Annotated in this window: 65 protein-coding genes (1 of these 65 running past the window's edge); 44 read left to right on the top strand and 21 right to left on the bottom strand. The window is 27.0% G+C overall.

The features are described from left to right. The 4 genes in view from CLV39_RS00695 to CLV39_RS00680 are tightly spaced (at most 49 nt apart) and all read left to right on the top strand, a layout consistent with a single transcriptional unit that may run on beyond the window. Window positions 1–281, top strand: the 3' portion of a protein-coding gene (locus CLV39_RS00695) for a hypothetical protein (RefSeq protein WP_121922313.1). Its footprint begins 220 nt before the window's first position; only the last 281 of its 501 coding nucleotides appear in the window; its start codon lies beyond the left edge, outside the window; the stop codon is at window positions 279–281. Beyond that, entirely contained in the window at window positions 260–1837 is a 1578-nt protein-coding gene (gene mshL / locus CLV39_RS00690; RefSeq protein WP_121922312.1) for a pilus (MSHA type) biogenesis protein MshL, read from the top strand. The genes CLV39_RS00695 and mshL overlap by 22 nt, the downstream gene beginning before the upstream one ends. Then, the gene (locus CLV39_RS00685; RefSeq protein WP_121922311.1) at window positions 1834–2961 is read left to right on the top strand and encodes a tetratricopeptide repeat protein; all 1128 of its coding nucleotides are present in this window, start codon (window positions 1834–1836) and stop codon (window positions 2959–2961) included. Before mshL ends, CLV39_RS00685 begins: the two co-directional genes overlap by 4 nt. 49 nt (window positions 2962–3010) lie before the next feature. Further along, complete coding sequence (locus tag CLV39_RS00680) at window positions 3011–4930, top strand: putative Ig domain-containing protein (RefSeq protein WP_121922310.1); 1920 nt, start codon at window positions 3011–3013, stop codon at window positions 4928–4930. Between the two features lie 636 nt (window positions 4931–5566). Here CLV39_RS00680 and CLV39_RS00675 read toward each other — a convergent pair. The 17 genes from CLV39_RS00675 to CLV39_RS00595 form a co-directional block, all read right to left on the bottom strand. Beyond that, window positions 5567–6865, bottom strand: coding sequence for an ExeA family protein (locus tag CLV39_RS00675; protein WP_121922309.1), 1299 nt, complete (start codon window positions 6863–6865; stop codon window positions 5567–5569). A 12-nt stretch (window positions 6866–6877) separates the two neighbouring features. Then, window positions 6878–7924 (bottom strand): hypothetical protein, encoded by a 1047-nt coding sequence (locus CLV39_RS00670; protein WP_121922308.1) that lies wholly within the window; start codon window positions 7922–7924, stop codon window positions 6878–6880. Next, window positions 7917–8309: a hotdog domain-containing protein gene (locus CLV39_RS00665; RefSeq protein ID WP_121922307.1), complete on the bottom strand. Its 393-nt coding sequence runs from the start codon at window positions 8307–8309 to the stop codon at window positions 7917–7919. Before CLV39_RS00665 ends, CLV39_RS00670 begins: the two co-directional genes overlap by 8 nt. A 10-nt stretch (window positions 8310–8319) precedes the next feature. Then, window positions 8320–8844: a CDP-diacylglycerol--glycerol-3-phosphate 3-phosphatidyltransferase gene (gene pgsA / locus CLV39_RS00660; protein WP_281271959.1), complete on the bottom strand. Its 525-nt coding sequence runs from the start codon at window positions 8842–8844 to the stop codon at window positions 8320–8322. A gap of 8 nt (window positions 8845–8852) precedes the next feature. Further along, window positions 8853–9305 (bottom strand): D-glycero-beta-D-manno-heptose 1-phosphate adenylyltransferase, encoded by a 453-nt coding sequence (gene rfaE2 / locus CLV39_RS00655; RefSeq protein ID WP_121922305.1) that lies wholly within the window; start codon window positions 9303–9305, stop codon window positions 8853–8855. Beyond that, window positions 9283–9654, bottom strand: a complete 372-nt coding sequence (locus tag CLV39_RS00650) for a hypothetical protein (RefSeq protein ID WP_121922304.1) — start codon at window positions 9652–9654, stop codon at window positions 9283–9285. The genes rfaE2 and CLV39_RS00650 overlap by 23 nt, the downstream gene beginning before the upstream one ends. After that, complete coding sequence (locus CLV39_RS00645) at window positions 9647–9979, bottom strand: winged helix-turn-helix domain-containing protein (RefSeq protein ID WP_121922303.1); 333 nt, start codon at window positions 9977–9979, stop codon at window positions 9647–9649. The genes CLV39_RS00650 and CLV39_RS00645 overlap by 8 nt, the downstream gene beginning before the upstream one ends. Continuing rightward, window positions 9960–10241: a preprotein translocase subunit YajC gene (gene yajC / locus CLV39_RS00640; RefSeq protein ID WP_121922302.1), complete on the bottom strand. Its 282-nt coding sequence runs from the start codon at window positions 10239–10241 to the stop codon at window positions 9960–9962. Before yajC ends, CLV39_RS00645 begins: the two co-directional genes overlap by 20 nt. A 66-nt stretch (window positions 10242–10307) precedes the next feature. Further along, window positions 10308–11090, bottom strand: a complete 783-nt coding sequence (proC, locus tag CLV39_RS00635; protein WP_245960263.1) for a pyrroline-5-carboxylate reductase — start codon at window positions 11088–11090, stop codon at window positions 10308–10310. Between the two features lie 2 nt (window positions 11091–11092). Next, complete coding sequence (mobB, locus tag CLV39_RS00630; protein ID WP_121922301.1) at window positions 11093–11590, bottom strand: molybdopterin-guanine dinucleotide biosynthesis protein B; 498 nt, start codon at window positions 11588–11590, stop codon at window positions 11093–11095. A gap of 3 nt (window positions 11591–11593) precedes the next feature. Continuing rightward, window positions 11594–12430: an acetyl-CoA carboxylase, carboxyltransferase subunit beta gene (gene accD / locus CLV39_RS00625; protein WP_121922300.1), complete on the bottom strand. Its 837-nt coding sequence runs from the start codon at window positions 12428–12430 to the stop codon at window positions 11594–11596. 8 nt (window positions 12431–12438) lie between these two features. Continuing rightward, window positions 12439–12738: a hypothetical protein gene (locus CLV39_RS00620; protein ID WP_121922299.1), complete on the bottom strand. Its 300-nt coding sequence runs from the start codon at window positions 12736–12738 to the stop codon at window positions 12439–12441. A gap of 64 nt (window positions 12739–12802) precedes the next feature. Further along, window positions 12803–13687 (bottom strand): bifunctional methylenetetrahydrofolate dehydrogenase/methenyltetrahydrofolate cyclohydrolase FolD, encoded by an 885-nt coding sequence (gene folD, locus CLV39_RS00615; RefSeq protein ID WP_121922298.1) that lies wholly within the window; start codon window positions 13685–13687, stop codon window positions 12803–12805. Between the two features lie 2 nt (window positions 13688–13689). Beyond that, window positions 13690–13935, bottom strand: coding sequence for a hypothetical protein (locus CLV39_RS00610; protein ID WP_121922297.1), 246 nt, complete (start codon window positions 13933–13935; stop codon window positions 13690–13692). A gap of 33 nt (window positions 13936–13968) precedes the next feature. After that, on the bottom strand, window positions 13969–15222 hold the full coding sequence (locus CLV39_RS00605; protein ID WP_121922296.1) for a molybdopterin molybdotransferase MoeA: 1254 nt from the start codon (window positions 15220–15222) through the stop codon (window positions 13969–13971). Continuing rightward, complete coding sequence (carB, locus tag CLV39_RS00600) at window positions 15219–16811, bottom strand: carbamoyl-phosphate synthase large subunit (RefSeq protein WP_121922295.1); 1593 nt, start codon at window positions 16809–16811, stop codon at window positions 15219–15221. Before carB ends, CLV39_RS00605 begins: the two co-directional genes overlap by 4 nt. Window positions 16812–16860: 49 nt before the next feature. Beyond that, window positions 16861–17055 carry a CDGSH iron-sulfur domain-containing protein gene (locus CLV39_RS00595; protein ID WP_121922294.1) on the bottom strand — a complete coding sequence of 65 codons (195 nt, stop codon included), beginning with the start codon at window positions 17053–17055 and terminating at the stop codon, window positions 16861–16863. 77 nt (window positions 17056–17132) lie between these two features. On the opposite strand from CLV39_RS00595, the gene CLV39_RS00590 reads away from it, so the two are divergent. Then, window positions 17133–18110 carry an MBL fold metallo-hydrolase gene (locus tag CLV39_RS00590; protein WP_121922293.1) on the top strand — a complete coding sequence of 326 codons (978 nt, stop codon included), beginning with the start codon at window positions 17133–17135 and terminating at the stop codon, window positions 18108–18110. Here CLV39_RS00590 and CLV39_RS00585 read toward each other — a convergent pair. Then, a complete protein-coding gene (locus tag CLV39_RS00585) occupies window positions 18103–18357 on the bottom strand; it encodes a hypothetical protein (protein ID WP_245960262.1) in 255 nt (84 codons plus the stop codon). The genes CLV39_RS00590 and CLV39_RS00585 overlap by 8 nt on opposite strands. Window positions 18358–18441: 84 nt before the next feature. Here CLV39_RS00585 and CLV39_RS00580 point away from each other — a divergent pair, with 84 nt between their 5' ends. Beyond that, window positions 18442–19056 (top strand): O-methyltransferase, encoded by a 615-nt coding sequence (locus CLV39_RS00580; protein WP_121922292.1) that lies wholly within the window; start codon window positions 18442–18444, stop codon window positions 19054–19056. Between the two features lie 212 nt (window positions 19057–19268). Here the strand turns inward: CLV39_RS00580 and flgL are convergent, their stop codons facing one another. The 3 genes from flgL to CLV39_RS00565 form a co-directional block, all read right to left on the bottom strand. Then, the gene (flgL, locus tag CLV39_RS00575) at window positions 19269–20486 is read right to left on the bottom strand and encodes a flagellar hook-associated protein FlgL (RefSeq protein WP_121922291.1); all 1218 of its coding nucleotides are present in this window, start codon (window positions 20484–20486) and stop codon (window positions 19269–19271) included. Window positions 20487–20549: 63 nt separating this feature from the next. Beyond that, window positions 20550–22310: a flagellar hook-associated protein FlgK gene (flgK, locus tag CLV39_RS00570; RefSeq protein ID WP_121922290.1), complete on the bottom strand. Its 1761-nt coding sequence runs from the start codon at window positions 22308–22310 to the stop codon at window positions 20550–20552. Window positions 22311–22357: 47 nt separating this feature from the next. Further along, on the bottom strand, window positions 22358–22702 hold the full coding sequence (locus CLV39_RS00565; protein ID WP_121922289.1) for a hypothetical protein: 345 nt from the start codon (window positions 22700–22702) through the stop codon (window positions 22358–22360). Window positions 22703–22814: 112 nt separating this feature from the next. On the opposite strand from CLV39_RS00565, the gene CLV39_RS00560 reads away from it, so the two are divergent. The 38 genes from CLV39_RS00560 (at window position 22815) to thyX (ending at window position 57551) form a co-directional block, all read left to right on the top strand. Next, window positions 22815–23348, top strand: coding sequence for a protein phosphatase CheZ (locus CLV39_RS00560; protein WP_121922288.1), 534 nt, complete (start codon window positions 22815–22817; stop codon window positions 23346–23348). A gap of 34 nt (window positions 23349–23382) precedes the next feature. Further along, the gene (locus tag CLV39_RS00555) at window positions 23383–25386 is read left to right on the top strand and encodes a chemotaxis protein CheA (protein WP_121922287.1); all 2004 of its coding nucleotides are present in this window, start codon (window positions 23383–23385) and stop codon (window positions 25384–25386) included. Window position 25387: 1 nt separating this feature from the next. Then, window positions 25388–25888, top strand: coding sequence for a chemotaxis protein CheW (locus CLV39_RS00550; protein WP_245960261.1), 501 nt, complete (start codon window positions 25388–25390; stop codon window positions 25886–25888). Window positions 25889–25897: 9 nt separating this feature from the next. Beyond that, the gene (locus CLV39_RS00545; RefSeq protein WP_121922286.1) at window positions 25898–26878 is read left to right on the top strand and encodes a chemotaxis protein; all 981 of its coding nucleotides are present in this window, start codon (window positions 25898–25900) and stop codon (window positions 26876–26878) included. Further along, window positions 26878–27276, top strand: coding sequence for a chemotaxis response regulator CheY (locus CLV39_RS00540; protein WP_121922285.1), 399 nt, complete (start codon window positions 26878–26880; stop codon window positions 27274–27276). Before CLV39_RS00545 ends, CLV39_RS00540 begins: the two co-directional genes overlap by 1 nt. An 18-nt stretch (window positions 27277–27294) precedes the next feature. Beyond that, window positions 27295–28320, top strand: coding sequence for a flagellar motor switch protein FliG (fliG, locus tag CLV39_RS00535; protein ID WP_121922284.1), 1026 nt, complete (start codon window positions 27295–27297; stop codon window positions 28318–28320). Between the two features lie 10 nt (window positions 28321–28330). Then, entirely contained in the window at window positions 28331–29299 is a 969-nt protein-coding gene (fliM, locus tag CLV39_RS00530) for a flagellar motor switch protein FliM (protein WP_121922283.1), read from the top strand. Continuing rightward, on the top strand, window positions 29292–29888 hold the full coding sequence (gene fliN, locus CLV39_RS00525; protein ID WP_121922282.1) for a flagellar motor switch protein FliN: 597 nt from the start codon (window positions 29292–29294) through the stop codon (window positions 29886–29888). The genes fliM and fliN overlap by 8 nt, the downstream gene beginning before the upstream one ends. 3 nt (window positions 29889–29891) lie before the next feature. After that, window positions 29892–30608, top strand: a complete 717-nt coding sequence (locus CLV39_RS00520; RefSeq protein ID WP_121922281.1) for a flagellar hook-basal body protein — start codon at window positions 29892–29894, stop codon at window positions 30606–30608. Window positions 30609–30621: 13 nt separating this feature from the next. Then, a complete protein-coding gene (gene flgG / locus CLV39_RS00515; RefSeq protein ID WP_121922280.1) occupies window positions 30622–31422 on the top strand; it encodes a flagellar basal-body rod protein FlgG in 801 nt (266 codons plus the stop codon). Next, window positions 31385–32329, top strand: a complete 945-nt coding sequence (flgA, locus tag CLV39_RS00510) for a flagellar basal body P-ring formation chaperone FlgA (protein ID WP_121922279.1) — start codon at window positions 31385–31387, stop codon at window positions 32327–32329. Before flgG ends, flgA begins: the two co-directional genes overlap by 38 nt. After that, window positions 32278–32982, top strand: coding sequence for a flagellar basal body L-ring protein FlgH (locus CLV39_RS00505; protein ID WP_121922278.1), 705 nt, complete (start codon window positions 32278–32280; stop codon window positions 32980–32982). Before flgA ends, CLV39_RS00505 begins: the two co-directional genes overlap by 52 nt. A gap of 9 nt (window positions 32983–32991) precedes the next feature. Then, the gene (locus tag CLV39_RS00500) at window positions 32992–34086 is read left to right on the top strand and encodes a flagellar basal body P-ring protein FlgI (protein WP_121922277.1); all 1095 of its coding nucleotides are present in this window, start codon (window positions 32992–32994) and stop codon (window positions 34084–34086) included. Beyond that, window positions 34087–34383: a rod-binding protein gene (locus CLV39_RS00495; protein ID WP_121922276.1), complete on the top strand. Its 297-nt coding sequence runs from the start codon at window positions 34087–34089 to the stop codon at window positions 34381–34383. Further along, a complete protein-coding gene (gene flhA, locus CLV39_RS00490) occupies window positions 34383–36455 on the top strand; it encodes a flagellar biosynthesis protein FlhA (protein WP_121922275.1) in 2073 nt (690 codons plus the stop codon). The genes CLV39_RS00495 and flhA overlap by 1 nt, the downstream gene beginning before the upstream one ends. 1 nt (window position 36456) lies before the next feature. Next, window positions 36457–37584 (top strand): flagellar biosynthesis protein FlhF, encoded by a 1128-nt coding sequence (locus tag CLV39_RS00485; protein WP_121922274.1) that lies wholly within the window; start codon window positions 36457–36459, stop codon window positions 37582–37584. Continuing rightward, window positions 37577–38428, top strand: a complete 852-nt coding sequence (locus CLV39_RS00480; RefSeq protein WP_121922273.1) for a MinD/ParA family protein — start codon at window positions 37577–37579, stop codon at window positions 38426–38428. Before CLV39_RS00485 ends, CLV39_RS00480 begins: the two co-directional genes overlap by 8 nt. Before the next feature lie 6 nt (window positions 38429–38434). Next, window positions 38435–39061: a sigma-70 family RNA polymerase sigma factor gene (locus tag CLV39_RS00475; protein WP_170145574.1), complete on the top strand. Its 627-nt coding sequence runs from the start codon at window positions 38435–38437 to the stop codon at window positions 39059–39061. 48 nt (window positions 39062–39109) lie between these two features. Continuing rightward, window positions 39110–40975, top strand: coding sequence for a hypothetical protein (locus CLV39_RS00470; RefSeq protein WP_121922271.1), 1866 nt, complete (start codon window positions 39110–39112; stop codon window positions 40973–40975). After that, complete coding sequence (locus CLV39_RS00465) at window positions 40962–42890, top strand: tetratricopeptide repeat protein (RefSeq protein ID WP_121922270.1); 1929 nt, start codon at window positions 40962–40964, stop codon at window positions 42888–42890. Before CLV39_RS00470 ends, CLV39_RS00465 begins: the two co-directional genes overlap by 14 nt. Continuing rightward, window positions 42887–43264 carry a flagellar basal body rod protein FlgB gene (gene flgB / locus CLV39_RS00460; RefSeq protein WP_121922269.1) on the top strand — a complete coding sequence of 126 codons (378 nt, stop codon included), beginning with the start codon at window positions 42887–42889 and terminating at the stop codon, window positions 43262–43264. The genes CLV39_RS00465 and flgB overlap by 4 nt, the downstream gene beginning before the upstream one ends. Window positions 43265–43271: 7 nt before the next feature. Continuing rightward, a complete protein-coding gene (gene flgC, locus CLV39_RS00455; RefSeq protein ID WP_121922268.1) occupies window positions 43272–43682 on the top strand; it encodes a flagellar basal body rod protein FlgC in 411 nt (136 codons plus the stop codon). Between the two features lie 17 nt (window positions 43683–43699). Then, the gene (gene fliE / locus CLV39_RS00450; RefSeq protein ID WP_121922267.1) at window positions 43700–43981 is read left to right on the top strand and encodes a flagellar hook-basal body complex protein FliE; all 282 of its coding nucleotides are present in this window, start codon (window positions 43700–43702) and stop codon (window positions 43979–43981) included. A gap of 2 nt (window positions 43982–43983) precedes the next feature. Beyond that, entirely contained in the window at window positions 43984–45585 is a 1602-nt protein-coding gene (gene fliF / locus CLV39_RS00445) for a flagellar basal-body MS-ring/collar protein FliF (RefSeq protein ID WP_245960260.1), read from the top strand. Next, window positions 45582–46220 (top strand): FliH/SctL family protein, encoded by a 639-nt coding sequence (locus tag CLV39_RS00440; RefSeq protein ID WP_121922266.1) that lies wholly within the window; start codon window positions 45582–45584, stop codon window positions 46218–46220. Before fliF ends, CLV39_RS00440 begins: the two co-directional genes overlap by 4 nt. Next, complete coding sequence (locus tag CLV39_RS00435; RefSeq protein ID WP_121922265.1) at window positions 46186–47508, top strand: FliI/YscN family ATPase; 1323 nt, start codon at window positions 46186–46188, stop codon at window positions 47506–47508. Before CLV39_RS00440 ends, CLV39_RS00435 begins: the two co-directional genes overlap by 35 nt. After that, window positions 47489–48145 carry a flagellar hook assembly protein FlgD gene (locus CLV39_RS00430; RefSeq protein WP_121922264.1) on the top strand — a complete coding sequence of 219 codons (657 nt, stop codon included), beginning with the start codon at window positions 47489–47491 and terminating at the stop codon, window positions 48143–48145. Before CLV39_RS00435 ends, CLV39_RS00430 begins: the two co-directional genes overlap by 20 nt. Before the next feature lie 5 nt (window positions 48146–48150). Beyond that, a complete protein-coding gene (locus tag CLV39_RS08560) occupies window positions 48151–49989 on the top strand; it encodes a flagellar hook protein FlgE (protein ID WP_170145573.1) in 1839 nt (612 codons plus the stop codon). A gap of 20 nt (window positions 49990–50009) precedes the next feature. After that, entirely contained in the window at window positions 50010–50525 is a 516-nt protein-coding gene (locus tag CLV39_RS00420) for a flagellar basal body-associated FliL family protein (RefSeq protein WP_121922263.1), read from the top strand. A 2-nt stretch (window positions 50526–50527) separates the two neighbouring features. Continuing rightward, entirely contained in the window at window positions 50528–50851 is a 324-nt protein-coding gene (locus CLV39_RS00415; RefSeq protein ID WP_245960259.1) for a FliM/FliN family flagellar motor switch protein, read from the top strand. A 76-nt stretch (window positions 50852–50927) separates the two neighbouring features. Then, complete coding sequence (locus tag CLV39_RS00410; RefSeq protein ID WP_170145572.1) at window positions 50928–51125, top strand: hypothetical protein; 198 nt, start codon at window positions 50928–50930, stop codon at window positions 51123–51125. Then, entirely contained in the window at window positions 51112–51834 is a 723-nt protein-coding gene (gene fliP, locus CLV39_RS00405; RefSeq protein ID WP_121922261.1) for a flagellar type III secretion system pore protein FliP, read from the top strand. Before CLV39_RS00410 ends, fliP begins: the two co-directional genes overlap by 14 nt. Beyond that, window positions 51831–52100 carry a flagellar biosynthesis protein FliQ gene (gene fliQ, locus CLV39_RS00400; protein ID WP_121922260.1) on the top strand — a complete coding sequence of 90 codons (270 nt, stop codon included), beginning with the start codon at window positions 51831–51833 and terminating at the stop codon, window positions 52098–52100. The genes fliP and fliQ overlap by 4 nt, the downstream gene beginning before the upstream one ends. Beyond that, window positions 52097–52870: a flagellar biosynthetic protein FliR gene (locus CLV39_RS00395; RefSeq protein ID WP_121922259.1), complete on the top strand. Its 774-nt coding sequence runs from the start codon at window positions 52097–52099 to the stop codon at window positions 52868–52870. Before fliQ ends, CLV39_RS00395 begins: the two co-directional genes overlap by 4 nt. A 10-nt stretch (window positions 52871–52880) precedes the next feature. Further along, a complete protein-coding gene (gene flhB, locus CLV39_RS00390; protein ID WP_121922258.1) occupies window positions 52881–53927 on the top strand; it encodes a flagellar biosynthesis protein FlhB in 1047 nt (348 codons plus the stop codon). A 36-nt stretch (window positions 53928–53963) separates the two neighbouring features. After that, window positions 53964–55136, top strand: coding sequence for a nucleotide sugar dehydrogenase (locus CLV39_RS00385; protein WP_121922257.1), 1173 nt, complete (start codon window positions 53964–53966; stop codon window positions 55134–55136). Continuing rightward, the gene (locus CLV39_RS00380) at window positions 55136–56458 is read left to right on the top strand and encodes a M16 family metallopeptidase (protein WP_121922256.1); all 1323 of its coding nucleotides are present in this window, start codon (window positions 55136–55138) and stop codon (window positions 56456–56458) included. Before CLV39_RS00385 ends, CLV39_RS00380 begins: the two co-directional genes overlap by 1 nt. Before the next feature lies 1 nt (window position 56459). Then, window positions 56460–57551 carry an FAD-dependent thymidylate synthase gene (gene thyX, locus CLV39_RS08635; protein WP_211325009.1) on the top strand — a complete coding sequence of 364 codons (1092 nt, stop codon included), beginning with the start codon at window positions 56460–56462 and terminating at the stop codon, window positions 57549–57551. Window positions 57552–57671: the final 120 nt, after the last annotated feature.

Genomic DNA, 57671 nt, shown 5'->3' with positions numbered 1-57671 from the left:
TAAAAATTATTGATGCCATATATCCTGCAAAAACTGATAATAATCCTCAATATAATCAAATAAAGCAACCTAAAAATTTAGTAAAAAAACAGCAGAATCTTCCAAATTACAAAATTTCATTTATTTATATAGGAGTTAATAAAAAATATGTTTTAATAAATGGAAAACTATTTACAGAGGGTGATTTTATTTCTAATCAAGAAAAAATAATTAAAATTGAAAAAGATCGTATTTTATTAGAAGGAGAATGGGGTAAAAGATGGATTTATATTATAAAGTAAAGGTTTTAGGTATATTTAGCTTAATATTAACTTTTATGTTTGCAGGATGTAGTACTAAAAATACTGCTAAAACTGTAGAAATTAATCAGCAAAAGCAGTTTAAAACCAATTCACAACAAAGTTCTTATATATATGAAAATAATCAACCTAAGCATATACCACCGCCTCCTTCACCAACAGATTTAATTACTGGATATGAAAAAATAGATCCTCTAAAAGAAAAAAGAATTACTATAAATGCTATAAATGCTCCTTTAAAGCAAGTTTTATACTCAATTGCAAATGATTTAGGTATGAATCTTGTAGTTTCCCCTGATGTAGATATAAACCAGCAGATAACTTTAAATCTAAATAATGTTATTGCAAAAGATGCACTTGATATAATTAGAGATTTAGCAGATATAAGTTATAAAGAAAAAAATAATATCCTATATATAAAATCTACAGAAACAAAAATATTTTATATCCCTTATATTCAGGCTTTATCAAGCTATAATGTTGATTTAGGAGGAGATGTTCTTGGGAGTATAGGTACAAGTGGAGGTGGTGGTTTTGGTAGACAAGTTGGAGGTGTAGGAGGATATGGTGGTGGAGGATATAGTAGTGGTGGGACATTAACAGGAAATTTTTCTTTGAAATATGAAAAAGATACTGATTTAGGTGATTTTTATAGTCAGTTTGAAGAAAATATAAAAAATCTTCTCTCAAACAATGGTAAATACACTTTTAATAGAATGACTGGTACATTAATTGTTACGGACAAAGTTAAGAATATAAAAAGAATTGAAAAATTTTTACAAAAATTAAAAAAAGAACTGCAAAAACAGGTATTAATTGAAGCAAAAATAGTAGAGGTTTATCTAAATGATAGTTGGAGTTATGGAATAGATTGGTCAGCTTTATTTGCTAAAACTTTTGGAGATAACAGAACTATAACATTAAGCCAAACATTAGCTTTACCTAATTCAGCAGGACAATTAGTAGTTACTGGACTTCATTTTAATGCAATATTAAATGCTCTTGCACAAACAGGAAAAGTTGAGACATTATCAAGTCCAAGGATTAGAGTTTTAAATGGCCAAAATGCTCTTATATCTACAGGAACAGTAACACCTTACTGGGAAAAACAGATAAATACATTAGCTACAACAGGAACTTCTCAACAGCAAGTAACTTATGTAAGATCTTCAGTTTTAGATGGTATCCTTTTAGGAGTTTCACCATTTATAAATGATGATGGAACTATTACATTGAATATAATTCCTGTTTCAACAAAAATAAGAGGAGAAAAACAGCTTTTAGATAATAATCAGGTAGTAGCTCAGGCACCAATAATAGAGCTTAAAGAAGCTGGAACTGTAGTAAGAGTAGAAGATGGAAACACTGTAATAATAGGTGGACTTATAAGTACTGATAAACAAACTGATGAGAAAAAAGTACCTTTACTTGGAGATATTCCTTATGTTGGCAATTTATTTAAACAAAAATCTGTATCAAAACAGAAAAAAGAGTTAATAATATTTCTAATACCTCGCATTATTAAGGGTGTAGAATGAGCTTAATAATAGAAGCTTTAAAAAAATTAAAAAGAAAAGATAAAGCAAATAATGAAAATACTGTATTACCTCCTAATTTAAAAAAAGAAGATAATCGTATTTTTCTACAAAAATATAAAAATTTACTTATTTTAACAGGTTTAGTTGTAATTACAGGTATTTTTGCTTTATTAGGATTAGAATTTTTAAAATCAGAAACAAAGCAAACTTATTTAAGCAATGCTAATAATACTTACCAAAAATATAAAACATTAGGAATTAATGATAATAGTAAAAATAATACTAACATTCAAAATAATATAAAAACAAAGGAAGTTAATAATACTCTTGAGATGGAAAAGAAAGAGGATTTACAACAAAATAAAAGCTTAAAAACAACTGAAAAAGAAGATAATGTAAAAATTGAAAATAAACAATCATCAATATCAAACAATAAAAAACTATCTGTAAAACCCCCTATATCACCTAATAATAAAAATATAAATAAAATCTCAAATCAGGATTTAATTAAGAGTTTCCAATCAGTCCCTCCACCAATAGTAAAAAAAGAAAGAACAGAATCGGAGCTTTGGGAACATATATATTTGGCTGATAGCTATATAAGAAATAATCAAATAGAAAAAGCAATAAAAGAATATGAATTTGTTTTAAATAACAGGTTTTACGATAAAGTAGCCTCTAATTTAGTATATTTATTAATAGTTAATGGAGATATAGAAAAATTACAGCAAGCAATTAGTAAATATAAAATTTATGAAAAGCCAAAAATATTTACAAAAACAGTAGCTCTTTTACTCAAATTTCAAAAATTTTCTACAGCAGAAGAAATATTAAATAAATATTGTCAGAAAAATCAAAAATATTTATGTTTATATTTAAAAGGTTTATTTTATGAGAAAACTGGACATTTAAAAGATGCTTTAACTTATTATGAAAAGGCATATAAAATGAGGCCAAATGATAGTTTAATAGCTTACTCTTATGCAAGAATATTAGATATAAAAGGAAATTATGAAAAAGCCGTTAATATATATAAAGAGATATTAAGTTTAGATATAAGTGATAATTTAAGAAAGATAGTAAAAAATAGGATTAATGTTTTAAAGATATACGGAATTAGATAAGCTTATTTTAAGATGTTATAAATTTTAAATTATTTAGAGGTTTATAGCCATGAATAAAATAAAAGGCTTTTCATTAATAGAACTTGCAATGATTTTAGTTATAATAGGTATTTTACTATCTATTGGTGTAACTACCTTTAGTGTATTAACAAAAAAAGCTAAATATGAAGAAAGTAAGGAAATTGTAAATGCAGCAGTAGAAGGAATAATAAGTTATGCAAACACTCATAAACGCCTTCCTTCAAACTCAGATGAATTATTACAGGCAGTAAAAAGAAATAAAGATGCTTATACAAAAGAACTTTTATATATTTATGATGAAACTGCTTCTAATTCTTGTGGGGTAAATAGCACAAATATCATTATTCATATTTGTAAAGATGCAACATGTTCTTCATTTCAAGAAATACAAAATGTGGCATTTTTGGTTGTTAGTGGTGGTGCTAATTATAATATTCAAACTGGTAATTCTTCTCTTTCTATAGTAGAACAACCACCTTCTAAACCTTTTTGGGTAGTAAAAGTTTCTTCTGCTACAACAATAAATGTTTATGATTATGGAACAAAGAATATAGATAATTTCCCATCTGATATGAATAGACCTGAAGATTATGATGATATAGTAAAATGGGTAAATGTTTATGAATTACAAACTAAGGCATCTTTAGGTTGTCAACCTTTACATATAATTACAGAAAATCCTCTGCCAGAGGCAACAGAAGGACAATCCTATAATTATCAACTTCAGGCTGAAGGTGGAAAGCCTCCTTATACTTGGACTGGCAGTATTGGACATGGATTAACTTTAAATTCTGATGGCTCTATATCTGGCACCCTTGATAAATGTATAAATGGAGATATTACATTTACGGTAGCAGTAACAGATGATGCTGGATATAGTGTATCAAAAGATTTTACTATACCTGTGAAACATATACCTGTTGAAATTACTACTACTTCTTTACCTTCTACTTTACAAGGGTCTTCTTATAATGCTCAAGTTTATGCTACAGGTGGAGATGGGACTTATACCTTTTCAGGGACTATAGGAAATTGTAGCACTAACGCTAACTTATTAAATGGATTAACTATTGGATCTGATGGAAAGATAACAGGAACTATTGGCACAGATTCAAATAATACTTGTGATGCTGATACCTGCTCTATAACTATAACTGCATCTTCTTGTGGTGGAAGTAGGACAGATACAAAAATACTTCCTTTAATTGTAAATGATCCTGACTGCTCTACTGCAGGAGGCGGCTCTGGTAGTGGGTCTGGTGGTAGTAGTGGCGGTGGTAGTAGTGGTGGTAGCAGTGGTAGTAGCTGTATACCTGGATGTTTTAATAATGTGGATTTTTTCTGTGATGGTAGCGAAATAGCATTATTTAAACTTGATGGAAATGCCAATGACGCAAGTGGAACTTATAATGGGACTATATCTGGTCGTGTAAGCTGGGTGACAGGTAAATTTGGACAAGCGGCCAAATCAAGAGGTGGAAAAATAAATATTCCTTTAAATTATTCAGGAAATATAATTACAATATCATTTTGGGCAAAATGGAGCGGAAGAAATAGTGTAATGCCTATTGGATTTTACTTATATGATTTGTGGTTGCCATCTCGCTCAGGACCTTTTGGTTTTAATACTTCAAATAGTGATGTATATGGAATAAGCTGGAATCCATTTAGCACTACACGATGGGTTCATGTCGTTGCAGAGTTCCACGAAGGAGATGTTACCGCAGATAAACTATGGATAAATGGTAATCCACAAGCTCTATCTAAACAACAAGGAAGACCTCTTAACTCTTATGCTACATTAGGAGATAAGTTCCATATTTTCGGATGGGGAGCTGATAATAGGTATAACAAATTTGGTTCAATAGACCAAGTTCGTATATTTAACCGTGCTTTAACAGATTCAGAAGTTCAACAACTTTACAATCCGAATATGTCCTGTCCATAGTGATTCAAGAAGAGACGGGAAGGTTCTGGTGGAAGTGGCAGTAGTAGTTGTATTTCTTAATATGTTGTTCTTATTAAATCTGGATATTCTACTAGTAATGATGTAGATAGCGTTTCCTTTAATGGTTCATGTCAGAGAACATCTTCAAGCTCACGAGGTGAAATTCCTCCTATTAGTGCTCCTCCAGAAAATATCACTCTATATGATAATAATAGTTGTAGTGGTACTCAAATAGCAAGTTATGATTTAGCTTCAATAGATACAGACGGAGATTGTAATGTTTATATCTCTTGTGCAGAAGGTCAGTGTAGAACTTATAATACTGAAACAGTCTTCTGTCCAAGGGCTGGATTTTATCGCCGTTCTCCTATAAAGCGAGTTGGATTTAGTGGTGGAGGTTGTGGAACGAGTATTTTAGTAGATTCATCAGGAACAGTTTATGGATATGGGGATACTAGGTGTAGGCGTCAACTTTGTGAAGTACATTTTGATCAATCATTTAACCCAAGTATTGACACTGATTACGATTGTAAAGTTAACGTTGGATATGATGGTAGCTCTACCTGTAGACTAAGTGATCGTTAATATAACATGAGGGATTTTCCCTCTTTCTTTTATTTAGGAATATATCATTCATTAGTACTCTAATATTACAGGACTATATTTTTTCTTTGTTAAGAATATATCTTTTTTATTTAGTTTAGATTTTATGTATTCTTTCTCTTTTTTTGCTTTTTCAAAATCTTCAAATAATAAAGCTAATGCATAATATTTTCCATCTTTTACTTGAAGTAAATAAATTTTTCTATTTAGCATTTTTTCAAATTTTGTCTTTTTTGCTTTTGCTTCTTCTATATTTGGTGTAGCTAATAAATATAGAATGTAGTATTTTTTTTCTATCTGCTTTTCCTCATTTTCTTGGGGTATATTTTGTAAATTTTTTGTTTGCTTTGAATTTTCAGATATTTCTATCTTTGATTTATTTTTATCAATAAATATCTCTTTATTACCATATGCAACTATTAAAAAAATAATTATAAAAAAAGAAAATACAGGAATAGTTATTTTAAGTATTTTAGAATCTTTTTCCTTTAAAGTTAGATTTAAGCTTTTTATAGCAGCCTTAATTTCCTCTATTGATACTTTCCTCTTTTCCTCCATATATGCTGCTATTAAAGCTCTATCCATTATTTGATTTATAATTCTTGGAATTCCTTTTGAATATTTTTCTATTAACTTAACTGCTTTTTTATCAATATCTATAGGTTTATCTGTAGCTTTTGATATTCTAAATTTTATATAATCTTCAATCTCCTTTTCATTTAAAGGTTCTAACTTTATAAATAAGGTTATTCTTTGTTTTAACTGTCTTAATCTTGGATCATTTAGTTTTTTCTCAAGTTCCGGTTGTCCTAAAAGCAATATCTGAAGAAGTTTTTCATTTTCTGTCTCTAAATTAGATAAAATTCTTAATTCTTCTAAGGTTTCAATAGGAAGATTTTGAGCTTCATCTATTATTATAAATACTTTTTTTCCTTCATTTTTTTTCTGGATTAAATAATCTCTAAAAATTGAAAAAAGTTTATTTTTTGAAATATTTTGATTATTATCTGGAATATTTAATTTTAAATCTTCTAAAATTGCTAAAAATAGTTCTTCAGGTGATAAATTAGGAAATAAAATATATGCAACTTCTGTTTCTTGTGGATATTTTGATTTACGTGATAGTTCATCTATAAATTTTCTAACTGTTAATGTTTTTCCTGTCCCTGGCTCCCCAATTATTACTGCAAATCCTTCTTCTGATTGATATAAATATTGCAAAGCATAAATAGCTTCTTCATGTTTTTTAGACAAAAAATAATATCTAGGATCAGGCGTTAACTTAAAAGGATTTTCTCTTAAGCCAAAAAATTTAAAAAAATCATCTCTCATTTTACTAATACCTTAATAATCTAAAATTATAGAATTACATTTTTTCTTTGTTAAGAATATATCTTTTATGTTTAGTTTAGATTTTATGTATTCTTTCTCTTTTTTTGCTTTTTTATAACCTTCATATAATAAAGCTACTGAATAATACTTTCCTTGTTTAACCTTTAATAAAGCAACTTTTTTATTTAAAATCTTTTCATACATTTCTTTCAATTCTTTAGCCTTTTTTAAGGAATGGGAAGTAAATAAGTACAAAATATAATAATTTTTCTCTGGATATATTTGTTTAACCTTTATAGGTTTTATCCGCTTATTATCTTTATGTTCTATGTTAAAATCTTTTATGAAAGTAGGAATTTCTTCAATATTTATATAATTGCATATTTTATAAAGTATATCTTTATCATTTAAAGTTTTATAATTATTATCATTATCTTTTTTTTCTAATTTTGCAATGTCTATATTATTTTCAACTTTGCTTTCTAGAGGTAGTGATTTTAGCTTGTTTTTTTCAATCTTTTTTTGATTATTTTCATTATTCCAAAGATAAATTATAATTACAAATATCAAACTAAAAACCAAAAAGAAAAAAGTTTTTTTATTCATATTAGGTAATTTTAGTTTTTGCTCTCTTTTTTGGTTTTTATTATTAGGTTTATTTGTATCTGCAGAATATTCTAAAAAATAATTTATACTTTGGAATATATTTTTATTTTTTAAATTTTTTAATTTATCTTCTAATTTATAATTTCCAACAAGAATAATATTTAAATTTTGAGTTTGTTTATAGAGTTTATAAAGTTTTTCTAAATCCTTAGGAATAATATTTTCTGCATGATCTAATATTAATACTGTGTAATCTTTAATAACTAAATTTTTTATTTCCTCTTCTAAATTTATTATATCTACAGGAATATAAATATACTCAATATATTCTTTTTCTAACAAATCTCTTAAAAAATCAACAATATCTCTAGTATTATTTCCATAAATAACACCCCAAAACTTAATATCAAAAAAGCTTTTAACAATTTGCTTTATAATTTCTTTTTTAGCCATTTTTTAAAACATGATTTTTTGTTATTACACAGTAAAATCTTCCTGTAAATATTTTGTCATCATTTTTATATCCGTTAACTTCTATTTCAAACTTATTATTTTCTTGTTTTAAAACATTACTTTTAAATAAAACTTTTTCTCCTACTTTTACAGGTTTTAAAAATTTAACTTCAGATTTAGCTAATACTACATTCGGATGATTTATAGTCAGCATAGCACAATAATCAGCGGCAGAAAATATGAAACCTCCATGTATTAAGCCAAAATCATCAGCAATCATACTTTCAGTAGTTTCAAGTAAAACTTCTGCTGTTTTTTTGCCTTCTATTTTTATAGGTTTTCCCGATAGTGTTTGATTTATTCTATTATGGGTTTTAATATTCATATTTACTCCTTTAAAGCTGATTTAAACCATATCTTGTATATAAAATTGCTGACAATAAAGTAAATCCTGCAGTAATATAAAATATTATATCTAATATATATGTAGAATAAATAAAAATATTAGCTAAAAGAACAGCTATTACAGATAATATCTGAAAAAAAGTTGTAGCTTTACCAAAAAAAGAAGGTTTAACTTTTACGCTTCCTTTGAAAAAATAGATAAAAGCGGTACCAGCAAGTAAATAAATATCTCTACTAATTATAATTACAACTAACCAATATGGAAATTTAATCTCCAAATGAGAGTTATAAATAAATATATATGCAGATACAAGCAAGGTTTTATCAGCTATTGGATCTAAAATCTTACCTAGGTTTGTTATCATATTAAATTTTCTTGCAATATATCCGTCTAAAGCATCTGTAAGTCCTGCAATAATAAAAACTATAAGAGCATATAAAGGTCTATTATAGCCTATAAAAATTATAAAAATAGGTACAAGAAATATCCTAAAAATAGTAAGCCAGTTAGGAATTCCTATATTTATTGTTTGCTCCTTGCTTTTTCAAGAATTTTTGTTGTTGAAATATCATACACAAAATCTATAGTTTTTACTTTTCCTCCATAAGACATAACAAAATCAGCTCCAACTATTGTATTAATTGTATAATCTCCACCTTTTACTAAAATATCTGGCTTTACTTCTTTTATCAATCTTTCTGGTGTATCTTCATCAAATATTATTACTAAATCTACAGGTTTTAAAGCTTGTAATACTTTTTTTCTATATTCTTGTGGATTTATAGGTCTATCTTTGCCTTTAATTCTTTTAATAGAACTGTCTGAGTTTAATCCTACTACTAAAATATCTCCTAATGCTTTTGCTTTTTCTAAATAATCAACATGTCCAGCATGGATTATATCAAAACATCCATTTGTAAAAACTATTTTTTTACCTTCTTTTTTCCAGTTTTCAATTTTTCTTAAATAATCCATTTTTACCTCTTGGAATAAGTATCATATAACCAATTAAAAATATAAAAAATCCATTTAGAATATAAATATAATTTTTGCCAATAATAGTTAATAAAAAGCCAAGTAATAAAGGTATATGATTTAAGATCAAAAATAATTTATAACTTTTTAAATCTAAAAGTTTCCCTTTTATAGTAAAAAAAGCAGTTATTAATATAACGATACTAGTTGCTGTTAAGATATAAATATAAAAGTCTTTAATAGGATATGGCTTTATTTTTCCTACTAAAATTATAATTAAAGCAAAATAAATAAAAGAAGAAAATAAAGATGCAAAGTATAACTGTCTTTTTTTTAAAAGATTATCCATTTTTTTCTAATGTTTTTACTAGCTTATCAAATTTAGATTTTATATCTTCAAACTCCTGTGAAAGTTTTTTTGCATAAGGAGTTAATCTTGCACCTCCTCCTTCTTTTCCTCCTCTAAATGTTTCAACAAGTTTTTTCCCTGTTCTTTTTTCCATTGCTTTTATATATTCAAGAGCTTTCTTATAAGATATACCAACATTTTCTGCTGCTTTTCTTATTGAACCAGTTTCCTCTATCTGTTTTAAAAGCTCATCTCTACCAATACCTATAATTATCTCACCATCTTCTTCAAGCCAAACTCTATATTTAATTTTTCTTTTCTTCATAATATGCTGTGATAGAAGGTTTTAATACTTTTACAACACATCCTTCACAGGTTTTTAAAGAAACTATATTTTCATCTATAGCTTTAATTTCCCCTATAAGTCCACCTGTTGTAATTACTTTATCTCCTTTTTTTAATCCTTTTAAGAACTCTTCATGCTTCTTTCTTTGTTGTTGTTGTGGTCTGTAAAGTAAAAAATAGAAAATTGCTATAAGAAGTACCATCCAAATAACAGCACTTATAATTTGTTCACCGCCTTGCATTCTTTCCTCCAATTTTTAGTTTAATATAATGGTATCATAAATTAATTTTAGCTTAATTAAGAATTCTTATGATAATTCTTTGCTTCTTTTTGTTGCTTCTTCCACGCAGTTTATCAAAGTATCTCTTATCTTGCCTTTTTCTAAAGCATGAAGACCATAAATAGTTGTTCCTGCTGGAGATGTTATTTTATCTCTTAAACTTGCTGGATGTTCTTTTGTTTCTTCTAAAAGAATTGCAGTTCCTTTTAATGTTTGAATAACAATATTTAAAGCTTGATTGTAGCTAAATCCTTGTTTTACACCTGCTTGAGCTAAAGCATCTACTATAGTTAAAATGTATGCTGGACCGCTTCCTGAAAGACCTGTAAAAGCATCCATTAAATCTTCTGATATAACAAAGCCTTTTCCAAAGCTGTTTATAAGATTTATTACAATCTCTTTTTTTTCTTCAGGAAAGTTATTTTCAAAAGATATGCCAGTTGCACTTTCTTTAACTGATGCAGGTGTATTTGGCATTATTCTAACAATATAACTTTTATTTAGAATATTTTTAATTTTCTCTATTTTTAGGCCAGCTATTGATGAAATTATTATTTTATTATCTGATATAACTTTGATTTGATTTGCAGTATTTTCAAAATCTTTTGGTTTTACTACCAAAAATATAATATCTGAATTTTTAACTAATTCTTCATTTTTTAAGCTTTTAACTTTATATTTTTTTTCTATATAATTTAGTCTTTCTTGATTTATATCTGAAACATATATATTTTCCGGATTTACAACAGATATTAAGCCTTTTAGTATAGCCTCTCCCATATTACCAACGCCAATAATTCCTATCTGCAATTTTAATCTCCTTTTAAATAATTGTTTTCCAAATATTTTATAAAATCATTTACATTATTTATATCAAATGAAGGATTAAAAGGATAATAATCTGTAATTACACCTTTTAGCTCTTCATTATCCTTTAAAAGAAGTTCTCTACTTTCTTCTTTTCTTATTACTTCAAATTTATCAAATCCTTTATACCATTTAAATCCTTCAAGTATTACTAAATCTGCCGATTTATTTACAAACTTTTCTATTATCTCATTTGGATGTAATTCTTTTTCTATTTTGTTAAAAGTTGTTATTTTGGTAGGAGAAACTAATATTACTTGATCTGCTCCTGCTTCTTGGAATTTATAACTATCTTTTCCTTCTGTATCTACTTTTGCTTTTCCTTTTGGATCATGTTTAATAGCTACTACTTTATATCCTTTTTCTTTTAGTTTTGTAATAAGCTTTGAGATAAAAGTAGTTTTGCCACTATTATGGGCACCTACAATACCTATGATTTTCAATTTTTAACCTTGAGTTTGTTTTATTAGAGTATATACTGTTTTTTTTAGATTTTGCCTTGGAACTACCATATCAATCTGGCCTTTTTCAAGTAAAAATTCTGCAGTTTGGAATCCTTCTGGTAGTTGTTGTTTAATTGTTTCTTGTATTACCCTTGGTCCTGCAAACCCTATTAAACTTTCAGGCTCTGCAATTATAATATCTCCTAAAAAAGCAAAGCTTGCAGAAACTCCTCCCATTGTAGGATCAGTAAGAATTGATATATATAAAATTCCTTCTTTATTTAATCTATTTACTGCCATTGAAGTTTTAGCCATCTGCATTAAAGATATAATCCCTTCTTGCATCCTTGCTCCACCTGATGCAGTTATAGCGATAAATGGTATCTTTTTTTCTATTGCAAACTCTGCACCTCTTACAAATTTAGCACCAACAACACTTCCCATACTTCCGCCCATAAACCTAAAATCCATAGCAGCAACAACTATTTCTCTATCATAAATATTTCCATTTGCAATTATTATTGCATCATTTAAACCGGTTTTTTTCTGATATTCTTTTAATCTATCTTTGTATTTTTTTGTATCTTTAAAACCTAAAATATCCTTTGGTTTTATGTCAGGAAATAAATCATAAGTTTTAACTTCATCTAAAAGCAGATCTACCCTTTCTTTTGCAGACATTCTAAATGTGTATCCACAATGGGGACATATCTTTAGATTTTTAATTAAATCCTGGCTGTAAAGCAGATTTTTACATTTAGGGCAGTTAATCCATTCTCCTTTTTCTATATTTAGTTTCTTTCTTCCTGTTAGCTTATCTAAGAAATCTTTTAATCCCAAGATTTACCTCATTTAGTTTCAAGTCTTGCTTTTATTTCATCTACAAGATTATTATAAATTTCCTTTATTTTCAGTGCCTTTTCAATAAATTTTTCTTCCTCTAAACTTTCAGCCATTTTTATTAAAGGTATTATTTCCATTGATATCTGATCAAGATATTCTTCTAAATCTGCTTTAAGCTCTTCTTCTGTTAAATCATCTATATTAGCCATATATGCATGGTATGTATAATTTGCAGATATTAAATGATGTTTTAACTGCTTTTCAAAATCTCCTCTATCACTTCCTGCTTTTGTAAAATCTGCCATTTTAATCCTCTATTGTTTTTAATATTAATCCTAATAAAATCTAATTTTCAGTTTATTTTCTATGTTAAATATCAGTTAAAGGATGTTTAGAAAATCCAAATTTCTGTCTATATACACTTATGGTATTTATTAATAAAGATGCTACTGTCATAGGCCCAACTCCACCAGGAACAGGGGTTATTGCAAAAGCTTTATGTTTTATATTTTCAAAATCTGTATCTCCTACTAATCTTCCGTCTTCAAGTTTATTTATTCCAACATCAACAACTACTACATTTTCTTTAACCATATCAGAAGTTATTAAATTTGGTTTTCCTACTGCTACTACTAAAATTTCTGCATTTTTTGTATGTTTTTCTAAATTTTTTGTATTTCTATGACAGACTGTAACAGTTGCTTCTTCATTTTTTAAGAATAAAAGGGACATAGGCTTTCCTACTATATTACTTGCTCCAACTATAACAACATCTTTTTTGTATGTTTCTATATTGTATTCTTTTAATAAAAGCCATATACCAAGAGGGGTACAAGGTATTATTGCATCTTTTAAGCCTGTAGCAAGTTTCCCTACATTATCAGGATGAAACCCATCTACATCTTTTTCTGGATTTATTGCCATAATTATATTTGATGTATTAATATGTCTTGGAAGTGGAAGTTGTACAAGTATTCCATCAACTTCTTCATCTTTGTTTAGTTTGTCTATTATCCTTAAAAGTTCTTCTTCAGGTGTTTCTTCTTCAAGATGTATATACATTGATTTAATTCCAACTTCTTCACATGATTTTCTTTTATTTCTTACATAAACTTGACTTGCAGGGTCATTTCCAACTAATACTACAGCTAAGGTTGGATTTCTTAATCCTTTTTTTATATATTCTTCTACTTCTTTTTTTAACTCTTTTTTTATTTTTTGGGCAACTTTTTTACCATCTAAGATTATTGCCATTTCTACTCCTTTTGAAAAACATTTTCTTTAATATCTAAACTTTCTCCAAGATCAAAAATCTTTTTTATCCTTCCAATTAAAATGTCATCATAATTTCTAATATCACATTCATAAAAAGGAACTTTATTAACTGTTATGAAAATTTTCTTAGGGTTTATTTCTATTGTTTTTCCTTCTTCTAAATTTTCAGATTTTAAATCTTTCTGATCTATAAAAAGCTCAAAATTAACAAAAATTTCGTCTTTCAATATTTATCTCTAAGGAAATTTTTCATTTAAATATTATATCTCAATATCTTTTGTATCTAAAAAGGAAGTGTCAAAAAGAATTACTTTTATTTCTTCCCCTTCTTTTATTTCATTTACTCCAATATTAACAACTCCAAAGCCATTTGCATTTACCATTCCTGTAAGTATGTTTGAACCTTGCTTTCCGAAAGGTTTAGCTATGAACTCATTATTCTTATACTCAATAGCTACTCTTATAAATTCCTGTCTATCAGCTTTTTTTCTTTTATATCCACCTTTAAGTTTTGCAGTAATTACAGGATTATAATAATTTTCATATCCCATCATTTTTTTGATAGCAGGTTTTACAAGAGTTTCATAAACAAACATACATGCTACTGGATTTCCCGGTATTCCAAAGAAAAGTTTTTCTTTTTCTTGTCCCCATATTCCAAATGCAACTGGTTTTCCAGGTTTTTGTGCTACTTTCCAGAATAAAATATTAACTCCAAGCTCTGTACATACAAAATCTTTTACTAAATCATACTCTCCAACTGATACTCCACCTGTTGTTAAAAGAATATCGCATGATTTTGCATAAGAAAGCTTTCTTTTTAAATCTTCAGGATCATCTTTTGCAAAACCTATTATGATAGGTTCTGCTCCTGTTTCTAAAATCTGAGCATATAAAGCATATGTATTAGATGTTCTTATCTGAGCATCTGAGGTAATTGGTTCTGCTAAATCTAAAATCTCATCACCTGTTGTTAGTATTGCTACTCTCGGTTTTTGATAAACATAAACAGTAGGTTTATTTACAGAAGATATTACTCCTATTTCTGCAGATCTTATCTTTTTCCTTTTTTTTATTAAAATATCTCCTTTTTTAAAATCTCCACCTTGAGGTCTAATATTTGCTCCTTTAGGAAGTTCTTGAAATATAAAAACTTTGTTATCCTCTACTTTTGTAAGTTCTTTTTGAATAACTGTATCTGCTCCTTCAGGAATAAGTCCTCCTGTGAATATATAAGATGCTTGTCCTTTTTTTATAACAGGTGGATTTCCTCCTGCTTTTGCTTCTCCTACTATTTCTAAAACTGCAGGATTTTCTTCTGTAGCTCCTTTAATATCTTCATATCTAACTGCAAATCCATCCATTCCGCTATTGTCTGCAGGTGGATTATCTCTATCTGCTACTATATCTTCAGCAAGTATTCTTCCAAGGGCATCTTTTAAAAATACTTTTTCAAATCCAAGTTGTTTTGTATTTTTAATAACTATATCTAAAGCTTCTTTATATTTAATCAAATTTTTACCTCCTGCAAGGAAATGACATTAATACCTTTTTCTTTATAAGATTTTATCGCTTCTACACAAGCATAAGCACCTCTAACAGTTGTAAAATATGGTACTTTATGCTCTACTGCCGCTCTTCTAATAAAATATGCATCTGATCTTTCTCTTTTTCCTGAAGGTGTATTTATTATTAGATGAACTTCTCCATTTTTTATTTTATCTACAATATTAGGTCTTTCTTCTGAAAGTTTGTTTACTAAGGTTGATTCTATATTATTTTCTTTTAAAAATTTATATGTACCTTTTGTAGCAAAGATATTAAAGCCTAAATCTTTTAGTTTTTTTGCTATTTCTAATATTTTTGGTTTGTCTTTATCAGCTACAGATATAAATACATTTCCTTTTTCTGGTAGGATATTGCCAGCTCCTGCTTGTGCTTTCCAAAATGCAAGACCAAAATCTTCATCTATTCCCATTACTTCTCCTGTTGATTTCATTTCAGGACCAAGAAGAGGATCAACTTCAGGGAATCTATTCCAAGGAAATACAACTTCTTTAATTGAATATCTTTTTACAGATTTATCCCAAAAGTCAGATGCAGGATGTTTTTCTTTTATTTCAAAAATTTCTGACACTATATCTTTTAATTTTTTTCCTATTAATACTTTTGATGCTATTTTTGCCAGAGGATAGCCAATAGATTTACTTACAAATGGTACTGTTCTTGATGCTCTTGGATTTACTTCAATTATATAGATTTCTCCATCTTTTACTGCATACTGAACATTCATTAAGCCTTTAACATTTAATGCTTTTGCAAGCTTTCTTGTTTGTTCTTTTACTTTTATTATTAAATCATCATCTAAGGAATAAGGTGGAATACAGGTTGCACTATCTCCTGAATGGATTCCTGCTTCTTCAATATGTTCCATTACTGCCCCAATAAGGGTATCTTCTCCATCAGATACTGCATCTACATCCAGTTCTATTGCATTTTCTAAAAATCTATCTATTAAAAGAGGTTTATCTTCTGTAACTAATACTGCTTCTTCTATATATTCAAGTAATTCTGCTGTATCATATACAAGTTTCATAGCTCTTCCACCAAGTACATAAGAAGGACGAACTAAAACAGGGTATCCTATTTTTTCTGTAATACTTATTGCTTCTTCCTTTGATTTTGCTATACCACTCTCTGGTTGTTTTAATCTAAGATTTATTATTAAATCTCTAAATCTTTCTCTGTCTTCTGCTATATCAATACTTTCAGGGGATGTTCCTAAAATATTAACTCCTGCATTTTGAAGAGGCACAGAAAGTTTTAAAGGTGTTTGTCCCCCAAACTGAACAACAACACCAATAGGGTTTTCTGATTGGATAATATTTAATACATCTTCAAAAACAATAGGCTCAAAAAAAAGTTTATCAGATGTATCATAATCTGTTGAAACTGTTTCCGGATTGCAATTTACCATTATTGTTTCATATCCTTCTTCCTTTAGAGAAAGGACACAATGAACACAAGCATAATCAAACTCAACACCTTGACCTATTCTATTTGGACCACTTCCTAAAATAATTACCTTAGGCTTTTGCCCCATAAATTCCTCCAGATATTAAGAAAAATCAGCTATTTATTTTATCAGATAATTATGGATTAATTTCTACTCTACCATTTTCATCATAAATATATAATTTCCCTTCTTCTTCATCTCTTGCTTTTTTATGGGAACCATCACAGAAAGGATATTTTTTAGAAAGGCCACACTGGCATATATAATAATCTTCCTCTTTACCTTCAAGTTTTAAAGGTTTTTTCTCTGTTAATTTTACTAATCTTGCCATTTTGATAACCTCAAAAAATTATTTTTTTAATAAATTAATTATATAATTTTTAGACTAAAAAAATATAAAGAGTTTAAATGGCTAGAGTAAAGCATTATTTAGTAAATGATAAATTTGATGATCCAGGCTTATTTATTGAGGTAGAGAATACAGGTGATTATATTCTTTTTGATATAGGTAATATACATAATTTAGATAGACATTTATTAAAAAAGGTTAATAAATTATTTATTACCCATACCCATATGGATCATTTTATTGGTTTTGATTATATGCTTAGAAATAAACTTGGGAAACAACAGATAGTTGAAATATTTGGAATAAATCCTTTAGCTTATAATGTATATTCAAAACTTCAAGGATATACTTGGAATTTAGTTGAGTATGAGCCACAAATTATTTTTAAAGTAAAACAGCTAAATGGAAAAATGTTTGAAACTTATAACTTTGACATAAAAAAAAGATTTGCAAAAGATTTTGAAAAAGAGGAACAAGTTAACTCGGATATCATTTATGAAAATGAAAATTATCTTGTAAGATATGCAGTTTTAGATCATAAAATACCTGTAATGGGATACTCTTTTATTTATAAAGATAAACTTTATCTAAAAAAAGAAAAAATAAAAGAACTTCCTTTAGTTGGCAAAGAAATTGGGGAATTTAAAAAATTCCTAGAAGATGAGAATAATAAAGGGAAAACATTTAAAATAAAAGATAAAGAGTTTAATTATGAATATTTAAAAGAAGAATATAGTTATATACAAAAAGGAATAAAAATATCTTATATTACTGATGTTATTTATTCAAAAGAGAATAAAGAAAAGATAATAAATCTTGTTAAAGATTCAGATTATCTATACTGTGAGTCTGTATTTTTAGATAAAGATAAAGAACAAGCAGCAAAAGTTTATCATCTAACAACAAAACAAACTGCAGAAATAGCCAATTTAGCAAATGTAAAAAATTTAGTTGTATTTCATTTTTCAAGAAGATATGGAAGAAATAAAGAACTTATTTTAAATGAGATAAAACAGTTTTTCCCAAATGTTAGTTAGATTTATTTTCTGTTTCTTCTTCTTTATTTCCATAATATTTTTTCATTCTTTCATCTTGTTGAGTATGTTTTTTCATATACATAAAAACACCTACTAAAATTAAAATAAAAATACTCCATCCTATTAAATGAATAATTCCTTGCATAGCTGTATATTTATGTTCTTCCATGTTAACATTACCAATAAATGGTTCCATAATTTTAAAATCTATATTCTGTAAAACTTCTAAAATATTATTTATCTCCATAATAACCTCTTTGGAAAATTTTTCTATCAATTGAATATTATAATTATATTAACAAAATTTACATTATCTTATGGAGAAAAAAATATGTTTATAACAAATCCAGAAATAGAAGCTTATCTTAAATCTTTAGTACATATAAATGATTCTGTTTTGGAAAAAATGGAAAATCTAGGACATAAACTTAATTTCCCAATTGTTGATAGATTAGTTGGAAACCTTCTTTATATAATTACACAAATAAAAAAGCCAAAACTTATCGTAGAACTTGGTTCAGGATTTGGCTATTCTGCTTACTGGTTTGCGAAAGGACTTGAAGATGGAAAAGTAGTATTAAATGACTATAAAGAAGAAAATATAAATCTTGCAAAAAAATTTTTTAAAGAAGGCAATTTATATGAAAAAGCTATTTTTGAAGTTGGAGATGCAGTAGAAAATGCAAAGAAATATAATAATATAGATATTCTTTTTTTAGACCATGAAAAATCAAGATATTTAGAAGCTATAAAGCAATTAGAAAATAATCTCTCAAAAGAAGCTATTATTATTGCAGATAATGTTTTATGGCATGGAAAAGTTATTGAAGAAGATAAAGATAAAAAAACAGAAAAAATAAACGAATTTAATGAATATATGAGTGCAAATTTTAAAACTTCTATCTTACCTTTAAGAGATGGTGTTTTGATAGCTTTAAAAAAATAACTGTTCTAATTGGAAATATATTGTCCCATTTGGGACAAATACATCTAAATCTTTTTTCCAAAAATCAAATCAAAAATTGGCATATAATTTGCACCATAAATTTATAACCTGCAGCCAGATGCACTTAATCCTGCTGCTACTAAACCTACCTTCTTTCCAGAAGGCTAAGCCTATGCTAGCCTTCTGGCCTTTTTAATAAAATTATAAATATCTTACTTTAAGAAATTTAATAAAGAAAGATCTTTATTTTGATTAAAAGAAGCTAAAAGAGCTTGATATGCTGTTTTAACCTTTTCAAGCTCTGTAATAACAGATGCATAATCTGCATCCTCAAATTTTGATATAAGTTCTGAAAACTGTGTTTTCATATACTCATTTTGAGGTTTTAAATCTTCTATAATCTTTGATTGTAAACCTATTTTGGATCTGCCAAGTAAAGCTTGATTAAATCCTTTATCAAAGTTATCTAATACATGATGCAGTCCACCTACTTTATTAATAAATGTTCCTGAATCTTGAACAGTTATTGATTGTGAAGGATCTTGTTTATTTACTAAACCAAGTCTATAAACTCCATCTTTATCTTGGAAAACAAAAGCCTCAACAGTTTGATTTGAAGGATTTGTATTTATTGCATTTACTAAATCTTGTAATGTTGTAGTGTTATCATAATTCACACTAAAACTACTACTACCTGAAGTTATTGTTAAAGTTTGGGTTCCAGATGCAGCAGAATCAATCTGAGAAGTTGCAGAACTATATCCCATATCTGATATATAACTATGTAATTTATAAAGATCTCCACTATCTATTATTTGTGTAATGTCATCAAGAGCCTTTACTATTCCTAATTTTTCAGTAGGGTTTGATACAAGTCCTGATTTTATAGTACCTATGTAAGTTTTCCCATCAAATGTAGTATTTAACTCTACACCTTTTGATACAGGAACCTTTGTTTCTAAAGTTTCTCCCTGATAATTACCATTTGTATCAAAAGGATCCAGTTGTGATTTTACACCTGCAAAAATTCTTGAATCTCCGACACTTACGTTAGCTTGTTTTATTATATAATCTCTAACACTACTAAAATAATCTTTTAAAACTTGTGCATCTTCTGCATCTAAAACACCTGTATTTAATACATGAACAATTTGAACCCTTGCTTCTTGTGATGTATTAATAATATTAGCTAAGGATGTTTCAGAAACATCCAGTATTGTCTGAACTTGATCCATATTTCTATTATATGAATCAATAGTCTCATTTATCTTTTTTAATCTTAAAGATTTAACTGCACCTAAAACATTATCTGATGGTTGTAAGATTTTTTTCCCAGAAGCAAGCTGATTAGTATATTCTTGTATCTTATTTTCTTTTTCTGCATTATATTTTATAAAGCTATCATAAAATATTATATCTGGTATTCTCATTTTTACTTACCATTAAATTTTAGTTAAATTTTATTATCGAAATTTAAATATATTTTTTTAGATTTATCCTACAAGTCCAAGTACTGTTTGTATTAATTCATCTGTAACTGCTATTATTTTAGCAGCAGATTGATATGCCCTTTGGTATTTCACTAAATTTGCAAGCTCTTCATCTAAATTAACTGCAGATTTTTCTTTTATTTTTTGATCTAAAGAATCCCTTAAAATTGTATCACTACTTAATTTATCTTTTGCATCTGATATTTTAAGTCCAAGTTCTGCTACAAATTTTTTATTATATAGTTCTTGAAATGAAGTATTTCCTAATAAATCTAAATTGGCTTTATCTGATACTTTGAATATGGTTCCGCCAATGTTAAGACCTGAAGAAGAAGTTAAATCTGTTTTTTCTTCCGGGTTAAATAATCCTTTATAACTATTTAATCCTCCTATTGAAGAAACAAAGCTACCTGTATCATTTTTTAACTCTATTGATGGAGAAAGATTTATATCCTTTGCAAAAAGCTGTAAATGCTCATTTCCTGAAGAATCAGTATAAACTTTCGCAACAACTCTACTTTGTGATGAATTTATGGTGTTTGCAATATTTGATATTGTATCCGTAGCTGAATAGTTTATTGTTGCTATTTTTTGATTATCTAAATACAAATCAAAGCTACCATTTCCAAAAGTAGTGCTTGGAGAAACACCTGTAATAGAAGTTTTTGTTGTTATCTCATTATAATCCTCTAAGGCTATTAAAGATTTTATTACTGAGTTATCAGAGTTTAAATAATTAGAATCAGATGCAGCAGCAATCTGTGTATAATCTGTTATATTTAAATCAATATTAGAGGCATCTATATATTTTAAAGAACTATCTGGGGAAATCTTAAAAAAGTCTCTACCAGTATTTCCGTTTAGATCATATCCTTGTCTATGGATTTTGTTAACAGATGCAGCAAATAAAGCAGTAAAATCATTTAAATCAGATATTTTTTTATTTATAACATCTAAAGCTCTTAATTTACCGCCAATACTTCCATTTTGAAAATCTGATGTTAAATCTATTGAATCAACTCTTACTTTTACACCTGTATTTGTAGCCTCAGCAGATAAGGTTTTAGCTTTATCATATAAAACAAGAGAATGTCCTTTTACTGTGTATATATCTACTGTATCATCTTTTCTAAAAACTACTTTTATATCTAAATAAGTAGATAAATCTTTTAAAAGTTTATCTCTTTGATCTAAGTAATTATTTAATCTTGTTTCATCATTGTGAAAAATTTTTATATTTTTATTTAATTTTGCAATAGAAGATAAAATATTGTTAACTTTTTGTATATCTTCATCCATTCCAACTTTTAAATCTTCTTTAATCTGTTTCATATTTGAGTAAGTATCTCTTATTTTTGAAATTAACTGTCTTGCTTGTGATATAACTGTTTCTCTTGCTGCAGGATCCTTTGGATCTATTGCAACATCATTAAATGAGTTAAAAAAGCTATTAATACTTTCTGAAAGACCTGTACCATGAATATCATTGAAAAAGGTTTCTACTTCAGAAAGAATATCAACATATGTATTATTACCTGAAACTTGCTGATTTAGGTTTATATATCTATTATATAAAGTATTATCAAATATCCTTTTTATTTTAGTTATACTAACACCTACAGGAACTAAGTCTTGTATTACAGGAGTTTGTCTTGAATAACCTTCTGAATCTTGATTAGATATATTTTCATTTGTAATATCTACTGCTTTTCTGCTTGTTAAAATAGCTTGACTTCCTATGGATAAAGTTCCAAAAAGGGACATAACATTACCTCTAAAAAATTTCCTTAATATTATTTATCGGCTAAAATTTATATTTTTTTATTGAAAATGCCAGATGATCCTTTTTTAGAAACCTCTCCGTAAGGATTATATTTTTCTACAGATTCTTCAAATATTGCAGAGAAAAGTTCATCAATTAAAGACATATTATTCATTGCAAGAGATAAATTTTCTTTACTTAATTTATCTATTTCTATAATAATATCCTCATATTTGGAAAAATCTTCTTTATTAAACTTAGAAAGTTTAACTAAAATTTCCTTTTTTTCTTCAATAACTTTTATCAAATCATTAGGATTATCAAGCTTTAGTAACTGCTCTTTTTCTTCTTCTAACTTATTTTTTAAGCTTTCTAATAATTTAACTAAATCCATTGTTATGATTAAATTTAAAATAAAATTAAATAAAAAGCAAGAAATAAACGAGGGGTTTATATATAATTATAATAAAGGTTAATATAATTATAAAATATTATGGGAGGATAATATGGAAAAGAAAACAGTAATAGAAGAGATAAAAAATCTTCTATCCTTAATAGAAAGTTATAAAGAAGAAGCTACAGATTTGAATATAAAAAAAGAAGGATTTTTTGCAGTTAAGAACCATTTAAAGTCGGCAGTTGATGAAAGTAAAGATGCAGTAGAAACTATATTAAATAACATAAATAAAACCATTTTAAATTTAGAAGAAATATTAAAACTAAAGGATATGTTATCCGATGATAATAAAGAAATAAAAGATAAAATTGATAGTCTTGCAAAAGAAACTATCAGTTTATTAACTGACAGTTTAACAAAACTTGAGTTTCAAGATATAGTAGGCCAAAGATTAAATAAAGTTTTAAGTTTTATAGAAGATATAGAAAAAAGTATACTAAAAGTGTTATTAATATTAGGAATAGATGAAGAAAGTTCTAAAGAAAAAAAAGAAGAACTAAAGAAAAAATTAGAAGAAATAGAATGGAAAAAAGAAGTTTCTCAAGATGATGTTGATGATATTTTAAAAGAGTTTGGATTGTAATAATTAATTACAATTAAGATAAGAGGTTATAAATATGAAAGTAAATATACCTGAAGATATGCAAGAAATTCTTAGTGAATTTTTAGTTGAGGCAGATGAGATAGTAGAACAACTTGATAATGATTTAATAGAATTAGAAGAAAATCCAGAAGATGTAAATCTTTTAAATAAAATCTTTAGAGAGATCCATACTCTAAAAGGTGGTGCTGGTTTTTTAAATTTAACTACTATAGTAGAGATAGCTCACAAAATAGAAGATATTTTTAATAAACTTAGAAACAATGAATTAAAATTAACATCTTCAATGATGGACGTTATTCTTGAAGGAATAGATAAATTAAAAGAAGGTTTAGAAAGGTTGAAAGAAGAAGATGAAATACCAGATGAAGAAGAAATTCAAGATATAGTTTTAAAACTTCAAGCCATATTAGAAGGTAAAGAAATAGAGAATAGAACCTCAGACTCTACTGAAAATAGTAAATTTTCTCAAAAAGGTTTTGAAGAATCTATAGCAAATTTTGTATTCAAAGAAGGTGTTGATGATGATATTAAAGAGTTAATCTTAAAGTTTGGTGCTAAAGATTTAGCAGAGCTTTTAGAAGATATTATTCTTCTTCCTCCAGATGAAAGACCTTCTTTAGAAACTATAGAAAAATTAGAAAAGTTAGTAAACGAAGGCAAAGATATTAAAGATCTTATTGAAATTAAAGAAACCAAATCTGAGTCAAAAAAGAAACCAAAAGAAGAATTAAAAGTCGAAGAAAAGCCAAAAGAAAAGCAAAAAGTTTCAGAAAAACCAGTAGAAAAAAAAGCTGCTGAAAAGAAAAAGAAAGCTGAGAAAAAGGAAGATGTAATAAGAGTTGATGTAGAAAGAGTAGAAACTCTAATGAATTTAGTAGGTGAGCTTGTTCTTGATAGAAACAGAATAGTTAAACTTGCTTCTATATTACATGCAGAATCAAAAAAAGAAGATAGTAATATTGAAACACTTCTAGAAGCTATTACGGCTATGAGTAGAACTGTTAGTGATCTTCAAGATGCAATAATGAAACTTCGTATGCAACCTGTTAAAAAAATATTTAGTAAATTCCCAAGAATTGTTAGAGATTTAGCAAAAAAATTAAATAAAAAAGTTCAACTAATACTTGAAGGAGAAGATACAGAAATAGATAGAAGTATTTTAGACAAATTAGAAGATCCTTTGATTCACTTAGTTAGAAATGCTATAGATCATGGTATAGAAACACCAGAAGAAAGGTTAAAAGCTGGAAAACCTGAAGTAGGAACTATAGTATTAGGGGCTTATCAAGAAGGAGATAGGATTATTATTTATATAGAAGATGATGGTAAAGGTATAGATCCAGAAAAAGTTAAACAAAAAGCCATAGAAAAAGGTTTAATTACTCCAGAGCAAGCTGAAAATATGTCAGATAAAGAAGCATATGAATTGATATTTATGCCAGGTTTTTCAACTGTTGAAAAAGTAAGTGAGGTATCAGGCCGTGGAGTAGGAATGGATGTTGTTGCATCTACAATACATGCATTAAGAGGGAATATAGAGATAGAAAGCGAACTTGGTAGAGGTACAAAGATTATTATGAAACTACCTTTAACTGTTGCTATTATTAGAACCCTTATGGTAGCAGTAAATGATAGAATTTTTGCTATTCCTTTATTCTCTGTAGTTGAGATTGTTAGATACAAGCCGGAAAATGTTAAACAAGTAGGTCATTTTAAATCTTTATTGCTTAGGGATGAGGTGTATATATTATTTAATCTAAACGAGCTTTTTGAAATAGAAGATAAAAAAGAAAAAAAATATGTAGTTATTGTTAAAGTTGGAGAAAAAAATATAGCAATTGCTGTTGAAGAATTATTTGGAGAAGAGGAAATCGTTATAAAACCTCTTGGAGATTTATTAGAAGATGTGAAAGGAATAGCAGGGGCAACTATTACAGGTGATGGTAAAGTGGTACTTATAGTTGATCCAAATTCATTAATAAATGATATGAAAAATCAATTAGTAGGAGTAATTTAAAATGATGCAGCATAATTCTGAAGAAATGCAAATAACAGGGATAGAAGAAATAAAAGAAGAAACAGTTCAAGAAGAAAGAATTATTACATTTAAGTTAAATGAAGAGCTTATAGGAATCAATATAGAAGACGTTACGAAGATAACAACGGATGTTGAAATAACACCAGTACCAAAAACTCCTATATATATATTAGGGGTAATGAATTTAAGAGGTAATATAATTCCTGTAGTATCTTTAAAAAAGATGTTTAATTTTTCGACTCAAGAAGAAAATATAGAATCAGCAACTATTTTAGTAGTAGAAACAGAATTAGGACAAATAGGTATTTCTGTTGATAATATAGAAGGTGCAGTAAAAATACATGCTACAGATATACTTCCACCTCCTATGAATGCAATAGGAATAGATCCTGAGTATATTAAAGGTGTTGTAATGTTAAATGAAGAAAAACTTCTTATACTTTTAGATGTTAAGAAAATATTTAATAGGGATAAGAGATAGGAGCTTATTATGGCTAAAAAGGATTTTTTACCTAAAATACTTGAAACAGGCTCTAACGAATTAGAAATTATTGATTTTAGAATGTATGAGAAACTTGATGATGGAAGTATTTATGAATGGGTTTTAGGTGTTAATGTAGCAAAAGTTAAAGAAGTTATCCTTAAACCTTCAAATATTGTAAAATCACCAGGACTACCTCCAGAAGCAGAAGGTATGGCAAAAATAAGAGATAAAGTAGTCCCTATTATAAATCTTGCAAAATGGATGAAAATAAAAGAGCCTTCAGAAGATGCTGGTAAATATGTTATTGTAATGGAGTTTTTAAGAGAAACAATAGGAATAATCATTCATGAAGCAAAAAGAATAAGAAGGATAAAGTGGTCAGATATAAAAAGACCTCCTGCAAGTATAGATGAAAAATTAGGTGGAAAAGTTATAGGTGTTATTGAAATAGAAAATGGGCAATTACTTCTTTTACTTGATTTTGAAGGAATATTAGATGAGCTAGGAATGATAAAAATTTTTGGAATAAAAGAAGAAGTTCCTGAAGAAGAAGTTAAAAGAAAAGGTAAATTTAAAATTTTAATTCTTGATGATTCTCCTGTTGCAAGAAAGATAATAAGAGGTATTTTAGAAAAAGATGGACATGAAGTGATAGAAGCACAAAATGGTATAGAAGGAATTGATATTTTAAATAAATTTTTAAAAGAAGCTCAAGAAGAAGGTGTAGATATTACAGATAAAATTCAACTTATAGTATCTGATATAGAGATGCCTGGAATGGATGGATTAACATTTACTAAAAAAGTAAAAGAACATCCTGAATTTTCAAAAATTCCTGTTATAATAAATACTTCTTTAAGTGATAAAGCAACTACAGACAAATCAAAAATGGTAAATGCAGATGCTCATTTAGTTAAGTTTGATGCAGCAGATCTATTAAAATTAGTACATAAATATGCAGTAATTCCTAAAAAAGGAGGAAATTAATGGCTTTACCACCACCTGATATCAAATTTTTAGTAGTAGATGATATGGCTACAATGAGAAGAATAATAAGAAGCTTGTTGGAGCAGCTTGGATATAAAAATATAGATGAGGCAGAAGATGGAGCTGAAGCTTTAAAAAAGCTAAAATCTGAAAAGTATGATTTTGTAATTACAGATTGGAATATGCCAAATATGACAGGTCTTGAGCTTGTTCAGAACATAAGACAAGACCCTGAATTAAAACATTTACCTGTTTTAATGGTTACTGCAGAAGCAAAAAAAGAAAATGTTATAATGGCTATAAAAGCAGGAGTTAATAACTATATAGTAAAACCTTTTACTGCAGGAACATTAAAGGAAAAAATGGAAAAAGTATGGGATGCTATACAGAAGAAATAATTATAGGATTTTTTTATTATGGCTGAGGAAAGTAAAAATGGTAAGCTTTCAGGATTAGAAAAAGCAGCAATATTAATATCTTTATTACCTGAAGAAAAAACAAAAAATATTTTTTCTCATTTAAAAGAATCAGAGATAGAAAAAATTGTAAAAGTTATTATTTCTTTAGAACATCCAGATAAAGAGACTATTAAAAAAATAATCAAAGAAGCATTGGATAAATTAAAATCTATGGCACCTTTGAAAGTAGCACCATCAAATATAAAGAAAATTCTTGAAGAAATTCTTCCTCCAGATAAGTTAGAAAAATTATTTGGAGAAGCTCTTACAGCAGAAGAAGGGAAAGCAATTTTTAGAGAGTTAGATAAATTAGATCCTAAGCTTATAGCAAATATCCTTCAAAATGAACATCCTCAGGTGATTGCATTAATATTATCTCAATTGAAACCTCAAAAAGCTGCAGAGATAATCCAGTATTTACCAAAAAGACTTGGAGTTACTAATGTTAGAGAAGAAGTAATAAAAAGACTTGCAACCTTAGAAAAAATATCAAGTCAGATGTTAAAAACTGTAGCAGATACATTAGAAGAAGAACTTTTAAGTATAGGAGCAGGAGAAGAAGAAACATTAAGTGGTATAGATATAGCCGCTGAAATAGTAAATTCTTTACCTAAGGACTTACAAACAGAGATACTTGAAGATCTAAGAAAAGATGACGAAAAAATAGCTGAACAGATAGAAGATAGAATGTTTAAATTTGAAGATATTATCAAATTAACCGATAGAGATATTATGGAAGTTCTTAAAGCAGTTGATAAAAATGATTTACTTATAGCTTTAAAAGGAGCCCCAGAAGAGATATTAAATAAATTTTTAAATAATATGTCTAAAAGAGCAGCTCAGATGTTCTTGGAAGATATGGAGTTATTAGGACCAGTTAAAAAATCTGAAGTTGAAAATGCCCGTAAAAAAGTTATTTTAACTATAAAAGAATTGATAGAAAAAGGTGTTATAGAGTATGGTTCTGGAGAAGAAATGATTTAAGGAGAAAACATTGGCTGAGGATTTCTTATCTCAAGAAGAGATTGATGCTTTATTAGGAGAAGAAGGAAAGGAAGAAAATAAAGAAGTACCAAAAGAATCAATAGCACCTTTTGATTTTAATAGCATAGAACATATAAAAAAAGGTGGCCTTCCCGGTCTTGAATTTATTTTAACAAAATGGATAAAATCCTTCAGAGAAGAGATAAGAAAAAAAATCCAGTCTATAGATATGACATCTATAACAGATGTTTACACTACAAAATTTAATGATTTTATGTTAAAAATACCACTTCCAGCTAGTTATAGTATATTTTCTATGAAGCCATTAAAAGATAATAGTTTACTTGTTCTTGATTCAAGATTAGTATATACAGCAATAAGTGTTATATTTGGGGGACCTCCTAAACCTTTTAAAGTAGAAGGTAAGGAGTTTACAAAATTAGAGACTAAAATAGTAAAGCAATTTGTAACAGAAATTTTAACTACGTTTGAAGTAGCCTGGGAAGATGTTTATCCATTAAAAATGGAATTAAAATCAATAGAACTAAATCCAAATCTTGCAAGGATAGTTTCACCAACAGAAAAGGTAATAATAGTACAAGTATCTATTGATTTTGGTGGATATGAAGCACCTTTTTTCTTTTGTTTTCCACAAAATATGTTTTTACCAATAAAAGATTTAATATATTCTGAAATTCCCCAGTTAGGAAAAGATTTAGCTTGGGAGAAAGATTTAGAATATAAAATAGTTCAATTAAAAGTGAAACTTTGGTTAGAACTTTGTAAAGAAAGTTATAAAATAAAAGATATTTTAAACTGGGATATAGGGACAGATTTAAGATTTGAAGTTTCTACACAAGATTTACTGAAAGTATATGTTGAAGATAAGCCTAAATTTTTAGCAAAATTAGGAAAGAAAAAAGGAAAATATGCAATAAAAATAAAAAAGTTATATGAGAAAGGAGAAAATAATGGCTGAAGAAAATCAAAATATAAATCCAGAAGAAGAATCTTCAAAGCAAGAGCAAGAAAATCAAGATTTAAATCAAGAAGACTTAGCAAAGCAATGGGAAGAAAGTTTACAACAACAGGAAAAAAAACAAGAAGGAAGTTCAGATGAAAATCAGGAAGATTTAGCTAAACAATGGGAAGAGGCTTTGCAACAACAAAATGAAGAATCAAATGATAATCAAGAAGATATAGCAAAACAGTGGGAAGAGTCTTTACAACAAGAAGAAGGAAAACCCACAGAAAAAGAAAATATTCAAGGTATAAATATTCCTGGCATAGATAATGAAAAATTAGAAATGCTTCTTGATATTCCTCTTGAAATAAGTGTAGAAGTAGGAAACAAAACTTTAACCCTTGAAGATATCTTAAAATTAAATTCAAATGCAATTGTTGAATTAGATAGGTATATAAACGAGCCTGTAGATATAAAAATAAATGGAAAATTAATTGCTAAAGGTGAGCTTTATACTGTCGAAAATAATTTTGGTATAAAAATTACCAATATTGTTACAGTACAAGAAAGACTAAAATTTTTAATGGAAAATGGTGGTGAATAAAAAATGTCAGTAAATTTTCAATCTTTATATGTTTTAGCTTCTGGAGGAGAAAGAGCTTTTGAACAGCTAAATACAATTTCTAATAATATAGCTAATGTAAATACACCCGGATTTAAAAAAATTCTTCTAAAAGAAATGAGTCAAAAGATACCAGATAATCCAGGACAATCTAAGGAACTATTTATATTCCCAAGATTTGAAGATACACCTGTAGTTTTAAGTCAAGGAAGTATAAGAAAAACAGATAATCCTTTAGATTTAGCAATTAATGGAGATGGTTTTTTCAAAGTAAAAGTTGGTAATAAATCTATCCTTACAAGAAATGGACATTTTCATATAGATAAAGATGGTTATCTAGTAGATACTAATTATAACTATATATTAGATAAACAAGATAAAAAAATAAAGTTAGATCCAACTAAAGATATAACTATCTTAGAAAATGGAGATATTTATCAAGAAGGCAATTTAGTAGCAAGCTTAAATATTTTAAATTTTTATTCTGTAAAGCCAATAGGAAGCTCTTATTATACTCCTAATGGAAATCCTAAGGATGCTAACTTTAAAGTACTACAAGGATTTTTAGAAAATTCAAATGTAAATCCTATAAAATCAATGGTTGAGCTTATTAATGCCCAAAGAAGAATGGAAATGTATGGAACAATGATGAGAAGCTTAGATAGTTTGCAACAAAAAAGTAATGAAATAGGAAAAGCTTAAAGGAGGATTTATTATGATTAGAGCATTATGGACATCAGCAACAGGTATGGAAGCTCAACAAACAAATTTAGATGTAATATCTAACAATATTGCTAATGTAAATACTGTAGGTTTTAAAAGAAGTAGAGCAAATTTTGAAGATTTAATATATCAAAACTTAAAAGATCCTGGAGTTTTAAGCTCAACAGAAACAAGAGTGCCAAGTGGAATACAGATAGGACTTGGAGTGAAACTATCTGATGTATCTAAGGAGTTTTCTCAAGGAAGTTTAAAGAAAACAGATAGACAATTTGATTTAGCAATTCAAGGAAGAGGATTTTTCAAAATAGAACTTCCAGGTGGTGGAGAAGCTTATACAAGAGCTGGAAATTTTAATGTTGATAATGAAGGTTATCTTGTGACACCTGAAGGATATAGATTAAGTCCTAATATTCAAATTACATCTCCCGAAACATTAGTTAGTGTAACTATTAGTGAAAATGGAAATGTTATTGCTGTAAGGAATCAAGGTGGAACTCAAACTACAGAGGACTTAGGACAAATAAAATTATATAGATTTATAAATCCTTCAGGTCTTCAAGCAGTAGGACAAAACTTGTTCAAACAAACAGATGCTTCAGGAGATCCTATAGAAGGAGATCCAAATACTGATGGATTTGGGAAAATAGCTCAAGGTTTTCTTGAAATGTCTAATGTTAACATAGTAGAAGAAATGATAAATCTGATAGTAGCTCAGAGAGCTTATGAAATAAATTCAAAAGGTATTACTACTGGTGATGAAATGCTTAGAACAGTTAGTACACTTAAAAGCTAAACTTTTTTTAATTTTACTATTAATAATATTTAATTTCTCTTATGGAAAAATAATTATTGAATTTAAAGGAGTTTCTTACGTAGATTCTCCTTCTATTACCTTAAAAAATATAGCAACTGTAAAATCTGAGAACAGAAATCTTTTAAACTACTTGAACTCTATTAAAATAACAGATTTAAAAAAAGAAAAAGAAAGAATTTCAAAAGATTTAGTATTAAAAAAACTTGAAGAAAATTATATATCACCTACGGATATAGTTATAAAAGGTAATTTTACAATAGTAGTAATAAAAAAAACAAAAGTAGATCAAGCTTTTCTTAAAGATGAAATAAAAAAATATATATCAAATCGTTATAAGAATATTAAAATAGAAAATGTAAATATACCTAAGGTTAACTTAATATTTCTTGGCAAACCTAAAATAAAATTTGAAGAAAAAAGAAAAACAGATAGATATATATATTTTGATATTTATATTAATAACAAAAGAATTTCTGCTACAACAAGGTATTATCAAGTAAAAAAAATAGTGATTGCAAAGAAATTTATTCCAAAAGGAAAAGAAATAACCTTAGATGATATAAAATTAGCAGAACATAAAATAAAAAAAGATGAAAGATATTATTCAAATATAGAAAATGCTATTGGAAAGAGAGCAAAATATAGTATAAAAGAAGGAGAAGCAATTACATATAAGAATATAGAAGATATTCCATTAGTAATAAGAAATACTAATGTAGAAGTGATATATATACGAAATGATTTTATAGTAAAAATTATTGGTAGAGCTCTACAAAATGGTAAGTTAAAAGATATAATAAAAGTTAGAAATTTATCTTCAGGGAAGATTATACTATGCGAAGTTATTGGAAAGAACAAAGTAAGATTTATATCTGGAAGGGATTAGCTTTAATAATTGGATTAATTTTTATAAGTTCTTGTAGTTCAAAAAAGGAAGTATATAAACCTCTTTTTAATCCAAAACCTCCAGATATAAAAACAGAGAATATAAAAAGATCTGATGGATCTCTTTATACAGGTTATGACAACCTATTTTCAGATGATAAAGCAAGAAAAGTAGGAGACGTAATTACAATATTAGTTCAAGAAAATATTACAGGACAAGGAAGTGCAAATACACAATCAGATAGAGATTCAAATGTAAATTTAGATTTTCCTTCCCCAACATTAATGGGTAAACCTATTGTTAATAAAACACCTATTGCAGGAGTAACTGCAGGTTCAAAATCATCATTTAAAGGATCAGGGGATACCCAAAGAAAAGCAAAACTTATTGCTACTATAACTGCAAGAGTTATTAAAGTCTATCCAAATGGAAATTTATTTATAGTTGGTAAAAAAATAATAAAAATAAATGAAGATACTCAAGTATTAAGAATATCTGGTATAGTAAATCCAAATTATATAAATCAGGATAACTCTGTATTATCAGATAAAATATCAGATATGTATGTTGAATATAATGGTAAAGGATTTATAGCAGATAATCAAAGACCTGGCTGGCTTGCAAGATTTTTAGTAAAAATATGGCCATTTTAAGGTATAGGTATGAAGAAGATTATATTTTTATTTATTATTGCTTTCACATTTTCAGCTTTAGCAGAAACAGAAGTAAAAATAAAAAATGAAGTCAATGTTGTTGGCGTTAGACCTAATTTCTTAGTCGGATATGGTATAGTAGTTGGTTTAAATGGAACAGGAGATGGTACTACAAGTAGATTTACATTATTAAGTATTGCCAATATGCTTAGAAAAATGGGAATATATATAGATCCTGCACAAGTAAAAACAAAAAATGCAGCTGCTGTAATTGTAACTGCTTCTTTACCACCTTATGCTAAAAGTGGTATGAGATTTAACGTAAATGTTGCATCCTTAGGAGATGCAAAAAATATTGGAAATGGAGTTTTAATAAGAACTCCTTTAATGGGACCTGATGGAAAAATTTATGCTTTTGCACAGGGGCCTGTTTCAACAGGTGGAGGATTTTCAGAATCTAATAAAGGTGGAAAAATTCAAAAAAATTTCCCAACTACTGGAATTATAGTAAATGGAGGAATAGTAGAAAGAGATTTACCTTTTAACTTTGAAAATAAGAAAGAGATAGTATTAACACTGAAAAATCCTAATTTTGATACTGCAACCAAAATAGAAAAATCTATAAATAATTATTTTGGAGCAAAAATAGCTAAAGCTATAGATGTTTCAACTGTAAAAGTAGAAATTCCATCAGAGATAAAAGATAAAGTTGCTTTTTTGAATGAAGTATTAAACCAAAAAATAACAGTAAGCAATGATCCTGTTGTCGTTATAGATGAAAGAACAGGAACAGTTATAATGGGTGGAGATATAAAACTTGATACACCTATTTATGTTTCTCATGGAAATATTTATGTAGAAGTTACTAAAACCCCTGTTGTTTCTCAACCTCCTCCTCTTTCTGCAGGGGCAACAGCAACTACTACACAGGTAAAAACAAACATAAAAGAGGAAAAAGGAAGAATTTTTGGTATTAAATCTCCTACTTTAAAAGATTTAGTAGATGTTTTAAATACAGTAGGAGTATCTCCAAGAGACTTAATAGCAATTATACAAGCTATAAAAGAAGCAGGGAAAATACATGCGAAAATAGAGGTAATGTAAATGAAAATAACATCTAATAATGTAAAAGCTTACTGGGATATTCAAAATTTAGATACAAAAAAAGATATTGATAGTGTAGCTAAAGAGTTTGAAGCTATGTTTATAAGAATGATATTAAAAGAATTTAGAAAAACTATTCCTGAAGGTATATTTAATAGCTCTTTTTCTTCAAAAATGTACTTAGATATGTTTGATATGCAGATAGCAGAAAAAATTTCAGAATCTGATTCTGTAGGATTGAAAGAATATATAAAAGAAGCTATATCTAAGTATAATATGTATTCTACAGAAAAATAATGGAAAATATATTACCTATTTTTCTGAAGTTTCAAAAATATTCAGATGTAATAGTTATAGTTTTAATCCTTGCAATACTTGGAGCAATGGTTCTCCCTGTCCCACCATTGCTACTTGATATACTTTTAACATCAAGTATTACTTTTTCTTTAGTTATATTAATGTCAGTTATTTATATAAATAATCCTCTTCAACTTTCTTCTTTCCCTTCTTTACTTTTACTTGCAACTCTTTTTAGACTTTCTTTAAATGTAGCTACTACAAGAAGAATTTTACTACATGGAAATGAAGGTGTTGATTCTGCAGGACAAGTAATAAAAGCATTTGGAGAATTTGTAGTAGGGGGGAATTATATAGTTGGTATTATAGTTTTTATTATACTTGTAACAATTAACTTTATAGTTATTACAAAAGGTACAGAAAGAATATCTGAAGTGGCAGCAAGATTTACCTTAGATGCTATGCCCGGTAAACAAATGGCAATAGATGCAGATTTAAATGCTGGAATTATTGATGAAAGAGAAGCTCAAAAAAGAAGAGAGCAGATACAGCAAGAAGCAGATTTTTACGGAGCTATGGATGGTGCAAGTAAGTTTATTAGAGGAGATGCAATAGCAGGAATTATAATTACCTTAGTAAATATTATAGGTGGTATTGCCATAGGTATTTTTCAACATAATATGGATTTACAGTCTGCTTTAAAAACTTTCACTATATTGACTGTTGGTGATGGCCTTGTATCTCAAATTCCTTCATTAATAACTTCAACAGCAGCAGGCTTGATGGTAACAAGAGCAGTAGCTAAAGAAAATTTAGGCTTTGAAATTGTAAAAGAACTTACTTCATTCCCAAAAGCTTTATATATGGCTGCTACTGCTTTATTTATAATGGGAATTGTTCCTGGTATGCCAACAATTCCATTTTTCTTACTTGGAGTAATACTTGCAATAACAGGCTATATGATGCAAAAAAGTTTAATAGAAAAAGAAAAAATGGAAGAAGAAGAGAAAGCCAAAGAACTTTTAAAAGAAGCTCAAAAAGAAGAAGAGGAAGAAGAGATAGATATACAACCTGAACCTATAACCTTTGAGATAGGATATGCTCTAATTCCTTATGTAGATGAATCTCAAAATGGTGAAGTAATAAAAAGAATTAAATCTTTAAGAAAACAGTTATCAAAAGAACTTGGTCTTATAATACCATTAGTACATATTAAAGATAATTTGGAACTAAAACCAGGAGAATATAGAATATTAATAAGAGATATAGAAGTAGGAAAAGGAGAGATAGAACCAGATCATTTGCTTGCAATAGATACAGGAAATACAAAAGGTAGTATTGAAGGTAAAAAGACAAAAGAACCTGCTTTTGGACTTGATGCATACTGGATTAAACCAGAATTAAAAGATAAAGCAAAAATGCTTGGATACACAGTAGTTGATATTCCTACTGTAATTATTACCCATTTATCAGAAGTAATAAAAAATCATGCATATGAAATTTTAGGAAGAGCAGAAACAAAAGAGCTTGTTGATACAGTAGCTAAAAAACATCCAATAATTAAGGATATTGTTCCAGATCAAGTACCTTTAAATATTTTACATAGAGTCTTACAAAATCTTCTTAAAGAAGGAGTACCAATTAAAGATTTACTTACAATAGTAGAATCTTTATCTGACAATATAGTTAAAACTAATGATCCTGATTTATTAACGGAGTTTGCTAGACAAGCATTAAAGAAAGTAATTACAAAGCAATATGCAACAAATGGTACTCTATATGCAGTTAGCTTATCACCAGAAATAGAAAATAAAATCCTTGAAAAAATTAAAGAAGCAGAAGGGGATCTACCTCCATTAGATGTAGGGTTTATTCAAAACTTAGTTAACCAACTTTCCCAATCTGCCGAAAAATTCCTTATGAATCAGGCAAAGCCAGTATTAATTACATCTCCTGTAATTAGGAGATATGTAAAACAGATTATAGAACCATACTTGCCAAATTTTGCTGTTTTATCGTATAGTGAAATTGATCCAAAAATTAAAGTAAATATTTTAGGTTCGGTGAGATAAAATGGAAATTAAAGTTTATGAAGGAGAAGATTTACAAAATCTAATAGATACGGCAAAACAAGAACTTGGAGAAAAAGTAAGAATCTTATATTATGAAGAATATTTTGAAAGAGTATGGTGGTTACCTTTAAAGAAAAAGAAAAGATATAAGCTATTTGTAGAAAAACAACAAGAAGAAGAAAAAAAACCAGAAATTGATTTTGATGAAATTATGGAAAAAATGGAATCTTTAATAGAAGAAAAAATAAAACAAACATATCCTATTACTGAAAAAACTGATATTGGAGTTAAATCAGATATAGAAGACTTTAAAGAATTTACAGGAGAAGCATTAGATCTAATAAAACTTTTAACAGAGAAAGGAGTTCAACCAGATGTAGCTAAGAAAGTTATAGAATCTGCTTGTGGTTTAGATATTGAATCAGGAAAAATGGATTTAAATACATCAACTTATGAAGAAGCATTAATAAAAGGAATTGAAGAAAATATTAAATTTTCTGTAGATTTTAATGTTGAAAATAAAGATAATAGTTTTAGAGTTATATCTTTTGTAGGACCTACAGGAGTAGGAAAGACAACTAATTTATTTAAAATAGCATCAAATTTTATTCTAAACAAAAACCTAAAAGTTGGAGTAATATCTACCGATACTTTTAAAGTAGGTGCTATACAGCAAGCAAGATTTTATGCAAATATTTTAAATATACCCTTTTATACAACTGCAGATTCTAAGAATTTAAGGGAAACATTATTTAAAATGTCTGATATGGATTTTGTTTTTATTGACACTGTTGGAAGAAGTCATTATGATGCTTGGAAATTAGGAGAAATCAAAGAAATTTTAAAAGGAAGTGTTGATTGGTTAGACAGCGTTTTAACAATAAGTTGTAATTTTAATTATCAAGAAGCTATAAATGTAATTAACAATTACAAAAGATATTTTCCAATAAAATATATTCTCTTTACAAAAATAGATGAGACTTCCACGCCAGGTATACTATTAAATATTCCAATAAAAACAGGATTGCCAGTTTCTTATATAAGCACAGGACAAAAAGTACCAGAAGATATAAAAATATTAACACCAAAATTAATAGCTTCTTACTTATTAGAGGATTTTAATGAATGAGCAAGCAAAACAGTTAATAGAGCTTGTAAATAAGAAAAATGCAGAAATAAATAGTAAGTTTATATCTATTACATCAGGTAAAGGTGGAGTAGGGAAAACAACATTTGCTACTAATTTTGCTTATATACTGGCTAATAAATTTAATAAAAAGGTTCTTCTTATTGATGCAGATATGGGTATGGCAGATGTCCATATAATATTAAATATTAGACCTGAAAATAATATAAAAAATCTATTAAGTGGTAAAAAACCTTCAGAGGTAATAATAAGAACAAGAGGAATAGATATACTCCCAGGTTTTTCTGGAATAGAAAGTATTAGCGATCTTGAAGATTATGTAATTGCAAGGTTAATACAAGATTTATCAAATTTTTCCCAAAAATATGATTATGTAATTATAGATACAGCTGCAGGAATAAGTACAAAAGTAAGTTCATTTGTAAGGGCATCAAGCAAATCTTATGTAATATTTACCCCAGAGCCAACCTCTTTAATGGATGCTTATGCTTTAATAAAATCTTTATACAAAATTTATAGATATGGTAATTTTAAATTAGTTGCAAATATGTGTAAAAATAAAAATGAAGCATTAAACAGCTATGAAAGATTAAATAATTTGGCAAAAAAATTTTTAAATAAATCTTTTGAGTTTCAAGGATGGGTATTATTTTCTCAAAATGTACAAAAAGCAATAAGACAGAAAAAGCTAATATCTGAAGAATATCCTTCTGATGATTTTGTAAGAAATTTAATTAACATTGCATCAAAAGAAACTCAGGAAAAAATAGAAGTTTCTGATGAAAGTTTTTGGCGTAAAGTTTTGAAATTCTTAAAAAATAAATAAGGAATTATGCAACTAACAAAAGAAGAAAAAGATAAAATCATCTTAGATAATTTAAATCTTGTAAAGAAAGTAGCAAGTAAAATCTATTATAGAATTCCAAAAGGAGAAATAGATTTTGATGAGCTTGTAAATATAGGCGTAATAGGTTTAATGAAAGCATTAGATAATTACGATGAAGATAAAGCAAAATTCTCAACATATGCATATATAAGAATTAGAGGTGAAATTTTAGATTATTTAAGGAGTATAGATATTGTTCCAAGAGGTATAAGAGATAAAATAAAAAAAGAAGAAAAACCTATTGATGAAATCATGGATATGCCTCTTTCAAATTCAGCAATATTTCTAAGTATAGAAAAAGCAATAGGTAATAGTGAAAATTTAAAATTCGTAGATACTTTAAAATCAGATATGGAATCCCCGGAAGAGTATGCACAAAAAGTAGAATTAAGAGAAAAAATAGAGGCAACCTTAAATTTATTAACGGAAAACGAAAAAAGGGTTATTCAGATGATTTTTTTTGAAGAAAAAGATTTAAAGGAAATTTCAGAAAAACTAGGTATATCCATAGGTAGAATTTCACAGCTCAAATCTCAAGCTATAAAAAAACTTAAAAATATATTTAAATATTAAAAGTTATTGACGAAATATAATCCATAAGCTAAATTAGTCATATAAATTATGAATACTGTAAAAATAAAAAATCTGCTTTTAAATAAGCTATTTATAAAAGAAACAAAAAAATCTAATAAGCCTGTAAAAATAAAATTTGAAGAAGCATTAGATTTTTTTACAAAAAAAGAATTCCTAAAGAAAACGAGTAAAGAAAATACAAATGATTATATAAAGTATTTCAAAAACTACCAAAGAAATTTGATAATAAATAAAAAATATAATAAATCCTATAAAGAAAACATTGACGATAATAAAATCCTTAAAATCACTGAAAAAAAGAACAACCTAAAAACAAATGAAAGAACTTTTAGGCTACTAAATAAGAAAAATAAAAGAATAACTAATCAAGATAAAATTGAAAATTTCTTAAAGTCAAAAAAAACAATAAATATAGCTAATGAAAAACATTTAACTAATATTGATAACAAATCTAATAGTAAAAATATAAATATTATCTCAATTGAAAATAACCAAACTATAAAGAATACAAAGGACTTAAAAAACACTGAAAATAAAAGAATAATTTATCAAGATAAAACAAAAAATACTTTCAGTACTAATGAAAGATACTTTAATAATATTAATAATTCTAATGATTTTATCTCAAGTAAAGGCAATAAAATTGTTAAAAATATAGGAAAATTAAAAAATACTGAAGATATAAAACTAAATTTTACCAATAAAAATAATCAAGATAATAAAATTAGCTTTAAAATTTCTGATAAAAAAATAGAAAAAATTCTTCAACATCAAGAACCTATAAATAACAATATATTAAATATAGAGAATCATATAAATAAAACTTCTAAAAAACAAAAAGATTTAAAAATAGACAAAGGCTTAAAAGATAAACAACTTTCATATAATGAAGAACAGGAAAATTTACCATTAATTAATTTAATTAATACTGGAAATGTTAATTCAAAACACAAAACTACTAAAATTAAAACAGCACATACAAAAATCAATTTAGAAAAGCTAAAAACTCACAAATCCGTAATTATTTATAATCCTGAAATTAAAAAACAAACAGATAATTCTAATATTTCTTTTTCAAAGTTCATAAAAAAACAATCAAATACTAACTTTAACTTATCTAATAATACTTTATTTTTAAATAATTTAAATCTTAATCAGAAGATTAAGTCTACTAAAAAAACAGAAGTTAATGTTTCTAAAACTATAAAACAGTTAGCAGATATAATAAAATCAAAAACTATAGTAATTAATAAGAAACATATAAATAATAAAGGAAAAGTTTATCCAACAGATAATAATATACATCAGCTAAAAGCTAAATATTATAATAAACATAAAAGTTATTTTTATTTTTCAAAAATAGATAAAAATTTTAGTTGGAAAGAAGATAATCAAGCAATATCAACTAAAGAAAATATAAATAACTCTTTTAATGAGATTAATAAAAATATACCTACAAACCTTATAACTCAAAATATACAAAAAGAATTGAAGAAAACATATAAAATTGAAAACGATAATACTCAAGCATCCATTTCAACTAATAATGATTTTTCCTTTGATCAAGGGTTAGATAATAATTTTGAGATTCAACACATAAATCAAGCAGAAAAAATAGAACATATTCAGTCTTTAAAAGAGAATATAAATAAACTATTGTCAGTAAAATTAAATATTGAAAATATATCTATTAGGGCAAGTTTAGTAAATCAAAAACTTAATATTGCCATATATACTCAAACCTTTGGAGATATAAAAACAATGAAAGAAGAAATAAAATCTATAATACAAGAATATGGTTTTAAAGAGTATAAGCTTGAAATAAAATCTAAAGATGAAAAAATATCTTTAAATTCAAAAGGTAAAGCCAGAGAAATAAATGTTAAAGTATAAATTTTTACTTATAGTAGTTATCACAGGTATATTCTTCAATTTAGCATATTCAGTAGAAAAAAAATCGGAAAATTTAAATTTAAAGAAATTATACAATCAAGCATTTAGAGAATATAAAATAAAAGATTATTATTCAGCTATAGATGATTTATATAAAATTATAAAATACCCAAAAAGCCCTTATTATGCTCCTTCTTTATTTTTACTTAGTAAGATATATATAAGTATAGGAAGAAAAACAGGAATTAAAACATACCTAACAGCTGGATTATATTTTTTAAACCTTTATTTAGGAAAGAAAAAAAAGGTAGGTTGGGATTACTATTATACAAAAGGAAATTTATATGAAGTTTTGGGCTTTTATGAAAGAGCAATGTTTTTTTATAAGACATCCTTATTCATGACAAAAGATAAAAATAAGTATTATAAATCTCTTATTGGAATTCTTAGAACTGCTATATGGTATAAGAAATTAGATATAATAACACAATATGCAATTAAACTAAGTGCAAAAAAGTTATTACAAAATATACAAGACCCAGAAGTTAGATTTTTAAAAGGACTACTTCTTTTCCAAAATGGTAAATACAATGAAGCTTATAAATATCTTTATAAAACATATAAAGAGTTTGAATCTTATCTTATAGATAACCCTGAATTTTATTTTGTAGTTGCAGAAAATATGTATAGAATTGGAAAATTAGATTTTGCAAAGCAGTTATTTAGAAGAATAGTAAGTATTACCCAAAATCAAGAAATAATTAGAAAGTCTATGCTTAGGCTTGGTGATATAGACATAATACAAAAAGATTATCCAACAGCTTTTAATCATTATTATTATTTAGCAAATAATTATAAAAAAACAAAAGAAGCAACAATTGCTAAACTTAAAATAATTGGCTATAGGAATATTCCAGAATTTAATAAAAGAATCTTAAGAGCAAAAGATGAATGGTTAAAAGAACCTTTTAGGTTTGTATATTTTATCCTTATAACAAATAGAAATAACTCAGTTGGTAGATATGCTTTAGCAGATTTTGGAAATTTTATATTTAAATATAACTCAAAACTGCTTTATGATAAATTGTCTTGGGAATTATCAGTTCTTGAAATTGCAAGATTTAATTACCAAGAAAGAGAGTATATAAGAAAATTATGGAAAAAAGATTTACTAAATATTGAACCTAAATGGCTCTGTTTAGTATTTTCTTCAAATAAAAGGTTTTTTTATGAAATCTTTAATAAAGAATTCCTAATTAAAATATCACAAAGAGTTTCAAGCTGTAATAATAAATATAAAATAGAAATTTTGAAATTCTTAGTTGATAAATATAAAGATGATAAATCTAAATTTTTATTAGGAAAAGCATATTTTGAGATAGGAGAATATAAAAAATCTTTAAACATATTAAACAAAATAATAAAAAAAGATTGTAAAACAAATATATTAATTTCAAAAAATTATATAATGCTTGATAAATTGGAAACTGTAAAAAAACACCTTCCTAAAATTAGAAAATGTAAAGAAAAAGAATCTTCAATAATCTTAGCATCATATAAACTTTATAAAGATGATATAAACAATGCCTATAAGCTATTTTATAGGAATTTAGACTTAATTAAAGAAAAATATAAAAATTCTTCTTTCTATAAAAAAGTTTTAGATATGTTTGCAAATAAAACAATAAATTTTGGAAATTATAATTTACTATATCAAGTTTTAAGTAAGTTATCCGAAACTTATAAACAGGATTGCAATATAAATAGCTGGTACTTAATAACAAAAATAAGAATAAACAAGATAAATAACATAGATGAGATATATAAAAGAATAAGTAGTTGTAATAACAAATGGGCTAATATAGCTAAAAATATTTATCAAGATTTCAGGCTTTTTCAGGAGGTAAAAAAATGAGCTTTTTATTTAATGATTTAGATAAAGTTTCAGAAAAAGCATCATATTATTTAGAAAGAACAAAAATTATTCAAAGTAATATAGCAAATGCAGACACACCAAATTATAAACCTAAGGATTTAGTTTTTGAGAAAGTTTTAAATGAACAGATAAAACTGAAAAAAACAGATCCAAAGCATATATCTCCAGAAATAAAAAATGAGACTAAATTAAAAGTTGTAGAAGATGGATATTATAGTGGATATGATAAAAATAAAGTAGATGTTGATCATGAACTGGCTAAATTAGCTGAAAGCTCAATAATGTATAAAACATTAATAGAGATTATGAAAAAAGATTTTGGCAGATTAAAGTATGCAATTAAAGGGAGGTAAATAAGTGATGCTTTTTAAAGGATTAGAAATATCTATGACTGGAATGGAAGCACAAAAAGTAAGAATAGATATAATATCTAGTAATATTGCTAATGTAAATTCAGTAAATGAAAAAAATGGACAACCTTATAGGAGAAAAGTCCCAGTATTTCAATCTATATTAGATAAAGAATCAAATATTCCTTTGTATAAAGTAAAAGTAGCAAAAATAGAAGAAGACAAATCACCTTTTAAACTTAAATATGATCCTAACAATCCTCTGGCAGATAAAAATGGATATGTTAAACTTCCAAATGTTGATCCTTTAAAAGAAATGGTAGATATGATGTCTGCAGCAAGAAGTTATGAAGCAAATCTTACTGCATTTAATACTCATAAAAATATGTTAATAAAAAGCTTAGAAATTATTAAAGTATAAGTTTGGAGGATTTAGTTATGAAAATAAATGGGCTTGGTGAAAATTTTTTAATAGATAATCCAGTAAAGAAGCAAGAAGATAACTCTTTTGGTAAAATGTTAGAAAACTTTATTGCAGATGTTAATAATGATTTAAAAACAGCAAAAGTAGCTAAAGAAAAAATCCTAAATGGTGAAGTTAAAAATATGGAGCAACTTCTTTATCAAATAGAAAAAGCAGGTATATCTTTTACATTAATTACAGAGATTAGAAATAAAGCCCTTGAAAGTTATCAAGAAATAATGAGAATGCAGGTATAAAATTGGCATCACCTTTAGATAATATAAAAGGGAAACTTCCGGAGAGCTTACAAAAATATTTAGAAGCTAAATATATAGCTATTGGTCTTATCGGCCTTGCTATATTAAGCATTTTAGGATTTATAATTTTCTCTACATCTTCCAAGCAGGATTATGCAGTTTTATATACTAATTTAAGTCCTGAAGATGCAGGGCAAGTTTTGACAGTTCTTCAAGAAGAAAAAATTCCATATAAAGTTGAAGGAAATGGAAGTATTATACTTGTACCAAAAGATAAAGTTTATGATGTAAGATTAAAACTTGCAGCAAAAGGTATTCCTTCAGGAAGTACTGTTGGATTTGAAATATTCAAAGAACCTAAAATGGGTATTACCCAGTTTCAAGAAAATGTTAATTATCTTAGAGCATTAGAAGGAGAGTTAGAAAGAACTATAAATCAGCTTGATCCTGTAATTGCTTCAAAAGTTAATATTGCTCTTCCAAAAGAAAGTATTTTTGCAAGAGAAGAAGATCAACCAAAAGCATCTATTTTAGTAAAGTTATTCCCAGGTAAAGATTTAACTCCTGAACAGGTAAAAGCAATAGTTTTTTTAGTTTCAAGATCTGTCCCAAAATTAAAACCTGAAAATGTCACTGTTGTAGATAATAGAGGTAGAGTTTTATCAGATTTAATAGAACAAGATGAAACAGCAAAAGCAGACAAAACTGTTCAACTAAAAACAAAATTAGAAAAACAGATAGAAAGAAATATCCAGTCTATGTTATCTCATGCATTAGGATATGGTAAAGTTGTAGTAAGGGCTACAGTAGAACTTGAGACAGGAAATTTAAAACAAAAAGATGAGATTTATGATCCAGATAAAACTGCAGTAGTTAGTGAAAGAAGAATAAAAGAAGAAAAGAAAGTTAAAGAGAAAAAAGATTATGGTCCCCCTGGAACCTCTACAAATGTACCTCCAATTATGGATTTAGGAGAAAACAACAATATTCTTGAAAGTAAAAAAGAAGATAGAACAAGAAATTATGATGTATCAAAAAGTATAATAGCAAAAACCCAACCTATTTTTAAAATAAAAAAAATTAGTGTTGGTGTATTAATAGATGGTAAATATCAAGAAGTAAAAGATAAAAATGGAAATATTACCTATAAATTTATACCTCGGTCTCCAGAAGAAATAAAACAGTATGAGGAACTTGTAAAAAGTGCTATAGGATATGATCCGAAAAGAGGAGATAAAGTAACTGTTGTAAGTGTTCCATTTGAGATGAAACCTCAAGCTACCATAGCAGAAAGTAAACCTTTATCCTTAAAAGAAATTATTATTATAGCCTCTCTTGCTATTGTTATATTAACACTACTTTTATTAATATTAGCTATATTCTTAAAATCAAAGAAAGCAAAAACTCCTGCTCCATCCTTAGGAGCAGAAGGTATTGGATATGGCGGACCCCAAGCAGAAGCTTTAGCAGCAGTATCAGCAGCCAAAGAAATGGAAGAAATAAATATTGATAAAGATCCAGATTATATTAAACTATTAAAAATAGCTGATGAAAATCCAGAAATAATAGCTACATTAATAAGATCCTGGTTGAAGGAACAATGAACTTAAGAATTGAAGACTTTGATTTTGAAAATAGAGAAGAAAATATAGATATAAATCAAATTAAAGCAGAATATGAAAAAAAGCTAAAAGAAATATCAAAACAGAAGTTTGAAGAAGGATATAAAAAGGCAATAGAGGAAATATCAAAAGAAAAAGAAGAATTTTATCAAAATATATTAAAAGAAAAAGAAACTCAGTTACTTAATAATTATAAATCTGAAATAGAAAATATAAAACAAAACTGTGAAAAAGAAAAAGAAAATCTTTTAAAACAAATTCCAGCTCAAATAGAAAATTTAAAAAATGAGTATACTAAAAATATTACAGATATTATTTTAAATAGTTTAGAAGAAATTTTAAATTTATTATTTATAAATCCAAATAATATAGAATTTTTAAAAGAAAAAATTCTTGAAATTATAAATGATTTTGAAAAAGAAAAAGTAGTAAAAATTTTAGTAAATAAAAATTTAATAAAATATTTTGAAAATTTCCCTTATAAAGTAGAAGAAGCAAATATACCTGAGGGAGATTTTATAATTAAGTTTGATAAATTTTCTATAGAAAGTAGTTTTAAAGAAAAAATGGAAAGTATAAAAAATGAGCTTATTAGAGAACTTAAAAAGCATTCATAGATATGTGATAACAGGTGAAGTAAAAAGTGTTGTTGGACCATTAATAGAAGCATATCTTCCGAGAGTTTCTGTTGGAGATGCTTGTCAAATAGATGATAAATTTGAAGCCGAAGTTATTGGTTTTAAAGAAGATAAAACACTGCTTATGGTTTTTAATGATACCTATGGTATAAAAGTAGGAAGTAAGGTAAAAACAAAGGGATATTTTCCTTATGCTAAAGTAGGGGAAAAATTAGTTGGAACAATAATTGATGCTTTTGGTAACCCTTTAAATAAAGAGAATTTAATATTAGAAGATAAAATTAACCTAAAACTTGAACCTATAAATCCTCTTTTAAGAGAAAGAATAGATGAGCCTCTTGATACAGGAATTAGAGTAATTAATAGTTTATTTAGTATTGGAAAAGGCCAAAGAGTAGGACTTCTTGCAGGAGCAGGAGTAGGAAAAAGTACATTATTAGGAATGATAGCTAAATTTTCTTCTGCAGACTTAAATGTAATAGCTTTGATTGGAGAAAGAGGAAGAGAAGTTAGAGAGTTTGTTGAAGACAATTTAGGAGAAGAAGGATTAAAAAGATCTATAGTTGTAGTTGCAACTTCAGACCAACCACCTCTTACTAAAATAAGAGCTGCTTATGCTGCCAATGCAATAGCAACTTATTTTGCAAATAAAGGTAAAAATGTAAACCTTTTATTTGATTCTTTAACAAGACTTGCAATGGCTCAAAGAGAAATAGGCTTAATAGTAGGTGAACCCCCTACAACAAAGGGATATACACCATCTGTATTTAATTTACTTCCTAAAATCATAGAATCTACTGGTAAATTTAAAAAAGGAAGTATTACAGGATTTTATACAGTACTAGTTGAAGGAGATGATATATCAGCAGATCCTATTGCAGATGCAGCAATAAGTTTCTTAGATGGACATATAGTCCTTTCAAGAGAAATAGCTAATAAAAGAATATATCCTGCAATAGATATATTAAAAAGCATAAGTAGACTAATGCCTCAACTTGTTTCTTCCGAAATAATGAAATATCAATCAATAATAATGGAAATGGAAAGTATGTATAAAGAAGCAGAAGATATGATTAATTTAGGACTTTATAAAAAAGGAACAAATCCGAAAATAGATATTGCCATAAAATTTCATGATGCTATTATTAATTTTATAAAGCAAGATATTAACGATAAAATAAATTTTGAAAAAAGTATACAAAGTTTAAAAAATTTAGCAAAAGATATAATAAAGGAAGGTGAAAGATATGGCATTAGATGGTATTAATACAATAGAAGGGGTAAATGGAAAAGAAATAACAGTTGTAGATTCGGGATATGATAATTCTAAAATGAGTAATGATGACTTTCTTAAAGTCCTATTAACTGATTTGCAATGGCAAGATCCTCTTGAAGCTAAGGATATATCTCAGTTTATAGAAAATACAGTAAAATTAAGAGAAATGGAAGTTTTAAATGATTTTCAATCTACTATAGAAACATTAAAAAAAGCTAATGAATCTAATGCCTTAGTTTATGCATCTTCTCTTATAGGCAAAAAAATACTTTATGAAGGAAATCAAACATATATAAAAGATGGTAAAGGAACCGCTAAATTTTCTTTAGAATCTAATGCAGATATTGTTGAAGTTACATTATTAGATTCTCAAGGTAATGTAGTTGAAAGAAAATCTTTTCAAAATTTACAAGCAGGTAAAGAATATCCTTTTGAAATCAATAATAATTCCTTAGAAGATGGTTATTATACAGTTTATGTAAATGCAAAAAGTGGTGGTACAGAAGTTAAAGCAAAAGTTTATTCATATGCAAATGTTGAGTCAGTGGAAAAAGATAATGATCAAATTTTTGTTTCTTTTGGTAATAATAAAGTTGAATTAAATAAAGTTTCTCAAATAGGAGGGTAGTCATCATGATTCAATCATTTTATACAGGAAATACTGGTTTAAATGCTAACAAAGAATGGCTTTCTATTATTTCTGATAATATTGCAAATGTAAATACTATAGGGTATAAATCTGAAAGAGTAAATTTTGAAGATTTAATCTCAAGTAGCACAACTTCATTTGCAAATGGATCTCCTAAAAATATAGAGATTGGTGGTGGAGCTTTTGCTGCAAGTACTATAAAAGATTTTTCTCAAGGTGCTTTAATGAATACAAATTCTTCTACGGATTTAGCATTAGATGGAGAAGGATTTTTTATGGTTCAAGATAAACAAGGAATAACTTATTATACAAGAAATGGACAATTTAGAACTGATGCAGATGGAAACTTAATAAATACAAATGGAATGTACTTAAAAGGATGGTCTTTAGATGAAGCAGGAAATATAGCAGGAGCTATTGGCCCTATAAACATTCCAAATGATATGTCTCCAAAGGTAACCTCAAATCTTGCTTTAAAATCTCCTACTAATTTAGATGCAACAAGTACAATTGTTAGGAATATATTTAATACAAATGATTCAGGAACATATAGTTATGTAAATGCTATTAATGTGTATGATAGTATTGGAGTTTCTCATGAAGTTAAATACTACTTTGTCCATGAAGATGCAAATTCTTGGAAAGTTTTTGGTGTTTTAGATGACGAGCCAGTAAAATTTACAGATGCAAATGGTAATCAATATGCGTTCTTAAGGGTAGAGTTTAATGGATTAGGACAATTAAACAAAGTTTCTTTGCAAGGACCTGTTTCATCTATAACTGGTGAAACTCCTGCTGAATCATCAGATAATGGAGAATTTAAGTTGGATAGGGCTGCATCATTACCAGGTTCTATTGTTATTAATAGCTACAATGATGGAACAAGTACATTTAATGTAAGATGGATAGATGATGGTAATGGTAATATTGTAGACCTTGATAATAATAATCAAATTATAGGTTCTGTAGATTATGATACAGGGAAAATAGTCATTAATAGTTTTGTTGGAAATGGTACTACAGAAAGCTTAACAGTAGATTATAATTACTATTCAGAAAGAATCGCTAATGGTGGAAGTGTTACAAGTCCAGTACTAAAAAATTCTGTTTATATAAGAAAATACTTTGATGGTACAAATTGGAATATTGTAAACTGGGCAGATGATGGTAATGGTAATATTATAGATCTTGACAATAATAATAATGTTGTTGGAACTATTAACTATTCAACAGGAGCTATAAATATTACAGGAGTGTCAAGTGTAAATCAATTGGATGTTGTTTATGAGTTTGATAATAATAACTCTGTACAACCTGATAAAATAACAATGGCTGCAATACCTACTACTAACAATTATTCACAAACATTAAATACAGGTGGTAATCCTATTCAATATACATTAAATCTAAAGGAACTTAAACAGTTACAATCTGACTTTATATTTTATGCAGAGCAAGATGGATATGGAAAGGGAGATTTATTATCTGTATCTGTAAGTGAAGATGGACTTGTTAAAGGAGTTTATTCAAATGGACAAGTTAGAGATTGGGCAAGAATAGCTATTGCAACATTTAAAGACAAGGAAATTTTAGTTAGAAAAGGAAATAATCTATTTTTACCAAACAGTCAAACATTTACGCCAATTATAGTCCCCGGTGGAGTTATATCAAAAATTAGAGGAGGTTTTTTAGAACTTTCGAATGTTGATATATCCCAAGAGTTTATTAATCTTATAACTGCTCAAAGGGCATATCAAGCAAATGCAAGAACGATAACAACTTCTGATCAAGTACTTCAAGAAACAATGAATCTAAAGAGATAAAACTTAAGTTGAGGGTATAAATGGCTAACGAAAACCAAGAAAACTTAGAAAATCAAGAACAAAAAGGAGGAGGAAAGAAAAAACTCCTCCTTTTTTTATTAATATTTTTAATAATAGCAGGAGCTGGTGGCTTTGCTGCTTATAAATTTGTTTTTAGTAAAGGTGAAGAGAAAAAAGAGGAAAAAAAGGCTGAAAAGATTGTAAAAGATGTGAAAAATATAGAGCAACCAGGAATTATGTATGATCTTGGAACTTTCATAGTAAACCTTGCTGATAGAGATGCAGACAGATATTTAAAGATAACAATTGTTCTTGAAGTTGAGAATGAACAGGTAAAAATGGAAGTTGATAAAAGGCTTCCTCAAATAAAAGATACTATTACAACTTTACTTTTAACAAAAACTTCTGAAGAAATAAAAACTGCAGAAGGAATGGAACTTTTAAAAGAGGAAATAATAAAAAGAGTAAATGCAATTCTTCCTCTTGGTGGTGTAAAAAATGTATACTTTACAGAATTTGTAATACAGACAGCTTAATGATGGAAGAGAATAAAAATTTAGAAAGCTTAGAAGAAGGGATGCCTCAGGATAAAGATGAAAATCCTGAGGCAAAAGATATGCAAAAATTTAAAAACTTAGATTTAGATTTTCTTTCTGATATATCCCTTAAAATAACTGTAGAAATTGGTAGATCAAGAAAGATGTTCTTAGATATCCTTAAATTAAAAGAAGGGGATATAATAAAGCTAAATAAACATCTTGAAGATTATATAGATATTTATATAAATGATACTCGTTTTTTTATTGGAGAATTAGTTGTTGTAAATGAAAAATATAGTGTTAGGATTATAGACCTTGTTTGAAGGATATGATCTTCTAAAATTTCTTTTATCATTTTTATTTATAATTGGATTAATATATGGATTTTATTTTTTATTTATGAGATATGGCTCAAAATTTTCTATAACGCCAAAGAGCAATGAACTAAAAATAAAAGATATAAGATTTTTAACTAAGGATAAAGGTTTTATTATTGTTCAGCTTAAAGATAAACAGTTTTTTTTCACATTTGATAATCAAAATGGTTTAAAATTAATAGAAAAAATTAAGCAAGATAATGTAGATGAAAAAGATTAATATTTTAATACTTTCTATTTTTTTATTATTTAATTATTCATTTGCTGAGAATGATATTGTTAATCAAACTTTGTCTCAATTAAATAATTTAGATATTTCTCTAAAAATCTTATTTTTAATAACTATTCTTAGTTTAGTTCCATCCATTCTTATTACAGTTACTTCTTTTGTAAGAATAGTTATTGTATTATCCCTTTTAAGACATGCTCTTGGTATTCCTCAATCACCACCAAATCAAGTAATAATAGCTCTTGCTTTATTTTTAACATTTTTTGTAATGAAACCTGTTTTTGAAGATATTAATAAAAATGCTATACAACCCTATATAAATAAACAGATATCAGATGTAGAAGCTATAAAAAAAGCACAAGAACCTATAAAAAAGTTTATGATAAACAATACAAGGAAAGAAGATCTGAAACTTTTTATAGATTTATCTAAGGAAAAACCAAAATCTCCAGAAGAAGTAAGTATGATTTCTTTAATTCCTGCATTTATGATAAGTGAGATAAAAACTGCTTTTGAGATAGTATTTGTAATATTTTTACCATTTTTAATTATAGACTTATTAATAGCAAGTATCTTAATGTCCATGGGTATGATGATGATTCCACCAATGATGATATCCCTTCCTTTTAAACTAATACTTTTTGTTTTAGCAGATGGATGGGAACTTTTAACAAAAGCTTTAATAGAGAGTTATAAATGACATTAGATCAAGCTATTGATTTAATGAATAAAACTTTTGAGATGGCTTTGATAGTAGGTGGACCTGTAATTTTAATTACTTTTTTAGTAGGTTTAATAGTTAGTATATTTCAAGCAGCTACTCAGATTAACGAGATGACATTAACTTTTATTCCTAAAATTGTAGCTACTTTAATTGCAATTATAATTTTTGGTTCTTGGATGTTTAGAAAATTAATAGATTTTACAAATGAGATTTTTAATATATTATTTAGTCTAATACAATGAAACCTTTAATTACTTTTCCTGAAGCAATAGCTATAGGACTTGTTTTTTCAAGATTAATAGGATTTTTTATTAGTTTTCCTATTTTTAACTCTCAAGTTGTGCCTTTAAATGTAAGAATAATGCTTATTATATCTCTTTCATTTTTTATTTTTCATTTTTCAAATGTTAATATTCCTAATGTTTCAGATATAAATTTAGTTTTTTTATTTATGCTTGTCTTAAAAGAACTTCTTATAGGAATTTTACTTGGAGTTATTACTCATATATTTATTGCAATATTTTCATATGCAGCAGAGCTTATAGGATATTTTATGGGATTAACCATAGCGAACATTTTTGATCCTACTTTTGGACAAGTATCTATTTTAGATAGATTTTATATATTTTTGTTTTATCTTTTATTTTTGATAACAGGAGCTTATCAATATTTAATTGTAGGACTTGTAAAAAGTTTTGAAGTTGTACCTTTATTTGAGCTTAAAATAGACTCAGGAATATTTGAGTATATTTTATTAAAATCTTCTTTAATATTTTTATTAGCATTAAAAATGGCTTTTCCTTTTGTTATTGTTTTATTAATGCTTAATGTAGCTTTAGCTTTAGTTAATAGACTTATTCCTCAGGTAAATGTTTTTATAGTAGGTCTTCCTATGCAGATTTTTGTTGGACTTTTAGCTCTTTCTATAGGAGCATCAGGATCAATTTTATTTGCTTCATATGTAATGAAATTATTCACTAAAATATATTTAAAAGCAGTAATGAATATTTAGAAGGTAAAAAATGGCAAAAGATCCAAGTAAAACAGAAAAAGCAACACCTCATAGGCGAAGAAAAGCAAGAGAAGAAGGGCAAGTTGCAAGAAGTATGGATATACCTATTGCTGCAACTTTATTTATTACATTTCTAATTTTAATATACTATATACCTTTTGCAACTAAAAATCTTATAGAATATTTTCATTTTACTTTTTCTCAAGTTTTTAATATAATACCTTCTAATTCTTCACAACTTGTTTCTTTAACATTTAAATCATTTTTTATATTAATAGCTCCTGTTTTTACTATCCTTTTGATTATAGGAATTCTTGCTAATGTAGGTCAGTTTGGATTTTTATTAACTGGAAAACCTTTAATCCCTAAATTAGATAGAATTAATCCTATTTCAGGACTTGGAAGAATTTTTTCTTTAAAAACAGTGTTTGAACTTATTAGAAACTTGCTAAAACTAATAGTGGCTTCAGCTATTGCTTATATACTTTTTATAAGAATCTTTAAAGAAAGCTCAAGTTTAGCTTTTATGCCTTTCAATCAAGAACTTCATTATTTAATAAAAAATATATTAATAATGATACTTTTTTTTGCACTTTTATCTATTCCTATTGCAATTATAGATTTTTTATATAGAAGATATGAGTATGAAGAAAATATAAAAATGTCAAAAGAAGAAGTAAAAGAAGAAAGAAAAATGTATGAAGGTAATCCTCAAATAAAAGCAGCAATAAAAAGAAAGCAAAGAGAACTTGCAATGAGAAGAATGATGGCAGAAATTCCAAAAGCAGATGTTGTAATTACAAACCCAACCCATTTTGCAGTAGCTTTAAAATATGATAGGGAAAAGATGTATGCTCCGCAGGTTATAGCAAAAGGTAAAAATAGCGTTGCATTAAAAATAATAGAAAAAGCAAAAGAGCATAATGTATCTATAGTTCAGGATCCACCTCTTGCTAGAGCTTTATATGATTCTTGTGAAATTGGAGATACAATACCTGAAGAGTTTTATATTGCAGTAGCAAAAATTTTAGCTAAAATTTATAAAAATAAAAAATGATAAAATAAATATTTCAATAAAAAAGGAGGCAATTTTTTGAAAATAGCAGTTGCAGGTGCAGGATATGTAGGTCTTTCAAATGCAATACTACTTGCTCAAAACAATGAGGTAGTATTAAGAGATATAGATGAAAAAAAGGTAAATCTTATTAATCAAAAAATATCACCAATAATAGATAAAGATATAGAAGATTATCTGAAAAATAAACCATTAAATCTTAGAGCAACTTTAAATCCAGAAGAAGCCTATAAAGATGCAAAATATGTAATAATAGCAACACCTACAGATTATGATCCAATTACAAATTACTTTAATACAAAATCTGTTGAATCTGTAATTAAAGAAGTTTTAAAAATAAATAAAGATGCAATAATTATAATTAAATCAACTATACCAATAGGTTATACAGAAAAAACAAAGAAAAGATTTAATACTGAAAATATTATATTCTCACCGGAATTTTTAAGAGAAGGAAAAGCTCTTTATGATAATTTATATCCTTCAAGAATAATAGTTGGAGAAAAAAGTGAAAGAGCAAAAGAATTTGCAGATTTATTACTTGAAGGAGCAATAAAAAAAGATGTACCTGTTTTATTAACAGGTTCTACAGAAGCAGAAAGTATAAAACTTTTTGCAAACTCATATCTTGCAACAAGGGTAGCCTTTTTTAATGAGCTTGATACATTTGCAGAGATGCATGGATTAAACTCAAAAGAAATTATAGAAGGAGTATGTTTAGATCCAAGAATTGGAATGCATTATAACAATCCATCATTTGGTTATGGTGGGTATTGTCTTCCAAAAGATACAAAACAGCTTTTAGCAAATTACCTTGAAAATGGAATTCCCCATTATCTAATAAAAGCTACAGTAGAAGCAAATCTTGCAAGAAAATATTATATTGCAAGAAGAATATTAGAAAAAAACCCAAATACTATTGGTATATATAGACTTACAATGAAAGCAGGTTCAGATAATTTTAGATCATCTGCTATAATTGATATTATGGAATACTTGAAAGCTCAAGAAAAAGATATAATCATATATGAACCTTTTTGGAATGATAAAGAATTTTTTGGAATACCTGTAGTAAATGATTTAGAAAAATTTAAAAAAGAAGCAGATTTAATAGTTGCAAATAGAATATCAGATGAAATTAAAGATGTTCTAAACAAAGTTTATACAAGAGATGTTTTTGGTAGAGATTAATGGATAGATTAAAAAATTTTTTTATAGGGTTAATAATTATGCTTACTATAACAAATGAAATAAAAGCTTTAGAAGATAATGTTTATGTAGAAAAACTAAAAAATGGTGCAACTTTAATAGTAAAACCAAGAACAGACACTACTGCAGTTTCTTTACAGGTTTGGTTTTCTGTAGGTTCAGTTTATGAAAATGATAATGAAAGAGGTTTATCTCACTTTTTAGAACATATGCTTTTTAATGGAACAAAATATACAAACCCTGGAGAAATAGAGTTTGAAGTTGAAAAGAAAGGTGGAATTATAAATGCAGCTACTTCATTTGATTTTACATACTATTATATAGAAATTGGAGATTTATACTGGAAACAGATGCTTAAATATCTATTTTATATGACAACTGCCCCTATATTGTCAGAAGAAATGATAAAAAAAGAAAAACCAATTGTATTAGAAGAGCTAAATAGACATCTTGATAATCCAAAATCTCATCTTTGGGATACTTATAATAAACTTGCATATAAAGTCTCTAACTATAAACACCCTGTAATTGGATATAGAGAAACTATTGAAAAATTTAATGAAAAACTTGTAAAAGGATATTTTAATAAACATTATTATCCTAAAAACACATATATAGTTGTTGTTGGAAATGTTGATAAAGATGAAGTTATAAAAGAAGTAGAAAATACATTTGGAACTGTTAAACCTAAAAAAGAAGCACAGCCAAATCCTGAAATTCCTTTAGAGCCACCTCAAAAAGAGATAAGAAAAAAAATATTAAGAAAAAAACAGATAACAAGAGCTTATGTCGCAATAGGATGGCAGGCACCACCTATAAAAGATAAAGAAAGTTATGTAGCATCTATTCTTGAATATATACTTGCAGGTGGAAAAAGCTCTGTTTTATATCAACAGTTAAGAGAAAAAGGCTATGTTCAAGGTATTTATGCTGGATATATGTCCCATAAAGGAACTTCTCAGTTTCTATTTTATTTTGTAGTAGAGCCTAATAAAGTAGAAGAAGCAAAAGAAAAATTATTTGATTTAATTTTTAATTATGTAGAGAATGGAGTACCTGAAAACCTTGTTGAAGATGCTAAAAGAAAAATAATAAATAGTCGTATATTTGCGTCTGAAGAAGTAAGCAATGAAGCTGAAAACTTTGGATATGCTGCAGCTTTAACTGGTGATGTAAATTACGCCTTAAATTATATAGATAATATTAAGAAAGTTTCTAAAAAAGATATAGATCAGTATTTAAGAAAATATTTTAAAAAAGATAACTATACAGAAGTTCAACTTTTACCAGAAGAGGAAAAGTAATTTGGAATCTTTTAAAGTACATGAAATTTTTTCTCTTGAAGATTTTAAAGAAAGTATTCCATTTACAGCAATTGGTGCAAGAACTTGCTACAGCAGTGGAGATCTAAACTATCTTCTAAATGATCCAAGGGTAGTAAGTAAAGAAGAAAGAGCTAAATTTTTATCAAAACTTGGAAATTACAAGCATTTCTCAGTTTTTGCCCATTCTTTTGCATATAAAGATTTAAACACTTTAGAAGAAGAGAAATTAAACAAAATAGTAGGAAAAGAGCTTCAAGATTTACCAAAAGATAAAAAAGCAGAAATCGCAGCTATAAAAATCGCTGCTACAAGATTTAAATCTTATTATAATCCTAAATATAAAACAGTAATAGGAATCTCTTTACGACATTATCTTGAAGAGCTTTTAGAAACAGATGAAAAAAGATATTTTGAAACCTTCAATAAAATGGCAGAATATGATATTCCAATAGAACCTCTTGGATATAAAGATGATATCTGGCTTATAGGATTATTAAAAGAATATGATGGATATGCAGTATTTTATATAGATAATGTATCAAGGATTATGACTCATCAGCTTGTAAGACATACTGCATTAAATTATTCTCAAAGAAGTCAAAGATATGTAAAAGAAGATGAAAACTTGCTTATAATTCCTCCTTCTATAAAAGAAAGTAATTGTCAAATAGAAAATGATAAAATATTAAAAATTATAAAAGATATAGTAAAAGAAATATCTGAATATATTAAAAATACTGATACTAAAGATTCTTTAAAAGAAAAAATAGCTAAAAGGGTTGAAAAATTTTTAAGCTCTGAAGAAAATAGAAGTATAAAAAATTTATTTAGATATATAGACCAACTTACAGAGATCATTTACGATTATACAGTTTACAGCTGTAAAATAAAAAGAGAAGATGCAAGATTTATACTTCCACATGGAAGAAAAACAACAATAGTAGTATCTGGAACCTTAAGCTGGATAAAAGATTTTATTACTAAAAGAACAGATCCACATGCCCAATGGGAAATACAAAAGGTTGCAAATGCAATGAAATATTTATTAGAAAAACAAAATATAGAGGTATAGATACAAAATGAGAAAAATAATAGAACAAGTAGTAGAAAGAATACTTTGGGAAAGTAGATTTATGATATTTCTTGCTGTAATAGCAAGTATTATTGGGGCTTTTATTTTAGTCTTAGTAGG

This window comes from Hydrogenothermus marinus (genome assembly GCF_003688665.1).
GTDB lineage: Bacteria > Aquificota > Aquificia > Aquificales > Hydrogenothermaceae > Hydrogenothermus > Hydrogenothermus marinus.
The sequence above is the reverse complement of the archived record's forward strand: the minus strand, read 5'-3'. Positions and strand labels throughout refer to the sequence as shown.

What these genes read in the sequence shown, in the direction of transcription:
- CLV39_RS00475 (WP_170145574.1), top strand. Translation starts at nt 38,435, where the DNA reads ATGCAACTAACAAAAGAAGAAAAAGATAAAATCATCTTAGATAATTTA.
- flgA (WP_121922279.1), top strand. Translation starts at nt 31,385, where the DNA reads ATGAAATGCTTAGAACAGTTAGTACACTTAAAAGCTAAACTTTTTTTA.
- CLV39_RS00485 (WP_121922274.1), top strand. Translation starts at nt 36,457, where the DNA reads ATGGAAATTAAAGTTTATGAAGGAGAAGATTTACAAAATCTAATAGAT.
- CLV39_RS00560 (WP_121922288.1), top strand. Translation starts at nt 22,815, where the DNA reads ATGGAAAAGAAAACAGTAATAGAAGAGATAAAAAATCTTCTATCCTTA.
- flgL (WP_121922291.1), bottom strand. Translation starts at nt 20,486, where the DNA reads ATGAGAATACCAGATATAATATTTTATGATAGCTTTATAAAATATAAT.
- CLV39_RS00520 (WP_121922281.1), top strand. Translation starts at nt 29,892, where the DNA reads ATGTCAGTAAATTTTCAATCTTTATATGTTTTAGCTTCTGGAGGAGAA.
- fliG (WP_121922284.1), top strand. Translation starts at nt 27,295, where the DNA reads ATGGCTGAGGAAAGTAAAAATGGTAAGCTTTCAGGATTAGAAAAAGCA.
- CLV39_RS00500 (WP_121922277.1), top strand. Translation starts at nt 32,992, where the DNA reads ATGAAGAAGATTATATTTTTATTTATTATTGCTTTCACATTTTCAGCT.
- mshL (WP_121922312.1), top strand. Translation starts at nt 260, where the DNA reads ATGGATTTATATTATAAAGTAAAGGTTTTAGGTATATTTAGCTTAATA.
- CLV39_RS00670 (WP_121922308.1), bottom strand. Translation starts at nt 7,924, where the DNA reads ATGGCTAAAAAAGAAATTATAAAGCAAATTGTTAAAAGCTTTTTTGAT.
- CLV39_RS08560 (WP_170145573.1), top strand. Translation starts at nt 48,151, where the DNA reads ATGATTCAATCATTTTATACAGGAAATACTGGTTTAAATGCTAACAAA.
- CLV39_RS00415 (WP_245960259.1), top strand. Translation starts at nt 50,528, where the DNA reads ATGGAAGAGAATAAAAATTTAGAAAGCTTAGAAGAAGGGATGCCTCAG.
- CLV39_RS00550 (WP_245960261.1), top strand. Translation starts at nt 25,388, where the DNA reads ATGATGCAGCATAATTCTGAAGAAATGCAAATAACAGGGATAGAAGAA.
- CLV39_RS00480 (WP_121922273.1), top strand. Translation starts at nt 37,577, where the DNA reads ATGAATGAGCAAGCAAAACAGTTAATAGAGCTTGTAAATAAGAAAAAT.
- carB (WP_121922295.1), bottom strand. Translation starts at nt 16,811, where the DNA reads ATGGGGCAAAAGCCTAAGGTAATTATTTTAGGAAGTGGTCCAAATAGA.
- flgB (WP_121922269.1), top strand. Translation starts at nt 42,887, where the DNA reads ATGAGCTTTTTATTTAATGATTTAGATAAAGTTTCAGAAAAAGCATCA.
- flgC (WP_121922268.1), top strand. Translation starts at nt 43,272, where the DNA reads ATGCTTTTTAAAGGATTAGAAATATCTATGACTGGAATGGAAGCACAA.
- fliN (WP_121922282.1), top strand. Translation starts at nt 29,292, where the DNA reads ATGGCTGAAGAAAATCAAAATATAAATCCAGAAGAAGAATCTTCAAAG.
- fliE (WP_121922267.1), top strand. Translation starts at nt 43,700, where the DNA reads ATGAAAATAAATGGGCTTGGTGAAAATTTTTTAATAGATAATCCAGTA.
- CLV39_RS00440 (WP_121922266.1), top strand. Translation starts at nt 45,582, where the DNA reads ATGAACTTAAGAATTGAAGACTTTGATTTTGAAAATAGAGAAGAAAAT.
- CLV39_RS00675 (WP_121922309.1), bottom strand. Translation starts at nt 6,865, where the DNA reads ATGAGAGATGATTTTTTTAAATTTTTTGGCTTAAGAGAAAATCCTTTT.
- CLV39_RS00465 (WP_121922270.1), top strand. Translation starts at nt 40,962, where the DNA reads ATGTTAAAGTATAAATTTTTACTTATAGTAGTTATCACAGGTATATTC.
- CLV39_RS00410 (WP_170145572.1), top strand. Translation starts at nt 50,928, where the DNA reads ATGAGATATGGCTCAAAATTTTCTATAACGCCAAAGAGCAATGAACTA.
- fliQ (WP_121922260.1), top strand. Translation starts at nt 51,831, where the DNA reads ATGACATTAGATCAAGCTATTGATTTAATGAATAAAACTTTTGAGATG.
- CLV39_RS00590 (WP_121922293.1), top strand. Translation starts at nt 17,133, where the DNA reads ATGGCTAGAGTAAAGCATTATTTAGTAAATGATAAATTTGATGATCCA.
- CLV39_RS00585 (WP_245960262.1), bottom strand. Translation starts at nt 18,357, where the DNA reads ATGGAGATAAATAATATTTTAGAAGTTTTACAGAATATAGATTTTAAA.
- folD (WP_121922298.1), bottom strand. Translation starts at nt 13,687, where the DNA reads ATGGCAATAATCTTAGATGGTAAAAAAGTTGCCCAAAAAATAAAAAAA.
- CLV39_RS00495 (WP_121922276.1), top strand. Translation starts at nt 34,087, where the DNA reads ATGAAAATAACATCTAATAATGTAAAAGCTTACTGGGATATTCAAAAT.
- CLV39_RS00595 (WP_121922294.1), bottom strand. Translation starts at nt 17,055, where the DNA reads ATGGCAAGATTAGTAAAATTAACAGAGAAAAAACCTTTAAAACTTGAA.
- CLV39_RS00545 (WP_121922286.1), top strand. Translation starts at nt 25,898, where the DNA reads ATGGCTAAAAAGGATTTTTTACCTAAAATACTTGAAACAGGCTCTAAC.
- CLV39_RS00395 (WP_121922259.1), top strand. Translation starts at nt 52,097, where the DNA reads ATGAAACCTTTAATTACTTTTCCTGAAGCAATAGCTATAGGACTTGTT.
- yajC (WP_121922302.1), bottom strand. Translation starts at nt 10,241, where the DNA reads ATGCAAGGCGGTGAACAAATTATAAGTGCTGTTATTTGGATGGTACTT.
- CLV39_RS00555 (WP_121922287.1), top strand. Translation starts at nt 23,383, where the DNA reads ATGAAAGTAAATATACCTGAAGATATGCAAGAAATTCTTAGTGAATTT.
- CLV39_RS00540 (WP_121922285.1), top strand. Translation starts at nt 26,878, where the DNA reads ATGGCTTTACCACCACCTGATATCAAATTTTTAGTAGTAGATGATATG.
- CLV39_RS00435 (WP_121922265.1), top strand. Translation starts at nt 46,186, where the DNA reads ATGAGCTTATTAGAGAACTTAAAAAGCATTCATAGATATGTGATAACA.
- flgK (WP_121922290.1), bottom strand. Translation starts at nt 22,310, where the DNA reads ATGTCCCTTTTTGGAACTTTATCCATAGGAAGTCAAGCTATTTTAACA.
- CLV39_RS00430 (WP_121922264.1), top strand. Translation starts at nt 47,489, where the DNA reads ATGGCATTAGATGGTATTAATACAATAGAAGGGGTAAATGGAAAAGAA.
- CLV39_RS00685 (WP_121922311.1), top strand. Translation starts at nt 1,834, where the DNA reads ATGAGCTTAATAATAGAAGCTTTAAAAAAATTAAAAAGAAAAGATAAA.
- CLV39_RS00565 (WP_121922289.1), bottom strand. Translation starts at nt 22,702, where the DNA reads ATGGATTTAGTTAAATTATTAGAAAGCTTAAAAAATAAGTTAGAAGAA.
- CLV39_RS00650 (WP_121922304.1), bottom strand. Translation starts at nt 9,654, where the DNA reads ATGGATAATCTTTTAAAAAAAAGACAGTTATACTTTGCATCTTTATTT.
- CLV39_RS00470 (WP_121922271.1), top strand. Translation starts at nt 39,110, where the DNA reads ATGAATACTGTAAAAATAAAAAATCTGCTTTTAAATAAGCTATTTATA.
- flgG (WP_121922280.1), top strand. Translation starts at nt 30,622, where the DNA reads ATGATTAGAGCATTATGGACATCAGCAACAGGTATGGAAGCTCAACAA.
- CLV39_RS00665 (WP_121922307.1), bottom strand. Translation starts at nt 8,309, where the DNA reads ATGAATATTAAAACCCATAATAGAATAAATCAAACACTATCGGGAAAA.
- CLV39_RS00645 (WP_121922303.1), bottom strand. Translation starts at nt 9,979, where the DNA reads ATGAAGAAAAGAAAAATTAAATATAGAGTTTGGCTTGAAGAAGATGGT.
- CLV39_RS00620 (WP_121922299.1), bottom strand. Translation starts at nt 12,738, where the DNA reads ATGGCAGATTTTACAAAAGCAGGAAGTGATAGAGGAGATTTTGAAAAG.
- fliP (WP_121922261.1), top strand. Translation starts at nt 51,112, where the DNA reads ATGAAAAAGATTAATATTTTAATACTTTCTATTTTTTTATTATTTAAT.
- CLV39_RS00420 (WP_121922263.1), top strand. Translation starts at nt 50,010, where the DNA reads ATGGCTAACGAAAACCAAGAAAACTTAGAAAATCAAGAACAAAAAGGA.
- rfaE2 (WP_121922305.1), bottom strand. Translation starts at nt 9,305, where the DNA reads ATGGATTATTTAAGAAAAATTGAAAACTGGAAAAAAGAAGGTAAAAAA.
- CLV39_RS00380 (WP_121922256.1), top strand. Translation starts at nt 55,136, where the DNA reads ATGGATAGATTAAAAAATTTTTTTATAGGGTTAATAATTATGCTTACT.
- CLV39_RS00505 (WP_121922278.1), top strand. Translation starts at nt 32,278, where the DNA reads ATGCGAAGTTATTGGAAAGAACAAAGTAAGATTTATATCTGGAAGGGA.
- CLV39_RS00680 (WP_121922310.1), top strand. Translation starts at nt 3,011, where the DNA reads ATGAATAAAATAAAAGGCTTTTCATTAATAGAACTTGCAATGATTTTA.
- flhA (WP_121922275.1), top strand. Translation starts at nt 34,383, where the DNA reads ATGGAAAATATATTACCTATTTTTCTGAAGTTTCAAAAATATTCAGAT.
- CLV39_RS00580 (WP_121922292.1), top strand. Translation starts at nt 18,442, where the DNA reads ATGTTTATAACAAATCCAGAAATAGAAGCTTATCTTAAATCTTTAGTA.
- flhB (WP_121922258.1), top strand. Translation starts at nt 52,881, where the DNA reads ATGGCAAAAGATCCAAGTAAAACAGAAAAAGCAACACCTCATAGGCGA.